Source organism: Ruegeria sp. TASC047, assembly GCF_059612445.1.
In genome coordinates this window covers 115,344-170,158 of record NZ_JBXWQP010000034.1, presented here as the reverse complement: position 1 = coordinate 170,158, position 54,815 = coordinate 115,344, and the positions used below count along the sequence as shown (strand labels likewise).

Here is a 54,815-nt window from a genome sequence, read left to right as displayed (position 1 = left end):
AGTCCGTCAGGCCAACCTCAGCTGCGCCGGTGAAGGGGGTTCTAAGTATTACTCTCAAAACCCGCAAGCGGAAAATGCACGAAAACAAAAGAAAATGTCAATTTCAAAAATAATTATTTAATTTCCACACGTTAACTATTCACGATCAGGCGGAAGCGCGCCGGAATCGTCGGAAACACAGATGGGGTTCCGCACTTTATCGCCTTGTTTACAATGTTACTCACAGACTCGCTTCCGAGTCAGGCAGAATCTGCTGTGTTGGACTGGAGTGACAGGCTTGGAATCGGCAACCTAAGGGCAAGAAGGATGACTATAGCTGCCAAATAGATCAGCGGCTCGATCTGAAACCCTTTTGCCAGCATCACGTAATGCAGGCCGCCCAGCAAAGCGGCCGGGTACACCAGCCAATGCAGCCTGCGCCAACGCGGCCCCAGTCGGCGCACCGACCAGTTGTTGGATGTTGCCGTCAGAGGCAACAACAAAAGAAACGCCCCAATTCCAACGGTAATATAAGGACGCTTGAGGATATCCGCCCAAATCTGGCTGGGAAGCTGAACGTCCAGAACCAGCCAGACAAGGAGATGCAGGCTGACATATACAAAAGTCAGCACCCCAATGGCCCGACGGAACTTCATCAGGTTCAAGCCCACAAATCGGCGCAAGGATGTGATGGCCAGCCCGGCAATCAGCAACTGTAAAGCCAGTTCGCCATAGCGGTGTTCCAGCGCCTCAATCGGTTCGATTCCCAAACCGCCAGTCAGGCCAAGATAGAACAGCCAGGGCGCGGGCAGCGCGCCCATCAGATAAACGGCCCATACCGGAATACGCCGGAGTGTCTGATTGATGGCCTGCATGATTCTAGTAGTTCCTGGCCAGATCCATACCTTCATAAAGGCTGGCGACCTCTTCTTCATAACCGTTGAACATCAGCGTCGGTTTGCGCGAGGCAAACAGGCCGCCGCCGATTTCACGTTCGGAAGCTTGCGACCAGCGCGGATGATCAACGTTCGGGTTTACATTACTATAAAAACCGTATTCTCGCGAATTGGCCATATTCCAACTGGTGGGCGGCTCTTCTTCAACAAGCGTGATCCGGACAATCGACTTGATCGATTTGAACCCGTATTTCCACGGTACGACCAGACGCAAAGGCGCGCCGTTCTGATTTGGAATCGGCTTGTCATAGATACCAGTGGCCATGATCGTCAGCGGATGCATCGCCTCGTCCAGGCGCAAACCCTCGCGATAGGGCCATTCCAGAATGGGATAGCGCGTTCCCGGCATCTCATCCGGGCGGTGGGCCGTTTCGAACGCTACGTATTTCGCGCCGTCTTTCACCCCCGCCATTTTCAAAAGATCGGCCAGTTCGAACCCGTTCCATGGTACGACCATCGACCAGGCTTCAACGCAACGGAAGCGATAGATGCGTTCTTCGATCGTCATCTCGGACAGGATGTCCTTGAAATCATACTCACCAGGACGATCGACCAGACCGTCAATCTTTACGCTCCAGGGTTCGGTCACCAGCGTATGCGCATATTTCGCCGGGTCATCTTTTCCGGTCCCGAACTCATAATAATTGTTGTAACTCGTGATCTCATCCCAGGTGTTCGGCTCCAGCGCATCCTGCGCCGCAGCTGGTTGGCCCATTGCCGCCACACCAACACCCGCCATCCCGGCCATGACCTGCCGACGGTTCAGGAACGACGCCCGTGGGGTGACGTCGGCATGTGTTAATGTATTGGTCCAGCGATGCGCCATTTAGGTCTCCGTCATATTCGTTTGTCATTACAGACTTAGGGTGCTGATAGCACAGACCCATGGAAACAGGCGTCACGTTTGAGCGACGTGATTGTAACTTTCCGAGTGGCGACAGGCCCAGACAGGCGGATTGTGCCGCGCTCTGCCCGCTTTCAGCGGTTGTCACGACCTGAGCCAACTCTCAGTGCTCGAACATTACGCTGGGGATATACGGTTCGCTGAGAGCTGGTTCTGAAAGGAGAAACACAACCGGGTAGTCTGACTGCAGTCTTTACAACTGCGGGTCCAAAACTGCACTCTGTCAGATAGGCACCATACGCGATCAACAGTGTGGCGGGCCTGTTTTTGCAGCCGCGTGGCCGCAATGGGAGGACGAAATATGTGTGATATCTGTGTAATGAACGCCGTAAAAGACAGGATGCTGTCCCGGCGCGGGTTCTTCAAAGCCGCTGCGGCATCGGGTGTTGCGGCTGCCGCAACCGGGGCTATGGCACCGGCCGCACTGGCCGCGGGGCATGGCGGTGTCCAAGACATGACCCACACGCTCAGCCCGGAGTTCCCGACCTGGGGCGGAGAGCCGGGTATCTCGGCCGAACAGGCATTCAATTTCGCGGAGCACGGATTCAATCTGTTCAATTTGTCGATCAATGAGCATACGGGCACGCATATAGATGCCCCGTTGCACTTTTCTGCGGATGGGGCTTCGGTCGATGAAATCCCGGTCTCAGATCTGGTTGCACCACTTTGCGTGGTCGATATCGCTGCCCGCGCAGCAGAAGACGCCGATACGCGTTTAACCCCTGATGACCTGAAAGCCTGGATAGCCGCCAATGGCGATATACCAGACGGGGCTTGTGTGGCCATGCACTCTGGGTGGGCTGGCAAAACGGCAACGGACGCGTTCCGCAATTTCGACGGTGAAGCGCAGCATTACCCGGGCTTTCACGTTGAAGCTGCGCAGATGCTGATGGAAGAAACCGGAGCGCGGTCTATTGCCGTTGACACCTTGTCACTGGATCACGGCATGTCTGCGGATTTCGCCACCCATTATGCCTGGTTGCCATCCGGCCGGTTCGGGATCGAATGCCTGGCCAATCTGGATCAGGTACCCGCGTCGGGCGCAACACTTGTTATTGGCGCACCGAAACACGCAGGCGGCACCGGAGGTCCGGCGCGGATACTTGCGCTGATCTGATGAAACTGACGTTTGGCGAAACTGGCCCGCTTTCTTCGGTGGCCAGTTTCCATCTGCGCATTCCATGAGTGGTAGGCACTGAGAGCAAGCCAGCCAATGGGCAAGACCAAGTCTGATACCACACGGCGCTATGATACCGCTGCACCAAAATGGCGGGATAAGATGCGTGCTCTTGGTTATTACGATGCGTATCTTGGTTTTCTGTCAGCAAGTCAGCTCGCGACAGAGCATAACAGTCGGGTTGTTGATATCGGTGCCGGGACGGCCTCGTTTGCAGAAGCCTGGGTCGCTATTCATGGGTCACCCGTCGAAATAACCCTTCTCGAACCCAGTCAAGCCATGTTGAAACAGGGTCAAAACGCGTTACAGGCGCGGGGTGTCGAGCCAAGACTTGTGCAGGGCTTGTTAGGGTCTGTCGTTCTGGAACCTGCTGATGTGGCACTGGCTGCGCATGTCATCGAACATTGCCCCGATCCGTTGCGCGCACTTGAGAAGATTCACGATATGATGCGCCCTGGCGGTCGTTTGTATCTGGTGGTGTCAAAGCCGCATTGGTGCAATGCAATCATCTGGCTGCAATGGCGCCATCGCACATTCGGCAGAGAAGAAATTCTGGGACTAGTGCACAAAGCTGGCTTTGAATGCGAAAGCGAGTACTCATTCCCCGCAGGCCCACCATCCCGGACAAGCCGGGGAATTTTGGCGCGTCGAAGAGCGTAGATGCAGACAAAAAAGACCCGCCAATGCGGCGGGTCTTCCGTTTGTGCCTAAATCAATGCACCACTGCATCATCCGGGCGGGGCCGTTCTGACGTCCCCAACCGGTCACCGATGATCAGGCCATCAGCCCCGGCGGTGACCGGAACAACCTCACCATCCTTGATCTCACCGGCCAGCAGCGCTTCGGCCAGCGGGTTTTGCAGGGCGCGTTGAATCACGCGTTTCAACGGGCGGGCTCCGAAGACAGGGTCATAGCCTTCATTGGCCAGCCATTCCTTGGCACCATCGTCCAGGGCCAGTTCGATCTTGCGGGCCGCCAGGCGCTTTTGCAGACGCGCCATCTGGATATCGACGATGCCATCCATATCGGCCCGCTTGAGGCGGTCAAAGATGATCGTTTCGTCCAGACGGTTCAGGAACTCGGGCCGGAAATGTGCCCGCACCGCATCCATCACGTCACGGCGTGCCTGCGCGCTGTCCGCGCCATCGGGCAACTGGCTGAGCGCCTGAGACCCAAGGTTCGACGTCAGGATGATCAGCGTCTGCTTGAAGTCCACGGTGCGGCCCTGACCATCGGTCAGAACCCCATCATCCAGAACCTGCAGCAGCACGTTGAACACATCCGGGTGCGCCTTTTCGACCTCGTCAAACAGCACGACCTGATAGGGCCTGCGCCGCACGGCTTCGGTCAGCACACCGCCTTCGTCATAACCGACATAGCCCGGAGGGGCACCGATCAGACGGGCAACCGCGTGTTTCTCCATGAACTCGGACATATCGATACGCACCATCGCGTTGTCGTCATCGAACAGGAAATTCGCCACGGCCTTGGTCAGCTCGGTCTTACCCACGCCGGTCGGCCCGAGGAACAGGAACGAACCCAACGGGCGACCTTCGTCATTCAGACCTGCACGCGCACGGCGCACGGCGTTGGCGACAGCAGTCACCGCTGCATCCTGACCGATCACGCGGGAATGCAAAGCGTCTTCCATCCGCAGCAGCTTCTCGCGCTCACCTTCCAGCATTTTCGAGGTCGGGATACCGGTCCAGCGCTCCACGACGGAAGCAATCTGTTCAGGGCGCACCGTTTCCTCGGCCATCATACCATTGCTTTCGGCGTTCTCGGCCTCGGTCAGCTTTTTCTCAAGCTCGGGGATGACGCCATAGGACAATTCCCCCGCTTTGGCGAGGTTGCCTTCACGCTTGGCGATCTCAAGATCAGCACGCGCCTTGTCGAGCTGTTCCTTCAGGTCACGGGCCCCCGCCAGCTTGTCGCGTTCGGCCTGCCATTGTGCTGTCATCTCGGCGGACCGTTCCTGCAAATCGGCCAGGTCCTTTTGCAAGGTTTCCAGACGATCTTTCGAGGCCGCGTCATCTTCAAGCTTCAGCGCCTCTTCCTCGATCTGCATCTGCAGGATGTTCCGGTCGAGTTGATCGAGTTCCTCGGGCTTGCTGTCGACCTCCATCCGCAGACGCGATGCCGCCTCGTCGACAAGGTCGATGGCTTTGTCGGGCAGAAAGCGGTCAGTGATATAGCGGTGCGACAGGGTCGCCGCTGAAACAAGCGCTGAATCCGAGATGCGCACACCGTGGTGCAACTCGTACTTTTCCTTGATGCCGCGCAGGATGCTGATCGTATCTTCGACCGTCGGCTCCTGTACCATTACAGGCTGGAACCGGCGCGCAAGGGCTGCGTCTTTTTCCACGTATTTGCGATACTCATCCAGCGTGGTTGCACCTATACAATGCAGCTCACCCCGGGCAAGCGCAGGCTTGATCAGGTTGGCCGCATCCATTGCACCGTCCGATTTCCCGGCACCGACCAGCGTGTGCATCTCGTCGATGAACAGGATGATCTCTCCCGCGGCTTCAGTCACCTCGGTCAGAACGGCCTTGAGGCGTTCTTCGAACTCGCCACGGTATTTCGCGCCAGCAATCAAAGCACCCATGTCGAGCGCCAGCAGCTTCTTGTCCTTCAGCGATTCCGGAACGTCACCGTTCACGATGCGCAGGGCCATACCTTCGGCAATCGCGGTCTTGCCGACGCCGGGTTCACCAATCAGAACCGGGTTGTTTTTGGTGCGACGCGACAGAACCTGCATCGAACGTCGGATTTCCTCATCCCGACCGATGATCGGATCAATTTTGCCTTCGGCTGCAGCCTCGGTCAGGTCACGCGCGTACTTCTTGAGCGCGTCATAGCCTTCTTCCGCCGACGCGCTGTCAGCAGTGCGACCCTTGCGAATGTCGTTGATCGCCTCGTTCAGTTTTTGCGCTGATACGGCTCCGGCGTCCAACGCATCCTTGGCCTTGGACTTCACCATGCACAGTGCCATCAGAACACGTTCGACAGGGACGAAGCTGTCGCCCGCTTTGGTAGCTATTTTTGTGGCCTCGTCCAGAACCTTGACGGTCTGGCCGTCCATGTAAATCTGGCTGGCGTCGCCGCTGACCTTAGGGATTTTACCCATTGCCGCGTCCAGCGCCTCAACCACGCGGTTCGGTGCACCGCCCGCGCGCGAAATCAGGTTACTGGCCAACCCCTGATCGTCATCCATCAATGCTTTGAGTATATGTGTGGGCTCCAGCCTCTGGTGCCCCTCGCGCAGCGCAATGGTCTGCGCCGCCTGCACGAATCCCCGTGCCCGCTCGGTGAACTTGTTCAAGTCCATGATATTCTCCTTTTCCAAGCGCCCCGTTTTGACATGCCCGCCTGGCAGCACATATCGGTCGAAGCCTCACATTCAATCTGGGAAATATCTTCGGTGGTTCAAGAGGCTAAAACACAGAAATCGACCTATTCGCGCTGGATGGTATAGACTGTATAACCACCGGTCTCGGCGACCTGAACGGCACCCAGATCATTCACCAATGATTGGGCGGCCGCACTTCCCTTCGGGCAAGAAACCAGATCTGCCGTATGATCCAGGAAATTGCCGGTAAATGCCGTTTCACCGGTCAGCTGACACCAATCACCCTCGGACCTATAGCCGCGGACGAGATACAAATCGTCATTGGTCGGGGACGGCGCGGCGCCCGTTTCGGGCTGTGGCGGCTTGTCGGCGCAGGCGGCCAGCGTGGCCAGCGTGGCCACGACGGCTGGCGGAACAAGGTGCTTCATGGTCTGTCCCTTTGATGCAATTTTTGTTTCAGAATGGCAGCACCATAGCACAGTTGGGACAAAGCGGGGAAACCGCTAGCTCCTTTGTCAGCCGTGGGCGTCAACCGCCTTCGATCTGCCGGATCAGCTTTTGCGCCTCGTCATCGCCCTGCTCGACCGCGAGGCGAAGAAACCTCAGCGCCTCTTCGACATCGCCGATTTCATAGAGCAACCGGCCGAATTTGCGCTGCGATTTCACATCGCCAAGCTTTGCGGCCCTGCCCCAGAACAACAAGGCCGCTTCCGTGTCCTGGGGCACACCGTCCCGCCCGTGATAGGTCAAAGACCCGAGATTGTGCAGCGCCACGACATTGTTCTGCTTGGCAGCCAGGAAATAATTGTCCAGCGCCCGTTCGATGTCCTTGGTGTAGCCGGCCTCGCCGATCTCGTAGATGTAACCCAGGCGCACCGCCGCATCGGCGCTGCCGTTTCGGGCCGCCATCTTCAGATAGTCGACCGCGCGCTGCATATCGCGCGCGACATGCCTGCCTTCGCGATAAAACGTGCCGAGGCGCAGTAGAGACTGCTCGTATCCGAAGAACGCGGCCCTTTCATAATAGTACAGCGCCTTGTCGATGTCGGGCGCAACACCTTTCCCGTTTTCGTATCCATGCGCCACGTTGTGCATCCCCATCGGCAGACCGGTTTCGGCAGCCGCCATGTACCAGGCAAACGCAGTCTCGGCGTCCTCGGGAACGATCTCGCCATCGTTATAGAAAGAGGCGAGCGTGTTCATCGCCAGCCCGCTACCCTCCATCGCGGCCAGTTCAGAAAACTCGAGCGCCATTTCCAGCTTGCCGCCCTTCATGAGTGCCCGGCCAAAGGCGGCCACGACCTCGGCATCGACATCCTGGTCTTTCAAAAGCAGATCAGCGCAGATCGCCATCGCATTCTCGGCGTCCAGGTCGGCCCATTCAACCCCGTCGAAATAAGGAGACTGACCCGGAACGGAGGCAGCCATCAGGCACTCATACTCTCCGTCCGAATAGTCGGGTTCCTGCGGCGGATCATCGGGGGCGGGTTCCGGCCGGGGGCGAAGGTCGGAGACCCGCAGGCGCTGTTGCGGTTCCTTGGGCGCGTCGGCCCTTGCCGACGCAGGGGCCTCCCCGGTCAGCCCGACCAGCAGATCGCGTGCCAGCTGCGAATAGATCGGGCAATCAGCGTAGATTTGTACAAAATTCTCGATGGCCGTCGCCGACCCGCTGTCCTTGACGTCTGCCCAGACCAGTCGGGCCTCGCCGCAATCCGTCTCACCGGCCCAGACCGCGCCCGCCCCGACCAGAACAGCCGCCGAGGCCACCGCACCCAACCGTATCATCCCGTATTTTCCTGCGTCTTTTCTTGTCTCAATGCGTCACACACTCTAAAGAAGCGCCGATCCCGTCAAGCTTGAAAGGCCGAACCAATGCCCCAAACCGCCGATGACCGCCTGATCGTAGCCCTTGATGTTCCCAACGCTCTGCAAGGGTTGGCCATGGCCGAACGGTTGGGGGATAGCGTTTCATTCTACAAAATCGGGCTGGGTATGCTGACGGGTGGCGGGCTGGCATTGGCCAACGAACTGAAACAGGATCACGGCAAGCGCATCTTCCTGGACATGAAGTTGTTCGACATTGGCAATACAGTTGAGAATGCCGTGCGGGGATTGGCGCAATTCGATCTGGATTTTCTGACCGTGCATGGTGACCCTCATGTGGTGCGCGCCGCCAAAGAAGGTGCTGCGGGTAAAGACCTGAAGATCCTCGCCGTAACCATCCTGACCTCGCTGAACCGCGACGATCTGGACGCAAGTCTTTTGAAATCTGGTGATGTGCAGGATTTGGTTGTCGAACGCGCGGCCAAGGCCTTTGAAGCCGGGGCTGATGGCGTTATCGCCAGCCCGCAAGAGGCCGCCCTGATCCGGGCTCTGCCACAGGCTGAAGGGCGTCTGATCGTAACCCCTGGTGTGCGCCCGGCTGGCGCAGCGCTTGGTGACCAGAAACGTGTAGCAACCCCTGCAAGCGCTATTCAGGATGGCGCGGATCATATCGTTGTCGGCCGCCCGATTTATCAGGCAAAAGACCCAAAAGCCACTGCTGAGGCCGTTCTTTCCGAACTAAATTCTCTGAAGGTGTGCTAAGACCACTTGGTCTTTTCAGGTGGGTTTTGCGTTGGGTTTTCCGCGCAACAAGTTGACCTTAGGTCACTTTTTGACAAAACCGCGCCAAATCGTCTCTGTGCCAGAAAACACACATTCAAAACCCGAGTTTTCTCGGCACAACCTTCATCCTATCGAAACTAAGGATTTTCAGGGATTCTGAAGTGGAATACTCCCCAACGAACCGCTTCTTCCTGAGGTTCGTTACTTCCCCCCGCGATGTGCGGGGGGTCTTCTTTCCAAATCACCCCATTTCAGCAAGGCCTTTGATCCAGGATCACAGGTGATATAAAGAACGTCCAAGCCAACTGCGGAACGCATGAGGACGCAGATGCCCGGTCTTTGCCGAGATTGCCTGACCACCTTGTCAATCGAACAACGCTGTACTGCCTGTGGCAGTCCGCGGGTAAAGACACACCCTGAACTGTTTGACCTGTCGATTGCCCATATGGATTGTGACGCCTTTTATGCCTCGGTGGAGAAACGTGACAACCCGGAACTGGCGGACAAACCGGTTATCATTGGCGGCGGCAAGCGCGGCGTTGTTTCAACTGCCTGCTATGTTGCGCGTATTCGCGGCGTCCGGTCGGCCATGCCCATGTTCAAGGCCTTGCAACTCTGCCCCGAAGCCGTCGTGATCAAGCCGCGCATGTCCGTCTACGCGCGGGTGTCGCGCGACATCCGCGCCATGATGGATGAATTGACACCCGTGGTCGAACCCCTGTCGCTGGACGAAGCCTTCATGGACCTGTCGGGAACCGAACGTCTGCATGGCGCGCCGCCGGCCGTCATGCTGGCGCGTCTGGTCAAGCGCATGAAGGATGAAATCGGTGTCACCGGCTCTATCGGGTTAAGTCACAACAAATTTTTGGCCAAGGTCGCATCGGACCTCGACAAACCGCGCGGATTTTCAGTGATTGGCAAGGCGGAAACGGCAGAGTTTCTGAATGACAAACCCGTACGGTTGATCTGGGGCATTGGCCCAGCTGCGCAAGAAGCGCTGGACAAGGCAGGGATCAGAACTTTCAGTGATTTGCTGCGTTGGGATCAGGAAGCGCTGACCGCGCGGTTCGGCTCAATGGGATATCGCCTGTGGCACTTGGCTCGGGGTCAGGACAAGCGACGCGTATCGGCGCATGAGCCGATGAAATCCATCAGCAACGAGACGACATTTTTCGAAGATACGTCGAGCCTTGATATTCTGGACGGTCATTTGTGGCGGATGGCCTTGAAAGTGTCGGACCGCGCCAAGGCAAAGGATCTGGCTGGCCGGGTTGTCACGTTGAAACTGAAGAAAGCCAATCACAAGGTCCTGACGCGGCGCGTATCCTTGCGGGATGCGACACAGATTGCCGACCGGATTTACCGCACGGCCCGGGGCCTGTTCGATCAGGTTGGCGATCAGGGGCCATATCGATTGTTGGGCTGTGGTTTGTCCGACCTTTGCCCGGCGGATCAGGCGGATATTTCCGGCGACTTGCTGGATCCGGATGCTGCCCGCAGATCCAAGGCCGAACGGGCCACGGACGAGATTCGCCAGCGGTTCGGGGCCGAAGCAATCATGAAGGGCCGTGCGCTGCGCTGAAGCTACTCCGCCGCCAGACGCTCTGGGCTCGCACCCAGGCTGGAAATCTCGCGAACCACCTGCCTGAGCAGCTTCGAGAACGCCATGAAATTGGCATTGGGCGCGATTTTCTCTTCGTCCATGTACAAAGCGCGATCGATCTCGATCTGTACAGCGTGCTGCTGGCGACCGGGACGACCATAGGTTTGCGTCACATATGCTCCGGCAAAAGGCGCATTGCGTGCCACGTTGAGACCCGCTGCCGCGAAAGCGGCTTCAATGATATCGACGACCTCTGACGACGCGGACGCGCCAAACCGGTCGCCCAGCACGATCTCGGGCCGCCTTCCGCGCGCAGTGCCCGCCATGGCCACCGCCTCGTGCGGCATCGAGTGGCAGTCCACCAGAATTGCCTGTCCGAACATCTCGTGTGATTCGGCCAGCAGGGATTTCAACCGCGCATGATAAGGGCGCCAATAGGTGTCGATGCGCAGCCGCGCTTCGTCCATGGTAAGTTTGCCGCGATAGATTGCCCGACCGTTGGCAACTACGCGGGGAATCACCCCCAGCCCTGACGCGACCCTTGGATTATGCCCGTGCCTGCGGGCACCGCTGATCAAGGCCGGGTCAAGCTCATCCAGGCTGCGGTTCAAATCCAGATAGGCACGCGGCATGGCCGCCTTGATCAAAGGGGCACCGTTTTCCGCCGCGGGCGCGAACAGCTGATCAACAAAGGCGTCTTCTGAGGATCGAATCACGCTCCGGTTCAACACGGACCGGTTCAGAAATGCCTCAGGATACTCTCGCCCGCTGTGTGGCGATGAAAAAACCACGCACGAGGTGCGGTTTTCGGGCATATCCAATACATAGGCTGCGCTTTGCATGATCCCTCCGTGTTCGTAATCAACATAGACCGGAAAAATTGTTCTTCCAAACCCCTTGAACCCTTTTGCGACTCCTTTTATAGACCCCGCTACCGGCGCGGGGATCCGCGCCCCATTTCGTTATGGGGCAAGGCACGCAAAGGGAAAGTGGGCGGTTAGCTCAGCGGTAGAGCACTTCGTTGACATCGAAGGGGTCACAAGTTCGATCCTTGTACCGCCCACCATCGTTTCACTGTTCCGGTTGTCCGGGGCACCCGAGTAACCCAGGCGCTGGCCACGTCCTTGATGAAGGCGCCGCAGATTGGAGACAGACCATGAAGGTCAAGAACTCGCTCCGCTCGCTCAAGAACCGGCACCGCGACTGCCGGATTGTGCGTCGCAAAGGCCGCGTCTACGTGATCAACAAGACGCAGCGCAAGTTCAAAGCTCGTCAGGGCTAAGAACTGCACATCACTGCTTAAAGAAACCGCACCTTCGAGTGCGGTTTTTTTGTTCCACCCGCGCCTAAAATGTAATCCCTGCATGGATCAGAATGCCCACGACCATAAGAAAGTTCAGAACCATCGAAATCCCGTTGCCGACATAGATTGGAAGCTTTCCAACAACCAAGCCGTAAGCAAACCAAAGCAGGGATAAGGCGGTATATAGCGACCAAGACAACAAGGATTGTCCCGAGGCATGGTGCGAATGCGTCAAATACAGCTTCACGAGCTGCGGCAGTGTGGCAAAAGGACCAACCACACCAATAAAACCATGAACCCTTCAAAGCGCGACATCCAATGGCCAAGTTTAGATTTCTCCAATTTTTCAGCCAGTGTTTCGGGCATATCTCACGTTCTTCCTTTAAGTGAATAAGACGGCATATTCTTTTTCTCGGACAATCTGTCTTGCCAAAATATCCGCTAGAAGCGCTTGGACCAAGTCCCTCGACCACGTTACCACCAACCTTCCCCCCTCGTATGCCTTCAGAGCATCGCATATTGAACGTCACTAGCGACCTTTTGACCAAGTAAATCAGTCGGATTTACTTGCATCCTGCCCAGAATCGTATAATTGAGAAAATCAGTCGGATTAATGACCGGCCCGAAATTCAATTGTTGAGGCACACTATGCTGAAATCCACGACCTGCCTGGCCGCCGCGCTGTCGGCTTTGATCGCAACCTCTGCTGCCGCCGAGGGCGAGCTGAACCTTTATTCGTCGCGCCACTATGACACCGACGAACGGCTGTATACCGATTTTGAAGACGCAACCGGCATCAAGATCAACAGGATCGAAGGCAAAGCGGATGAGCTGATTGCCCGGATGGAAGCGGAAGGCGCGAACTCACCTGCCGACGTGATGCTGACCGTGGACACGTCGCGTCTGGCGCGGGCCAAGAACGCAGGTATCCTGCAATCGATCGACAGCGCAAAACTGGAAGAGCGCATTCCAGCCAACCTGCAGGACAGCGACAATCAGTGGTTTGGTTTCTCGCAACGCGGTCGGATCATCTTTTTCGACAAGGAAAACGTGACCAACCCGCCGGCCACCTACGCTGATCTGGCAAAACCGGAATACAAGGGAATGGTCTGTATCCGGTCTTCGACCAACACCTACAACCAGACCCTGCTGGCATCGATCATCACACATGAAGGCACTGAGGCCGCCAAGTCCTGGGCCGAGGGTGTTGTCGCCAACATGGCGCGTGACCCGCAGGGCGGTGACACCGACCAGTTGCGCGGCATCGTTTCGGGCGAGTGTGACATCGCGGTTTCGAACACATACTATTTCGCGCGTTCCATTCGCACAGACGTCAAAGGCTTGTCCGCAGACCGCGATATGATCGGCTGGGTCTTCCCGAACCAGGACAGCTATGGCGCGCATATGAATCTATCCGGTGGTGGGGTCGCCGCGCACGCACCCAACAAGGAAAACGCGATCCTGTTCCTTGAATATCTGGCCAGCGATCAGGCGCAGAAATACTTCTCGGCGGGAAATGACGAGTTCCCAGCAGTTCCAAATGTCGAACTGGCCGAGTCGGTCAAGGCGTTGGGTGAATTCAAGGCAGACGACGTGAACCTTTCAGACGTTGCAAAGAACATCCCCGAAGCGCAGAAGATCTTTAACGAAGTTGGCTGGAAGTAATCCTTCTTAGCGCTGACTTCTTGAATAGGATGCGGATTGTCCGCATCCTTTTTCGTTGATACGTGATATTTGTTAGTATATTTTCTCGTATATGAGAATTTTTTTCACGAAGTTGTAATGCCTGACACCCTGTCAAACCGCCTTGCCAATCGCCTGAACGAACTGCGCCGCGGGCGTGGTTGGTCTTTGGATTACCTTGCCGAACACAGCAGGATCAGCCGCGCCACCTTGTCCCGTATGGAAAAAGGGGATGTCAGCCCAACAGCCGACAATCTAGGCCGTCTGTGCGCTGTATACCATCTGCCGATCTCACGCCTGCTGATGATGGTTGAAGACAGCTTTGACCCCAAGGTTCCATTCGAACGCCAGACCGAGTGGCGCGACCCCGAAACCGGCTTCACCCGCCGTGCTGTTTCACCACCCGCAAATGGATTGAACGCCGAGGTTCTGGAATGCCACCTTCCCCGGGACACGGTCATCACCTACGAAGTGCCTCCTAAATCGGGGCAAGAGCATCACCTGATCTTAATGGACGGCGCGCTTACTCTGACGGTTGATGGAGCTCCCCACGCGCTGAACGCCGGGGATTGCCTGCGCTACCATCTGTCGGGACCGACCCGGTTTGAAACAGGGGCGTCGCGTGGTGCACGTTACCTGCTGGTGCTTATATGATCACGCGCCTGACCGATAACGATTTTGACGCGGCGCTGGATGACCTGGCTGAAATCCTGCATGCCTGTATTCATGATGGGGCCAGCATAGGTTTCATACTTCCGTTTAACCTGAACGATGCGCGTGCGTACTGGCAACAAAACGTACAGCCCGGTCTGAGGTCTGGTAAGCTGGACTTGTTCGTTTCGTATGACGGTCCCCGCATTGCAGGCACCGTTCAATTGATCCCGGCGGCAATGCCCAACCAACCCCACCGCGCCGACGTGGCGAAACTTCTGGTCCACCCCAACGCCAGACGGCGGGGGTTAGGCCGATCCCTGGTGAATGCGCTTGTTCTTCGGGCGCGAGAGGTGGGGCGCACGATGCTCGTACTTGATACGCGCAGCACCGATCCCTCGCGGCTGCTTTATCAAAGCCTCGGGTTTCAAATCGCGGGGGAAATACCGAATTACTGCCGGAACCCATTTGAACCAAAATTTGAGCCCACAACCTATATGTACAAAAACCTTGACGCTTGAAAAGACGCAGCCCCCGCTACTCGGCGGCGGTTACCTTTTCGGGAAACTTGTTCGGCAACAGCCCGAGGCGGCGCGCACGACGAACATCTGCCAGAAGGTCCCGTTCGGCGGCCTCAAACAACTCTTCAGGGTCATCCAGAACAAAATACCCCATCTGATGCATATCGATCCGGTAGGGTGTTCGCAGAATCGTCAGAACGTCAAACGGGTCACGATCGGGTATGTCGCTGGTCACGGCATAGACCAGTTCTGTCGGCGACGACGCCAACCCTGAACCCAGCGCCTTGATCTGACCGTTCTGGCGGCGCAAGCCAAACTCGATTGAAAACCAGTAGAGCCTGATCAACCAGGCATAATCCGCGTCATCTGCCTGCTTTCCGGCTAGCCCGATGGCATGGCTGAACGCGGCAAAACGCGGATCACTTAACAACGGTGTATGTCCGAATATCTCATGAAAGATATCCGGCTCTTCGATGTAGTCGAAATCTTCCCGGGAGCGGATGAAAGAGGCGGCCGGAAAAACCCGATCCGCCAGCATCCCGAAAAACGTCTTGAACCCAATCAGCGCCGGAACCGGCTGCACCCGCCAGCCGGTCAGGTCCAGCAACCGTTTCGAAATTTCCGCACAAGAAGGCACTTTGGTCTTCGGCAGGTCCAGCCGCGCCAAACCGCTTAGGTATTCCGGTGCCATATAGCGCCGCACATTTTCTTCCTGTGCCGCGTAAAGATCAGCCCAGACCGCATTCTCTTCATCTGTGTAGGCAATGTGGCCATATTCATCAGCCAGTTTGGCGACATATTTGGTCGATTTGGGCATCAGCATCCTCCTGCATGAGATCAGGATACCTCAACTCACGTGAGGAATTTGTTTTGATATTCTGAGTATCGTCCGTATTATGAACGGAACATTCCTAAATATTGCTATTTTCGGGCCAAATGCTTCACGTAGCCGACATCGATATTTTGCGAGAGCTTCAGGCCAGCGGGCGTCTGTCAATGCAGGAGCTTGCCGACCGGACCGGGTTATCGGCGTCGCAATGCTGGCGCCGCGTCCGTGACCTCGAGTCGTCCGGGGTGGTTTCAGGGTATCGCGCCCAGGTCTCTGCCAAGGCTGTAGGCTTGAATGCCATCGCCTATGTCCACGTTGCACTGAAAGACCATCAGGAAAACAGCATCTCGGCGTTTCTTCGTCTGGTCGAGACCGAGCCGCAAATCGTGGAGTGCGCCTCGATCACCGGGGATCATGACTTTATCCTGAAGGTTTACGCCAAAACCCCCGAGGATCTTGAGGTCTTTATCATGCAGCGCTTGTTGAAATCGGGACTTGTCCGCGACACCCGCAGCAACTTTGTTCTTCGCCAGACCAAGACCCGCGGCCCTTTACCCATTCTTTGACAGGGTCCGCCGAAACGGAACCTGAGCGGATGTGTCAGGTGCATAACCCATCTTTGCTAAGACGAGGTGTCGAAGGGCGGGGAGTGTCGTTCAATTGGAAAAGCCCGGCCTCCATTTATTGGCGGTCGGGCTTACAAGGTTCAAAACGCCTTCAGAAGTGAGCCGATTTCGCGGCCGCAGGCTTTTCCATCGGCGGTGCAAACTTGGTCAAGTCGATCCCCTTTACCGCCGACTTGTATTCCTCGGCGGTTGGGGTCCGGCCCAATATGGCCGAGAGTACGACAACCGGTGTCGACGCCAGCAGGGACTCACCCTTTTTCTCATCCGAGTCTTCAACAACGCGACCCTGGAACAGGCGCGTGGATGTCGCCAGAACGGTATCGCCTTTTGCAGCCTTTTCCTGGTTCCCCATGCAAAGGTTACAGCCGGGCCGCTCAAGGTACAGGATATTTTCATACTCCGTACGTGCTTTGTTTTTTGGGAACAGATCATCGAATTCAAAGCCCGAGTATTTCTGAAGAATGCTCCACTCGCCTTCTTCTTTCAGCTCATCAATGATGTTGTAGGTTGGTGCTGCGACAACCAGCGGGGCCTTGAACTCGACAGTGCCCTGTTCCTCTTCAAGGTTCTTAAGCATCTGCGAGACGATAATCAGATCGCCCTTATGCACCATGCACGATCCAACAAAGCCCAGATCGACCTTCTTTTCACCCTTGTAGTAGGAAACCGGGCGGATCGTGTCGTGGGTGTAACGCTTTGATACGTCAGCGTTGTTCACATCCGGATCGGCAATCATCGGTTCGTCGATCTCATCCAGATCAACGACGAGTTCGGCAAAATACTTGGCGTTTTCATCAGGTTTCAGGGCCGGCTTTTCACCCGACCTGATTTCCGCGATCCGCGCATTCGCCTTGTCGATCAGACCTTGCAGCGTCTGGGCTTCGTTCTCCATGCCCTTGTCGATCATGATCTGGATGCGGCCTTTGGCGATTTCCAGAGATTCAATCAGCGTGTCATCTTCGGAAATACAGATCGACGCCTTGGCCTTCATCTCGGCCGTCCAGTCGGTAAAGGTGAACGCCTGATCCGCCAGCAAGGTGCCGATATGAACTTCGATGATCCGGCCCTGGAAGACGTTGTCACCGAATGTCTTCAGCATCTGCGACTGGGTGGCGTGAACCACGTCGCGGAAATCCATATGATCTGCCATCTGGCCCTTGAAGGTCACCTTAACCGATTCAGGGATCGGCATCGTGGCTTCACCGGTGGCCAGCGCCAGCGCAACGGTGCCCGAATCCGCGCCAAACGCTACGCCTTTGGACATGCGGGTGTGCGAGTCGCCGCCAATGATGATGGCCCAGTCGTCCACGGTGATGTCGTTCAGCACCTTGTGGATTACGTCTGTCATCGAATGGTAAACGCCCTTGGGATCACGCGCAGTGATCAGGCCAAAGTTGTTCATGAATTTCATCAGTTTAGGAATGTTCGCCTGCGCCTTTGCGTCCCAAACCGACGCTGTGTGGCATCCGGACTGATATGCGCCATCAACGATGGGCGAGATCACTGTTGCCGCCATAGCTTCCAGCTCCTGCGCGGTCATCAGGCCGGTGGTGTCTTGCGACCCAACGATATTGACCTTAACCCGAGCATCCGAACCCGCGTGCAGAACCTTTCCGTCAGCCACGCCAACCGCGTTTTTGTTGAAGATCTTTTCGACAGCTGTCAGGCCCTGACCCTCGTGTGAGATTTCCTTGGACGGAGCAAATGCAGATTCCAGCGCAACGCCAAGGGTTTCGGCCGCAAATGTCTGCAGCTTCTTCCCAAAGACAATCGCGTAAGAGCCGCCAGCCTTGATGAATTCGACCTTTTGCGGCGTGAAGGACGACGATACATCGACAAGCTCTTTATTGCCTGCTTCGTTGTAAAGCTTCTTGTCCTTTGTGTTGATAGTCAGAACGGTTCCGGTCTCGACCGAGTATTTCTGTTCAAGAACAGGACTTTCGTCGTTGTTCAGGATCGGGTTGCCGTCGTCATCCAGCTTTTTGACCCAGTTCTTCAGGTCAATGCCGATACCTCCAGTCACGCCAACGGTGGTCAGGAAGATCGGTGAGATTCCGTTTGTTCCCGCGACAACTGGTGCAATGTTCACAAAAGGAACATAAGGGCTGGCTTGCGTTCCAGTCCACAGGGCTACGTTGTTGACGCCGGACATGCGCGACGACCCGACGCCCATGGTCCCTTTTTCGGCGACCAGCATGACACGTTTGTCCGGGTGTTGTTTCTGCAAATCCTGAATCTCGGCCTGCGCCGCCGGTGTGATCATGCATTTGCCATGCAATTCCCGATCCGCACGAGAATGCGCCTGATTGCCGGGCGACAGAAGGTCGGTGGAAATGTCTCCTTCGGCCGCGACATAGGTCACAACCTTGATTTCCTCTTCAATGTCAGGCAGCCGGGTAAAGAACTCGGCCTTGGCATAGCTTTCCAGAATGTCCTTTGCGATCGCGTTTCCGGCCTCAAAAGCAGACTTGAGGCGCTGGGTATCCGCATCATACAGGAACACCTGCGATTTCAGCACCTCTGCCGCCTGATTTGCGATCGACGCATCATCGCCCAGCGCCAGATCCAGCAGAACCTCGACCGAGGGGCCGCCTTTCATATGTGACAGCAGCTCGAACGCGAAGGCCTGCGAGATTTCTTCGACCGAGGCTTCACCCAATATGATCTCTTTCAGGAACTGTGCCTTTTCACCAGCAGCGCTGGTTGTCCCCGGCAGCGTGTTATAGATGAAATAGGTCAAAGACTCGGCGCGGTGAACGTTGTCGACATCCTTGATTTGCTCGATGATTTCCTGAAGCAGCGCACCGTCTTCAATGGGTTTGGGGTGCAAACCTTGCTCTTTGCGCGTCTCAATCTCGTTCAGGTATTCTGTATATAGGCTCATGACGGTTCCGACCATTTAGCTGGTGCGCTGGCGGGTAACAAACCAGCGCCTTAATTTTGTATGCCGCGGTATACTAAATGCCTACAACTTGCAAGACACTCTCCTGCGACCCTGTGTCCTGATCGAGGATGTATCTGTCGAAATACCCGCCTGTCAGGCGTGATCTGTCTGTCGCGGCCAACAGGTATCAGCACCCTGGCACGCTAGCTTCCAGCTGCGGAAATCAGTTCTTTGGCCAGCGGCAAGGATGAGTAACCCAGCCGGGACGGCGTCAATCCCAATCGCACAATCACCATATCATGAGAGGGGAAAATACCGATGGACTGACCATCAACCGTGTAGGGGCGCTCACAATGCTGCATCCCCGCCATTGATTTTACTCACAAAAATTGAAAACTATCGCACATAATATTGCGCACCATTTGCGCATAAGTTTGCACGATTTGCCCATAGCATTGCGCGGTTCAAGAAACGCGCTCATTTGATGGTAGTCACCGCAAATCTTCTTCAACTAAAACCGGGCGCTTCTCAATCAAGAGTGCATTCTGATTGGAAATATTCAACCCTGACCATAGGGAAGCAGTTCATTCACAGGCTAGTGATAGATCCTCGCTTCAAGAATGGGCATTTCCGTAACTGCTAGGTGAGCGCGTTCAAACCGACGCGCTCACTTTGCTTGGTTTTGCTTGTCACTACGGAGTTAGGAGCGATGTATCACTCTGCGGCAACCGCTTCCTCTTCCAGTGCCGGGTAATCGGTGTACCCCTTTTCATTGCCGCCGTAGAGAGTGGTTGGATCGAGCTCATTCAGCGCGGCGTCTTTCTCCAGCCGATTGACAAAATCCGGATTGGAAATGAACGGCCGGCCAAAGGCCACCAGATCGACGGCTCCGGTTTCAACCGCTTCTATCGCCATTTCCCGGTCATAAGCGTTGTTGCCCATTTTCGCACCGTCAAACAATTCATAGAGCGCCTTTAGATCGCCACCTTCCGGAATATCGCGCGGGCCGCCGGTCTGTCCCTCCACGAGATGGAGATAGGCCAGCCCATAACCATTCAGCAATTTGACGGCATGGGTGAATGTCGCCTGTGGGTCGCTGTCGGAGATGTTGTTGGCGTCCGAGAATGGGCTGAGGCGGACACCAACGCGGTCGGCGCCCCAGACATCGACAACCACGTCCATGACCTCTTTCAGGAACCGTGCTCTATTCTCGACAGGACCGCCGTATTCGTCTTCGCGCTGGTTGGATTCGTCCCGCAGGAATTGATCGATAAGATATCCGTTGGCTGCATGGACCTCAACACCGTCGAAACCGGCCTCTTTGGCGTTTTCCGCGGCCCTCCGGTAGTCCGCAACGATGCCAGCAATTTCTTCGATGGCCAGAGCCCGCGGTTCAGATGTTTCAACAAACTGCTCACCATCAAACGTCTTGGCCTTAGCTCCAATTGCGGATGGTGCAACAGGGGCGCCACCATCCTGCTGCAAGCTGTAATGCGAAATCCGGCCCACATGCCAAAGCTGGATTACAATCTTCCCGTCCTTGGCATGGACGGCCTCAGTTACTTTTTTCCAGCCGTCGATCTGCGCTTCGGAATAAATGCCGGGCGTCCAGGCATAGCCCTTGCCTTGGGGCGAGATTTGCGAAGCCTCCGTGATGATCAGACCTGCACCCGCCCGCTGGGCGTAGTACTTGGCCTGCAATTCATGGACACTGTCATCCTCGGCTCTTGCCCGGTTGCGGGTCAATGGCGCCATGACAACGCGGTTTTTCAGCTCGATTGCACCAGCTTTGATGCCGGAGAACAGTTTTTCATCAGCCATTGCTGCTTCCTTCTTTGGTAAACTTCGTTCAGATATTATTGGATCAATCAGTCCAATATTAGGGTCACTGTCTCTTGATTGAGTTTGTTTTAAGCTTTATTTCCTTATGGTGGCGGGAGGCCTTATGGCGAAATCACCAACCGGGCTTGTTTCAGGGTTTGCGATATCTGCTCAGCGGGAACGCCCGCCTTGCGCAAGGCTAATGTTCCAATAGCAAGGGACGCAAAGGCGCGTGCCTTGTCGAGGGCCTGTCCCGGATTCGAAGGCTCAAGCGCTCTCGCAATAATCTCGTCAATATTCTCCAAATGCTGACGCCCGAGAGCCGCCACTTCATCATCATGCGGCGCAAGCTCAGTAAGACAGTTGATCAGCATGCAGCCATCACGACCGCCTTGCGGGTTCGCCAAAGCCTCCATTATCGCACCAACAGGGTCATCTCCGCCCGCGTCAGCAACGTCACGCAGCTCTTTCAAACCACGCCTTGAATAGTGGCTGAGGGCTTTGTGAAACAAAGCCTGCTTGTTGCCGAACGCTCCATAGAAGCTGGACCGACTCAAACCCATGGCCTTGGTCAGATCATCCACGGACGCAGTCTCGTAGCCCTTGTGCCAGAATACGCACAAGGCTTCTTCCAATGCCTCAGCTTCATCGAAGGCACGAGGCCGACCCGGACCTGCGGTCGACTTGATGCCGGTAACTGGGAGAGTTTCTTTACTCATGCCTTAGATGTGGAATGATCAGTCCAGAAGTTCAAGATGGCGATAGGAAATTTTTGGAATGATCAGTCCTTATTGTGACTAGAGAAAGGAATTTAGGTCGGTAGAAATGCAAAACCTCCCCATCGCGCTTGGTGTCACGCTAATCTTAGGATCAGGACTGTTCGTCTTTTTGCGGGAGTGTCAGATGAAGAGGATCGTGATCGTAAAAAAGAGAGCCCACGCTCGGTACTAGATTCCAACACTGGACAGAGTGACTGGCGGCTTTGTCCAATGCGTTGATGTTGATCACTCACAAACCAGAGATTGGTTCGGTAGATCCATGGCCAATGCCCTCAGCTTGTGAGGATTACAACTCCAATGAGTAACAAAGCCACGAATTCAGGCCTGGTTTTACGAGCGTCAGTACCGCGGGCCATTGTAAGCAAACCAACAATAATTTCAGAACGCTAAGTTAAAAAAGCGAGGTTAGCTGAAGTTAAGTTTGCCCAATGTGAACTTTTTAACTTTGGCTAGAACGATTTTTTGGCAGTATCGTTTCATGAGTTGTTAGTGAGTTCAGTGAGTAAATAGATGTATTTGCATAAAATCGAGGGGCATTGTTGCGCGGTCAATGACATCCGGATGGCTGATTTTGCGCGTGAGTATCCGTTGCTGGACGATGCCGGCGTGCACGCACAATGGCAGAAGGGCTCCTGGCAGATCACGCGGATAGCCGACATCTGGACACGAACCGGGAAAGTACTTTCGTTGCCTTACAATGGGGCCAACGCCTATCCATCTTTCCAGTTTGCTGAGGATGGAACCCCGCTTCCTTTGATGGAAAAAGTGTTGAAAGCCCTGCCACGTGAAATGAGCCCGTGGCAATGCGCGTTCTGGTTAACCTCTCCCAAATTGGAACTCGGAGGGGAAAGCCCGGCAATTCGCATTCAGACCGGCGATGACTGCATAGTCGATATCGCAGGCGAAGCTAGTGGTCTGATAGCAGCTTAGTGTTAGCTTTTGGTCACTCATACGTCGCATCGCTGATCCGCCGGACCGCAAAATACCTTTGGCTGATTGGGATGCTGAGCTTGCTCACATATCTGACTAACAACTCGTCAGGTTCATCTAAGAAACTTCAAAAACGCAACACCGCCGTCGTCGGATTGGATTGATTGACATTGAGCAATGATTAGAATCAAACAAGAAATCTTCAGAACTCAGCGAGGCTCCGGATGATCAAGTGGGTACTTTCCGCAACTGTAGTGCTTCTGCCTGGGTTTGTTCACGCAGCCGGGATGGAACAGTGGGGTGAGTCCGGCGACTGGGCAATTCTCATCGATCCAGAAAAAGGCAACGGTTGTCTCGCGTGGAGGGCCTTTGAAGACGATATGACAGTAGAAATTGGCGCTGCACCAAACCAGGCTGGCGGCTTTTTTGCCGCCTACAATCCGGCCTGGGTTCAAGTCGAGGACGGTGCGACAGGCATAGTAAGATTTGATTTTGGTGATGCGCAGTTCGAAGGTGAGGCCGTAGGTGTCTACAAGAATGGCGTGCCCGGTGGCTACGCATTTTTCGACAATCCGGCATTTGTAACCGAGTTTGGAAAACGCCAAAGCGTTACGATCATTGGTGAAAGTGGGGCCGAGGTGGAGCTTGATCTCGGCGGGTCTGCCAAAGCCATTGAGGCCGTTCTGGCGTGTCAGGCCGAACAGCCGGAACCACTGAAGAACTAGGACGCGTCCAATTATTGCAATTGATTGATGTCCGGCACACATGGCTGCCTATCGGCAGGCATTTCATCAGCACCGACCGGAGCCTTGTTTCTGGACCCGCCCACATCCAGCTTGAATTTTGGCGACGAAAGCTGGCCCGTCACATCAAAGGGCCAAGCGCTTCGGGAAAGGGGTTTGCCCACGCGCCGTGGCTCCGCTCGTATTGCAATCGTATCGTTCAACCAGTCCACTTGTCCCCTGGCCACCAACTGAATCGATGCTGTTTCAATGACGATGGAGTTTGAACTGACCCGCCCCGCCTGAATATCAACCGGAGCAACCACGCAAGTGATGTCGGTGTAGCCTTGTCTGAACTCTTCTGAAAACAGCCAAGGGAAAATACCTAACCCGGCCAACTCAAGAAGACTGGTACTAATGTAACCTTGCGACATCGACAAAGACGCATTGCCGCGCATCGAGTTGACGAAGGCCTTGCCCGAGGCGGTACTGCCAGAAACGTTGAACTCACCGCTCAAACGCCCATAGGCATCAATTCCAATGCCCAATTCATCCAAGATTTCGCCGAATTCCCATCCCGAGGTCGATCCTGACAATGAAAGCCAATCAGGTGAGTCAATCAGATCCATGACCGCACGCAGGTTGAAGTTTCCGCCACCATAAACCATCTGGAGCGGGCCGAAATCCACGGTTCCTTCTTTGGCAGACAATTGGCTGGAAACAGAAGTAACGCCTTGCTGGCCTACAATCTCTTTGAATTCGATCTGTACCTCGACGTCAGCTTCTCGCAGCACGCGCTGCACATCCAGAAGGTCAGCTGGCTTCCCTTTCTCCTTCGGTAGCACCAGAGACTGGACGTCTGTCTCCTTCGGCAAAACCAAAGGCTGAACTTCGGCTTCAGGTTCTTTTGGGGTCTCCCCTACCAGGCTTTTCAATTGGTCCAGCACGGCAGTCAGGTTCTTCAGGTCGTTGAGATCGAGCCTCTCGCTGGTAACGTTGCCGCGAACAACAGAAGAGCCATCCGGAAATTTTGCATCTAAAGCCGCTAGAAGCTGCGAGGAGCCAGCTTCGAACTCGATTGCAGCATTAAAGTCCTTGCCCTGCTTAGAGGTTTCAGCATCAATGCCGAGTGCGCCAATTTCGATAGGTTGCAGGTTGAGCGCGTTCAGAAATTGAGTTCCATCGCCCACATCCAGGTTCACGTCGAAATCAAGCCCGGCCAGCCCTTTGAGCTCATTGACCGACAACGCAAGGTCGAGCGCCCAAAGATCGGTGTCATAGCTGGTCGCGTTGAACCTATTTAATGATACCGGGCCTCCCGCATTGGATATGCTGAAGTCCGCCTTAATACCGCCAAACTGGTCGACAAAACCTTCGTCGAGATCGGGCAAAATCAATTTGGCAGGCCCATTCAGCATGCCATCGAAGGTCATGTCCTGAAGCTGAAGCAGGTCGAGTATTTCGCCTTCAGCTTTCAGAACCGGCTCCTCGATTGGGCCAGCTTGCAAGGTAATGCCCAACATCGCGAGGCGGCCATCCGGCATGCGGCGAATGCTCTTGATAGAGGCTGGACCGATCACGTCCAGCCCTTGGTCAAAGGCGTTGGTTTCAAACAGTAATTTCTCGAATTCAAAGGAGGCGAGGGATCCAACCATATGCATTTCAAAGCCTGTAAACTTGAGATCTTGAATACTCTTTGCCGCTTGGGGCGGTTGTCCCTCTGGGTGAAGTCGCGCATTGAAAAGCAGATCGACACCTTGAGCTGTATAGAGATCATCAACAGAACCTTCAGCTTCGAGTTTTTGTCCATCTTCAAGGCTTACGGTTGTTGTAAATGTTTCGATTGTTAGGACGTCCTGAGACACAAGTTCAGCTTGCAACTGGCCATTACCTTCCAGAACTCGTTCCAACCCCATGACATCGAGAAAGTCGCCGAATTCACCAGTATCCATCTCCAGGACAGCCCGGTAACCGCCACCTTCGTCTTCCGCGAATGGCTCGCCATCGTAGCGGACAGTCATTTCTCCAAAGTTGGCCCGCGTCGTAAACGGCGCGTCATGGGGATAGTCGCCCTCGATTTCGAAACCTTGACCGTTGACGGAGCCTGTCCCCGAGACCTTTGTCCTTTGTTCATCAGCTGCTTGTTCGAGGGCGAGTGACTGAAGATCAAACACAAACGAAAAACCTGAAACCTGGTCGTCAACGTTCAAACCGATGGATGTGAAGCTGACGTTCTTGTCGCTGAGAAAAGTAAGAATCCCACTGCTTTCTTTGCCACCAACTTCGAACGTCTCGATTTCGGCCTCAGCATCCTGCTTGTCCTCTGCAAGCGACCCGTTGGTTTGAGGCGTTGGCATTGGTCGGCTTTTTCGCCAGCTTGTTGTGCCATCAGAGGCTGTAAGAAAGTTTGCCTGGAGACCGTCCACCAAAAGGTTGTCAAAGTGCAGACTCCCGTTGGCCAAGGCGGCAACGTCCAGTTCCATTTCAAGGAGCTTTAGTTCTGCAAGAGATGTATCTGGCAGTGTCTCGCTGGGGATTACAACGCCACCGACATAAATGTGGGTAATGCGACCAAGTGCGACGCTCACATCGTCGTTGACCAGAAGCGGCTGTCCAATTTGCTCCGAAAGAACCTTTTCCACAAGGTTGCGTCGCATTTTCGAGAAAAGTGGAGCAGCAAGCAACAGCCAAACAAAAGCGATAGTTGCGAAAGCGAGCAAAGCGACTATTCCAATAAATCTAAACAGCCAAATTCTCATGCTATCCTCTGTCTCTGCCTACTAAATTTAGTCTATCCGCAAATTGGGAATAGCCATTCTTTCTATCAGAAACGGTACGTAAGGGAGGCTCCCTTCCGTTAAACATGGCAAGTTCATCGGTCCAAAGCTGCAAGGATTCGAGCATCTCGTTTGTATGGATCCTCACGGAAATGAACGACACCATCTTCAACCCACGCAGTCCAATAGGTCAAAAGGACCGGCATCGGCTTGGGTAGGTTAACGCGCGTTGTCTTCCCGCTATCCAGAATGGATTGCATCTTTTGCCGGCTCCAGTCTGGCTCACCCTCCATCAAAAGGCTGGCAAATTCGAACGGATACTCAAGACGAACGCAGCCAGAACTCAGGTTCCGCTCGTTTCGGTCGAAAAGACTGCGGTCATTGGTATCATGCAAATACACCGAGTACTTGTTGGGAAACATGAACTTAACCAAACCCAACGCATTGTCTGGGCCCGGTTGCTGAACCAGGGTTACACTGGGATTCTTTGCCCCCCAGTTCACAGCGCTGGCAGGAATTGTCTGCCCGTCTTTGTTCCGAACTACGTAGTTGTTGCGCGCCAAATAGGCTGGATCCTTACGGATGCGCGAAAGTTTATCTTTCCGAAAAATCGAGGCGGGAACGGTCCACGTCGGATTGAATTCCATGTATTCAATTTCATCTCGGAATACTGGGGTTTTTCGGTAAGCTGATCCTGTGATTGACCGAGTGGTCCAAAGCGTCCCGTCAGATGTGACCAAGTAAGTACGAGCGCCTGCAATGTTTACCAGCACGAACTCTTCGTCGATTTCCCGCATGAGCCAGCGGCCTCTTTCCAGGCTGAGGCGCAACTTATTTATGCGATCTTCGACAGGTTTGTTGAGGGATGCGAAAGATTTTCCGCCGACGACTCCATCGGCCTCTAAGCCGTGGCGGTATTGAAAGGTTTTTACCAACTGCACCAAGTTATCGTCATAAACCCAAGCTTGATTTATGCCGTCTTGGCCAATTTCTGGAAATTCATTTGTTCCGGCGTAGCCTTCTGCCGCTAACCTTTTGCGCAGTTCAAAAACGGCAGGATTTACCATTTCTGGCTTCAGAACCGTTTCTTCCGGGACTTTGCTCCAGCCTCCTTTTGAAGCGATAGCTCTGTATTTACTCAATGCTTCAACGAGCATCGTATATTGCGCGTTGTCGATATCAAGGCGTTCAATTAAGGCGCTGAAGCCTTCACCTTGAAGAGATTGGCTCAATACAATGGAAGGGTCTTGTTGAATTACTGGCTTCGAGAAGTTCCAGTCTTCGTCCAGAGCGTTCGGATCGACTTTTCCAAACACCAGATGATGGACGAGTTTCACGGCAGCGTCGGTGGCCAAAATATCGAACAAAGCTTGACTAGAGGCATCGCCATTCTGCGAGGCTTTGAATGCGGATCGAAGCTCTTCTAGTTTAAAGTCACCCGGCGTGAAGCCCTGATCAATTGCTCTATCCAGCTCCTCAAAAAGCTCGTCAACCAATTCAACACTTGTCCAAGCAGGCGAAAATTCTCTGCCCTCATAGAAACGTGGCACAAGGACTTCGGCGTCCAAGTTTCTTATGTTAGATTGTGCGCTATTCTCCTCTAAATTTGCACCGAGAAGCGTTGAAATTTGTTCTGAGACTTGGTTCGCAGCGCCCACGTTTGGGTACATCATCAGCAATGCGACTAGCGAACCTGAGATTGCTGACCTAATGTGTTTCACCATCCCCTCCTGTGGTTTGGTCTACATGTAGTAGCTTGATGGAAGGTTACTCCGCCATAATGGATGCTCAAAATACATTTTATGAATTTTGAAGTTTGTCATCTTAGCAACATCGACGAAGTTCGTGTATTAACGGAAGGTAGCTGCCCGCATTCTTCCGCGATTTACGGTTGCAGCAACTGCTCACAGATGAGGTAACTTTGCCGGTCGCGCAAAAACAAGGCTCCACAATGCGAGCCACTCTGTTTGGAGAAGTGTGTTTACGGTTAAATTGAAGCTCTATGCAGCTCCCACGAGAATGGCTTCATCCGCAGTACTTTCGTACTTCAGTATCCCTAAGCTGTCCGTCATAGCCGAAGTACATTGTGACAATCAGGATGACGGCAGCAATCCCGCCAAGGACGAGTGGAAGCTCCTTGGCATGCCGTTTACGGTCTCTCCATAAGAAGCTAACCGCCAACAATGCAAACACCCACATGAGCACCGCTTGCACATGTGGGTTTATGGAAAGCGCTTCATAGCCAACCAAATAGGTCAGTAGAACCCCGGAATAGCACGTGGCCAACGACGCCAGAGCAGCCAAGACAGCTCCGATCCCGATTGGCATCGAAATCTTGAACTCCTCTGTTGCCACACCGATACCGTCGGCCACAGCACTCGGCGAAGGGTCCGCAGCGGAGTTATTTCTGTGTTCGGGATCAGGCATGGTCCTCGTTTGCGCTTGGTTGCAGATAGAGTACGTTTGAATTGTGGTTGCGTCAAAATCACGAACCAAAATTGGGGCGGTTGAGGGTTTCACGAAATCAACACCGACAAACGAAACAACCTCAAGCTTCACAGAACAAACTTGCAATCACCCGTCTTGGCGTAGTCACCTAGGACATGGGGATGGAGGAAGCCGATGACACGATGGAAGTTGGTGGTCTGTATCTTGTACACGCTGACCCTTGTTGCTTGCGCCTCCAAAACTCGCACATATGAAAAGACGGTATCGGCTTCGCTGCCGGCGGACTCGCGCACAGCTCTCAGTCGCGCAGCCAACCGGCTTGGCGATCCTAAAGACGGCCGGTCAGGGGTCAAGCTGATCAGTGATGGAGAAGAAGCTCTTGTCTCACGACTGTTGCTGGCTGCGGCCGCCGAGAGAACGATAGACGCGCAATACTACCTTCTGCACAACGACCCAACGGGCCACCTTTTTGCAGCCGGTCTTTTGCAAGCAGCAGATCGGGGTGTTCGTGTCCGATTGTTGCTGGATGACATGGATACGTCCGGTTATGACGCGATGACTGCCGCGTTGGACAATCACAAGAATATTGAGATCAGGCTGTTCAATCCATTTTGGCGAGATCAAAGCCTTCTGATCGCAGGTCTGACAGATTTCAAACGCATCAATCGCAGAATGCACAACAAGTCTTTGACGGCAGACAACGTGTTCACGATTGTGGGTGGGAGAAACATCGGTGCCGAGTACTTTCTCGCACGGGAAGAAATGAACTATGCTGATCTGGATGTGTTGGCCGCAGGCCCCGTTGTACGCGAGGTGTCGCGTAGCTTTGATTCATACTGGAACAGTGAGTTTGCCGTTCCGGCTCGCGTGGTTGTTGGAGAACCTCAGGAACTTGACCTAAGCGATGCGCGACGCAGGTTGAATGAACTCGTCGAGGAAGCGAAGCAAACCCAGTACGGTGCTGCTCTCAGAAAGTCAGCGCAAGAGAACTTTGCAGATGGGGCCTTATCATTGGATTGGCTGCCTGCGAAACTTTATGCTGATCCGCCTTCAAAAGCCGCCGGTCTCGAGAACTCAGGTCCCGTTCTGGCATCTCAATTGCTTCCGTACTTTGAGAATGCCAGCAGTGAGGTGAACATCGTGTCCGCCTATTTCGTGCCGCGCAACAACGGTGTGAAATGGCTGACCGAACTGGAAAGCCGCGGCGTCGACGTAAAGGTTGTAACCAATTCACTTGCATCTAACGACGTCGCACCCGTCTACGCGCACTACGCCAAGAAACGCCGTGCACTTCTACGCGGTGGAGTAGAACTCTATGAACTGCGACCGGACGCCTATCAGGTCCAACGCCGCGGTATTAACTGGGCTCAATCGAGGTCAGGCCTGCATTCCAAGGCATTTGCAGTTGATGACCGATACTTGTTCGTAGGGTCGTTCAACTGGGACCCGCGATCTGTCAACATCAACACCGAGATGGGAATTCTGATTGACTCGCCAGCATTGGCTACACAGACCATGGGTGCCTTGGACGATGCACTACCCGCATACACATATAACGTGACGCTCGAGAAGGCTGGTCAGCTTAAATGGACGACAAGAGGCGATGATGGCACCGTTCTTGAGTACCAATCCGAGCCGACAGGATCGGCCTGGGATCACGTAGTTTCTGGTTTTCTAAGTATCTTGCCAATTGGTTCACAGCTTTAGGCTTTTTGGCAGATAGCCGACGCTACCAGAGAACTCCGGCCTTTGTAGCAGCAGCCTTGGGCCGAAATTGTCTGTTGATCGTTTCCAACCGGTCGTTTGATTTATCCACCAGCTAGACTTTGCAAAGTCTGCTTGCTGCGCGTCGCAGAACTTCGCGAGAATCCAAGCAAAAAGACCGCATGGAACCCAAAGCTCTTTAGGGAGCGCCCCTTGCGGGTTGAAAGCCGCAAGGGTCCATAACCGCAGCGACTACGCCATAAACTGATCAAATCATCGGTACGGCAGACAATCGCGCAGCGCAATACTATGGGCAAACTAAGTAAACTTATAAGGTGTGCGAAGTGTTATGCGCGCACCTACAAGACGTCAGAAATCCAGATTTTCGACGCTCAAGGCATTCTTCTGGATAAATTCCCGACGAGGTTCGACAACATCACCCATTAGCTTGGTGAACAGATCGTCGGCTTCCACCATATCGTCTACGCGCACCTGAAGCAGCGTGCGTGCATGCGGGTCCAAAGTTGTTTCCCAAAGCTGGTCGGGGTTCATCTCTCCCAGACCTTTGTAGCGCTGCAGGGACAGGCCCTTTTCCCCTTCTTCCAGAATGGCGCGCAACAGGTCCAGCGGACCGTGGATCAATTGGCTACGATCACGGCGGATCAACGTGGCCGATGTGTTGTAGACCTCTTGCAGGCTTTGCGTGAAGCTGCCTGTTTTGCGGGCCTCCCCCGACCGCAGCATCGGGCCGTCCAAGGTGCGAACCTCTTCGACACCACGCAGAATGCGGGCCAGGCGAATTCCGTGATCCTGCGTGATCCGGCCCTGCCAGCCACGCTCATACTCCAACGCGATCAGATCCAGACGGGCGGCAACCTTGTCAGCCACCCCTTGCAGGTCGGCGTCCACCGCACCCGGCACAAAGGCACCGGCAACGGCTGCCTGTTCCAGAATGTGGCGCGGGTAGTGTGTCGGGAAGGCGTCCAGAACACGCTTCAACTGTCGCGCTTCGTCCACCACGCGGGCCAGATCCTGACCAATGATCTCTTCGCCCGATCCCAGTTTCAGCACGGCACCCTCGATCCCCTGATTGACGAGATAATCGTCCAGCGCCGCCTGATCTTTCAGATAAACCTCTGATTTACCTCGCGAAACCTTATAAAGTGGCGGCTGCGCGATATAGAGATACCCACCTTCGATCAGCTCAGGCATTTGCCGGTAGAAGAACGTCAGCAGCAGGGTCCGGATGTGCGCACCGTCCACATCCGCGTCAGTCATGATGACAATCTTGTGGTAACGCAGCTTTTCGATGTTGAACTCATCGCGGCCAATACCCGTGCCCAGCGCCATGACAAGATTGCCAATCTCCTGTGAGGACAACATCCGGTCAAACCGCGCGCGTTCCACGTTCAGGATCTTACCGCGCAGCGGCAGAACCGCCTGAGTCAGCCGGTCACGGCCCGTTTGCGCCGACCCTCCGGCTGAATCCCCCTCAACAAGGAAGACTTCGGTTTTGGAGGGGTCTTTTTCGGAACAATCCTTCAGCTTGCCCGCCAGATAGTTCACATCCATCGCCGTTTTGCGGCGGGTCAGTTCACGCGCCTTTCGCGCGGCCTCGCGTGCCAGCGCGGCCTCGATGATCTTGCCGACGATCGCCTTGGCCTCGGTCGGGTTTTCTTCAAACCACTCGGCAAGTTTTTCGTTCATCAGACCTTCGACCGCCGGACGAACCTCGGAACTGACCAGCTTGTCTTTCGTCTGTGACGAGAATTTCGGATCAGGCACTTTGACCGACAGCACACAGGTCAGACCTTCGCGCGCGTCATCACCGGTAAAGCTGACCTTTTCCTTTTTCGCGATCCCGCTGGACTGCGCGTAGTTGTTGATCGTCCGGGTCAGGGCACCACGGAAACCCGCCACATGGGTACCGCCATCGCGCTGAGGTATATTGTTGGTAAAGGGCAGGACAGATTCGTGATAGCTGTCATTCCACCACATTGCGATCTCGACACCGATATCGTCCCGCTCGCCCTTGATATAGATCGGCTCAGACATGGCGGGGGTTTTGGACCGGTCGAGATACTTGACGAATTCCTTGACCCCACCTTCATAGAACAGCTCGGTTTCCAGCCGTTCCGCCGGACGCTCGTCAATCAGGATGATCCGCACGCCCGAATTCAGGAAAGCCAGTTCGCGCAGGCGTTTTTCCAATGTCTCGAATGAGTATTCGAGGTTCGAGAATGTATCGGTCGAAGCCAGAAACCGCACTTCTGTTCCTGTCCGATCTCCGCATTCACCGACAACCTTCAGGTGCTCAGCGGTTTCGCCACCTTCAAACCGCGCGACATGCTCTTTGCCATTGCGCCAGACACGCAGTTCCAACCAATCCGAAAGCGCGTTCACCACGGAAACACCCACACCGTGCAGGCCGCCCGACACCTTGTACGAATTGCTGTCGAATTTTCCGCCAGCGTGCAGTTGGGTCATGATGACCTCGGCCGCCGACACGCCTTCTTCCGGGTGGATGTCCACCGGAATACCACGCCCATTGTCGCTGACCGAAACACTGGAATCGGCGTGAATTTTCACCGTCACATGGTCGGCATGACCCGCCAGAGCCTCGTCAATCCCGTTGTCGACAACCTCATACACCATATGGTGCAGACCCGAGCCATCATCCGTGTCCCCGATATACATGCCGGGGCGTTTACGAACGGCCTCCAAGCCTTTGAGAACCTTGATGGAATCTGCGCCGTATTCTTGAGGGGCCTGTGCGTCTTCGGACATTCAGTCAGTACCTATATTATTTTGGTAACTTATACGTTTTCTGGTAGGGATTGTCACGCCATCCCCCAATATTTTGTGGTTTTCCGGATCGTTTTTTGCCGCCCCGAAAGGGGCTCACAAACGATCGATATCAGACGCGATATCCGCTGCAATTTGCGCCGCATCAACGTCTGTGCGTTCAGCGGACAAGCGCAGCCCCAGAATGTCTGACTGATACCTGGCCGCCAAACGATCCGGATCACGTCCCGCCCCGATTTCACCGGCATCCTGAGCCTTGCGAAACAGATCAGCGAAACAGTCTTTCATTTCCGCCATGTAATGCGCCGCCTGATCCGCAAGGTCATGATCCTTCGCCTTCAACTCGGCATATGTCTTTGCCAACATGCAGGCCTTTGCCGGGGTCTCGGCTGCTTCGATCACCAATCGGGGCTGTGCTTTCAGCGCCTCCTTCGGACCCAGTCTCTCAGCCAGGGCCTTTAGGCGTGCCACACCTTCTTGCGTATAGCTCTCCAGCGTCAGCGCATAGAGCGCATCTTTCGACCCGAACGCCGCATAAAAACTGCCGGGCTTCAGCTTCAGTTCCCGCTCCAGGTCCTTCAGCGATGTACCAGCCCAGCCCTGTCGCCAGAAGATATCCTTCGCCTTCGCAATCAACACGTCACGATCGTATGCGGGTTTGCGGGGCATCAGCATCACCAATTCTTGAACGTTTACTCAAATATATACTTGAGCGATCACTCAAGAAACCCTAAATACGACCCATCGCGCCAGAAACAGGAGTTCCGACATGGCCAATTTCCCGTCTCACGACCTCGAAACCGCGCCTGAAGCGTCCAAACCGCTGCTGCAAAAGTCTCAGGCCGCTTTTGGTCGCTTGCCCGGCCTGCATAAGGTCATGGCCGAAAGCCCTCAACATCTGGAAGGCTACCAGATTTTGCACGGCCTGTTCCTGAAAACCGATTTCGACAATGATGAGAAAACCGTCGTCTGGCAGACCATCAATGTTGAAAACGAGTGCCACTACTGCGTGCCCGCCCACACCGGTATCGCCAAGATGATGAAGATATCGGACGAGATATCGGACGCCCTGCGCAACGAAACCCCACTGCCTTCAGCCAAGCTCGAAGCACTGCGCACCTTCACCCTAGAAGTGATGGAAACCCGCGGCAACCCGACCGAAGATCAGCTTCAGGCGTTCTTTGATGCGGGCTATTCCCATCGCGCGGTTCTGGATGTCGTGCTGGGTCTGGCCCAGAAAACCATGTCGAACTACGTCAACCACATGGCCAAAACTCCGGTGGACGAGGTTATGCGCGGCTTTCTGTGGGAACGTAAAGTCAGCGAACCGGCCTAAGCAGTCACGACCGAACCCTCATCGCTTTCGGTAACGATCAGCGTCTGGGCCCGGTCGCCCAATTCCGCAAACAGTTCAGGCCCGGTACCGGTCATCCAGGCCTGAGCGCCCAGCGCACAAATCTCATCATAAAGCGCTGCGCGCCGCCCAGCATCCAGATGTGCGGCCACCTCATCCAGCAGTACGATTGGAGGTGCGCCCAGCACCGCCGCCAGCGCCCGTGCATTTGACAGGATCAGCGACACCAAGAGCGCTTTCTGCTCACCAGTGGAACACTCCCTTGCCGGCACGCCCTTGGCCGTGAACACACCGTACAGGTCGGACCGATGCGGCCCCACCAGGGTCCGGCCTGCTGCCAGGTCCCTAAACCGGCTCTCGCTCAACGCGTCTCGCAAATCTTCCGCCGTCTCGGGCATTGCGCCTTCGGTTTGCACCAACTCCAGCTCGGCCGAAGGAAAGACCGTTTCAGCCCGGTTCTGCGCTGCCCGCAGAAGATCCAGCGACCTCAACCGCGCGGTATGGATGCGGTGCCCCGTCTCGGCCAACTGCCCTTCAAGCGCGGCGTACCAATGCGCATCCCTGACCTGCTCTTTCAGCAAACGGTTACGTTCGCGCATCGCTTTTTCATAGATCAGCGATGCTTCAGCGTGGGCTGGGTCAAAACTCAGCGCGATACGGTCCAGAAACCGCCGACGCCCTTCCGCCCCTTCAATCCACAGACGGTCCATTGACGGGGTCAGCCAGACAACTCGCGCAAGTTTCCCCAGATCGATCTGCGTCGCCGACTTGCCATCAATTCGCACCTGTCGCGCTGCGCCGCCCTCGGACCAGGTTTCGATCTCAAACCGCTGCCCCTGAGCGTCCAGCAACCCGGACAGTTTCCAACCCAACGCCTCTGGCCGCCGGGTCATCTCGGCTGCACTCGCCCGACGCATTCCGCGACCGGGCGAAAACAACGACACCGCTTCAAGAAGGTTGGTCTTCCCGGCCCCATTTGGCCCGTGAATAGCAACGGGACGTCCGTCCAGAGACAACCGCGCCAGCTTATGAGATCGAAAATGCGAGACCGTAAGCTCGGTCAGGGCCAATCCCATGACCCCTCCCTTCATCTTTTCAAAAATACTCCCGCCGGAGGCATCGCGCGTCCGCGCGATCAGACGCGCATCGGCATGACGACGTATACAGCACTCAGGTCGTTGCCTTCACGCATCAATGTCGGGTCACCAGCCGAGTTGAACAGGAAAACTGCATTCTCACGATCCACCTGAGACGCAATCTCCAACAGGTATTTGGCGTTGAACCCGATCTCCAACCGCTCATCCCCGTAAGCGACAGCCAATTCTTCCTCGGCGGCGCCACTGTCGGGTGCATTCACCGACAAGATCAGCTTGTCGCCTTCCAATTGCAACTTCACTGCCCGCGACCGCTCCGACGAAACAGTTGCCACGCGATCCACGGCCTGCGCGAATTCAGCAGCATCCACTTCAAGCTTGCGGGTGTTTCCTTGCGGGATAACGCGTGTGTAGTCGGGGAAGGTGCCGTCAATAACCTTCGACGTCAGCGTGATATCCGGCGTGGCAAAGCGTACCTTGGTTTCACTGACCGAAACGGCGATATCCATCTCGTCGTCATCCAGCAGCTTGCGCAACTCGCCCACTGTTTTGCGGGGCACGATCACGCCCGGCATATCCGCCGCGCCATCCGGCAAATCTGCGTCGATCCTCGCAAGCCGGTGGCCATCGGTGGCCACACAACGCAACACTTTTCCACCCTCGGACCCATCTGCCACATGCATGTAGACACCGTTCAGATAGTACCGGGTCTCTTCGGTCGAGATGGCGAATTTCGACTTGTCAAACAACCGGCGAAGCAATGCCGCCGAAGCGGTGAAATTCGATTGATACTCAGACGATGCCATCACCGGAAAATCTTCCTTCGGCAGTGTCGCCAGCGAAAAATTCGACCGCCCCGCTTCAACTGTCAGCCGTCCAGCGGCGCTGTCAGCAGTCAGTGTCACCAGCGCACCGTCGGGCAGTTTGCGCACAATCTCATGCAGGGTTGTTGCCGCAACGGTCGTCGCGCCTGCCTTTTCGACCTGTGCGGGTGCCTTATCGACCACTTCGATATCCAGATCGGTGGCACGGAACTGGACCTGATCGCCTTCGGCCTCGATCAGGACATTGGCAAGTATGGGAATGGTATTGCGACGTTCTACAACGGACTGGGCCTGCGAAACGGCCTTAAGAAGGGTGCCGCGTTCAATGCTGATCTTCATACCCTCAATTCCTCTGACTTGCGTACCGACATGGGCGGGACTGGCACGTTAGCGGTTCCACCCCGAGGCACAAGGATTTTTTACGGATTTCTGGGTTGGAATGCACCAACCGTCAAGTGCGGCGTGCCCAACGGGCCTCAGTTCTGGTGCAACCGTGGATTATTACGCACAAAAAACGCCCCGGAACAGAGGCCCGAAGCGTTCCTTAGCGCTGCTGGCCCGGTTCAGGCTTCGAGAGACCTGCGTAGCATTTCCACGTCTTCAGCGATCTGGCCATCGGTCAGTTTCAGCTCTTCAATGCGCTTGACGCCATGCATGACCGTGGTGTGGTCGCGCCCGCCGAACCGACGGCCGATCTCTGGCAGCGATCGGCTGGTCAGCTGCTTGCAAAGATACATCGCCACCTGACGGGGGCGCGCGTAGGATCGCAGGCGCTTGGGACCGATGATATCGGACATGCGGATGTTGTAGTATTCGGATACTTTCCGCTGGATTTCTTCAACCGTGATCTTGCGCTCGGATGCGCGCAGGACATCTGCCAGACAATCCTGCGTCAGCTCCATGTCGATCTCGCGCCCAACCAGCGAGGCAAAGGCAAACAGACGTGTCAGAGCACCTTCCAGCACGCGGACATTGGTTGAGATTCGATGGGCCAGAAACTCAAGAACGCCATCCGCAATCGTCAGGTCAGGATAGGAGCTGCTGTATTGCTGGACCTTATTTTGCAGAATGCCCAGGCGCAATTCATAGTCGGTCGGATGCAGGTCAACGACCAGACCACATTGCAGGCGCGACTTTACACGATCTTCCAGGTCCTTGATTTCGCCCGGGGCGCGGTCGGCCGAAATGATGATCTGCTTGTTCTGATCCACCAGCGCATTGAACGTATGGAAAAACTCTTCCTGAGTAGAATCCTTTCCGGCGATGAACTGCACGTCGTCGACCATCAGCACATCGACCGAACGGAACAAATGCTTGAAATCCATCATCCGGCGTTCCCGCAGGGCCTGCACGAAGCGATACATGAACTGTTCGGCTGACAGGTACAGGACATTCAGTTCCGGATGTTTGGTTTTCAGTTCCCAGGCAATGGCGTGCATCAGGTGGGTCTTACCCAGACCCACTCCTCCGTACAGAACAAGCGGGTTGAATGTGACCGGGCCACCTTCGGACACGCGGCGCGCGGCAGCATGGGCCAGCTCGTTGGGTTTGCCCACCACGAAACTGTCAAAGGTGAACCGCGAATCCAGCGGCGCGGCCTGCAACGACTCCAAAGCGTTCTGCGCACTATCCGTAGCGACTGTGGGTACCGGCTCTGGCCGAGTTTCGGCGACCACCTTGGCTGCGGGCTTGGGGCGTGCGGGCGAGTTGGCGACAACACGGAAATCCAGACGCTGAACGGTTTCCCCAGCCGTATTCAGCTCGTACAAGATGAGGTCCGCAAAATTCTGGCTGACGTAGTTCCCCATAAAGTTCGTTGGCACGGAAAAAACCGCCACACCATCCTGCAGCTCTTTAAATTCCAGAGGCTCGATCCAAGTGGTGTAATTATTCCGACCGACAGCCTTCAGCAATTTGTTACGCAGTAGTCCCCATTTCTCTTGTGTCATTCAGCGCCTCACGCATCCCATTCTTATTGGCCTGTCGGCCTTATCATACGAAGCCGGTTGCCCGGTCTTGTATTCACACGCCCAAAGGGAACCTATCGCCAAACCCAATGGTTTGGCGGGGTTGCCCCTGAAAGTTCAGTGCACCCAGATTTTCGACGCTCAATAATAAATGAGCGTCCCGAAACTCGGGCTGCACGTCACAATCTCAATTTTCAGACAGGGCCGAGAACCCCGGATAACCCGGACTTCGCGGCAGATCGGCAGCCCAGCTTGCGCCAGTCGTCGACGAATGTTTCCAGATCGATCTGATGCCCGTCAGTCCGATCGAGTAAACAGCCTGTCCCCCCAAGCGAGTGAATCGCTGACATCAGTGGTAGCAACTTGAAATGGGGCGCGGCAACGAAACTCTGATATTGACTCGGGACTTTGGTCGAAAGAATCTCTCGGTCTCGTGAAGGCGCGGTATTCTGGCAACACGAAAAAAGGCGCCGCAATGCGCAGCGCCTTTGTCATTAGTTCAGCCTTGCTGACTTGACCTAGGGTAACTCGCAGGCTTTAGCCCAGAGATTTGACCCGGGCCGACAGGCGCGACATTTTACGTGCAGCAGTGTTCTTGTGGAACACGCCTTTGGTGACGCCACGCATCAACTCGGGTTGGGCGGCGCGCAGTGCTGCGGTTGCCGCATCTTTGTCACCGGATGCAATCGCTTCTTCGACTTTACGCAGATAGGTGCGGATGCGCGAACGACGCGCTTTGTTAACAGCGAAACGCTTTTCGTTCTGACGGGCGCGTTTCTTTGCCTGGGGCGAATTTGCCATGTGTCTCTGACCTTCGTTCGGTACGGTTATCAAGGGTTGCGCGCCACGGATATATCCGCACCGGATCAGAAATCACGAGTGTGAGTCGGGCCAAGCGGGCCGCACGCGCATGTATTGCGGCGCTCAATACCGAACATTTCAAGGATTGCCAAGCCGATTCTTGGGGCTCACAAACCGGGTAAAGAAAAGGCGGGATACCCCGCCGTTCATTAGTCTCTTGCGTTTTACTTGTCGCGAAACTGCGCAGCCCGCTTTTCAAGAAACGCCGCCATGCCCTCTTTCTGGTCCTCGGTGGCAAACATGGAATGGAAGACGCGACGCTCAAACAGCATTCCTTCACTCAGCGGAAGCTCGTAACTGCGATTGACTGCTTCTTTTGCCGCCGCTGCCGTCAGTGCCGATTTCTCGGCTATTTTTTGCGCCGCACCGACGGCTTCCTCGATCAGCTTCTTGGCCGGTACGACCCGGCTGACCAAACCAGCGCGCTCGGCTTCGTCCGCGTCCATAAACCGACCAGTCAGGTTCATGTCCATCGCCTTGGACTTGCCGACAAAGCGCGTCAAACGCTGGGTGCCGCCCAACCCGGCTATGACGCCGAGGTTGATTTCAGGCTGGCCGAATTTTGCAGTGTCCGCAGCAATGATGAAATCGCAAAGCATTGCCAACTCGCATCCCCCACCCAGAGCATAGCCCGCAACCGCGGCGATGATCGGTTTGCGAATCGCCAAAACCCGGTTGTTTGCATCAGCAAAAAGGTTGGTTGTGTAGACATCGACAAAGCTCATCTCGGACATTTCCCTGATGTCCGCGCCTGCGGCAAAGGCCTTGTCCGATCCGGTGATGACGATGCAACGCACCTTGTCGTTGCTGTCCGCCTCTTCCAGCGCGGTACACAACTCACCCAGCAACTGGGAGTTCAGCGCATTCAACGCATCCGGTCTGTCGAGTTTGATTAGGGCGACGTGGTCTTCGATTTCGACGATGATCGTCTCAAAAGCCATGAGAAAAAAGCTTCCGGTTGTTCCGTTCAGTTACGAGTCCTTACCACGCGAATTCTCTGGATCAAGCTATCTTTGGCATTGCGCACAGTAGAAGGATGAGCGACCGGACTGGGTGATTCTCTGGATCAGACCAGTGCAACCTTCGGTGCGGCAGGGCTTTCCTTCGCGACCGTAGACATCAAAGCTGTGCTGAAAATATCCAAGTTCTCCATCAGCTTGGCGGAAATCCCGCAGGGATGATCCGCCTGCTTCGATCGCGTCCTGCAACACCCTCCGAATGATGGGAACCAGCGATGCGACACGTGCCGCAGATATTTGCCCTGCTTTGCGACGTGGCGACACCTTGCCGCGATAAAGCGCCTCGCAAACATAAATATTCCCCAATCCGGCAACGATTCCCTGATCCAGCAGAGCTGATTTGACAGGGGTATTCCTGCCTTTGAATGCTTCAATCAGGTGTTGCTCATGGAAATCATTACCCAAGGGCTCTGGTCCCAGAACCGCCAGAAGCTTGTGATCTTCGGCCGTGGCTGTGGGCAGTAGGTCCATCGCCCCGAACCGGCGTGGGTCGTTAAAGGTGATACGCGCCCCGTTGGCCATGTGAATAACAACATGGTCATGTTTCTCAGCGGCAGGATGTTCGCGCAGGAAATGACCCAGTGGGTCCCCTGACACCGTCATTCGCCCCGACATCCCCAGATGTATCAACAAGGTCTCGCCACTGCTGAGATCGGCCAGGATGTATTTTGATCGCCGCCTTAACCGATCCACCCGCTGCCCGGTCAGCCGTTCTGCCATGCGTTCGGGAAATGGCCAGCGAAGATCCGGGCGGTTCACATCGGCGCGTTCTATCACCATGCCCTCCATCGCGGGAGCAAGACCCCGTCTTACTGTCTCGACCTCGGGCAATTCTGGCATTACAGGGCTCCTATTCCAAAGGGCCGCATTGTGCCCCGCTTCCAGAGCCCTATAACAGAAGCGAAATTCGACAAACGGCAAGGCTTATGTCCGACAACAGCGACAACACCACTCATTTCGGGTTCGAAACCGTACGCGAGGCTGACAAGGCCGGGCGCGTGCAGGGCGTGTTCAACTCGGTCGCCTCGAAATATGACGTGATGAACGACGTCATGTCGATGGGTATCCACCGGGTCTGGAAAGACGCGATGATGGACTGGCTGGCACCACGCCCCGGTCAGCGTTTGCTGGATGTTGCAGGCGGAACCGGTGACATTTCCTTTCGCTTTCTGAAACGTGCAGGCTATGGCCATGCCACGGTTCTTGATCTGACAGAACCCATGCTGATCGAAGGCCGGCAACGCGCGGAAGCCGACCAGATGGCCGACAGCCTGAACTGGGTGGTGGGCGATGCCATGGCCCTGCCATTCGAAGACAACACCTTTGACGTCTACACGATTTCTTTCGGCATCCGGAACGTGACCCGCCCGCAAGAGGCCCTGAACGAAGCCTTTCGCGTGCTGAAACCCGGTGGCCGCCTGATGGTACTCGAGTTCAGTCAGCTTCCCAATGACGGGCTGCAGAAGCTCTATGACCTCTACAGCTTCAATGTCATTCCACGCATGGGAAAGCTGATCGCGAATGATTACGACAGCTATCAGTATCTGGTGGAGTCGATCCGCAAGTTCCCCGATCAGGAAACCTTCCTGAACATGGTCCGAACTGCTGGCTTCGAAAACGCGAAATTCCGCAATCTCAGCATGGGTATCGCCGCGCTGCATTCCGGCTGGAAGATCTGACGCATGCGTGGTCCCCACAACATCATCCGCCTGATCCGTACAGGCGCAACGCTTGAGCGCACCGGTGCCATGAACGTGGTCCTCGACGCGTTCGAGGCGCCAAGGGCTATCCGGTTTCTTGCCCACGCTCTAGGCAAACCGTTTTGGTGGCTGGGTTACAAGGGCGACCCGGAAATGCCGCCTGCAACACGTGCACTCACCGCTTTGGGCCCGGCCTACATCAAGTTTGGTCAGGTGCTTTCGACGCGCCCGGATGTAGTAGGCAATGAACTGGCTGTGCAACTTCGTGTTTTGCAGGACAAGCTGCCGCCGTTCTCAAAAGCTGTGGCTTTGGCCGAAGTGGAAAAGGAATTGGGACAGCCTGTTGCCCAGATATTCTGCGATTTCAGTGAACCCATTGCAGCCGCGTCCATCGCTCAGGTCCACAAAGCCAAACTGGTTAGCACGGGCGAAGATGTCGCTGTCAAAGTTCTGCGCCCGGGGATCGAGCGCGCATTTCGCAAGGACGTGGACGCTTTTTATTTCGCCGCTCGCATAGTCGATTTGTTTGCGCCCGGTGCTCGCCGATTGCGTCCGATGGAGGTCATTGAACATTTCGATGGCGTTGTACGGGGTGAACTGGATCTGCGTCTGGAAAGCGCTGCTGCCTCGGAATATGCGGCCAACACAAAAGACGACAAAGGGTTCTGGCTGCCGCCCATATTGTGGTCACTGTCGGCACGGCGCGTGATGACACTCAGCTGGGCCGACGGTGTTCCATTGGGTGAAAATGACGCACTGGACGCCGCTGGCCACGATCGCCGCGATCTGGCTGAACGTGTGCTGCGCCTGTTCCTTCTTCACGCCCTGCGCGACGGCTATTTCCACGCCGATATGCATCAGGGCAACCTCAAGGTCGCCGCCAACGGTGATATCATCGCTTATGATTACGGTATCATGGGCCATATCGACGAATACACGCGCCGGGTCTATGCCGAGATTCTGTTCGGTTTCATCCGCCGCGACTACAAGCGCGTGGCCGAAGTGCATTTCGAAGCCGGTTACGTTCCTGCACATCAGGACGTCGATGAATTCGCCCGCGCCCTGCGTGCGGTTGGCGAACCGATCTTCGGTATGGATGCATCGCATATTTCGATGGGCCGTTTGCTAAGCTATCTGTTCGAAGTGACAGAGCGTTTTGGCATGGAAACCCGAACCGAGCTGATCCTTCTACAGCGCACGATGGTCGTGGTTGAAGGCGTTGCCCGGTCACTGGACGACCACATCAATATCTGGGAAGTTGCCCGCCCCGTGGTCGAAGATTACATCAAACAATCCATCGGCCCGCGCGCCGCGCTTCGTGACTTTGCCAAAACCGCTATGGTTCTGGCACGCTTTGGTCCGCGCCTGCCGACATTGGTCGAAAACGCGTTGATTGCACAGACGCACAAAGAAGAACCGGAAAACTCGGGTCTGTTGCCAAAAATCCTGCCCGCCGCTCTCGGTGCGGTTGCCGGCGCAGCCATAGTTCTGTTGATCACTACACTCGGCTGATTGTGATCCGCAGCTTCATCTGGCTAAAAATATCCTCGGGGGGAATCGCGCCTTGCGCGATGGGGGGCAGACAGCCCCCCTTTGCCCAGACCCGGATCAGAGTCGCTCGATGGCAATGGCGATCCCCTGACCGCCACCAATACACATGGTGATCAACCCTTTTGATCCGCCTGTGCGCTCCAACTCATAAAGCGTCTTCATGGTAATGATGGCGCCCGTCGCACCGACAGGATGCCCCAGCGCAATCGCACCTCCATTCGGGTTCACCTTCGCTGCATTCAACCCAAGTTCCTGGTTGACGGCCAGCGCCTGCGCGGCAAATGCTTCGTTGCTTTCGATCACATCAAAGTCTTCCGCCGACAAACCCGTCTTCCTGAGCAGGTTTTGCACGGCCGGTACCGGGCCAATACCCATGACTTCAGGGCGCACGCCAGCATGTGCATATCCGATCACGCGCGCTTTTGGCTTCAACCCGGCCTTTTCCGCCGCTTCCGCCGTTGCCAGCACCATCGCCGCCGCACCGTCGTTGATGCCCGAGGCATTGCCCGCCGTCACACGCCCATCTTTCTTGAACACCGGTCGCAACCCGGCCAGCGCATCGGCTGTCGTCGCTTTGGGATGCTCATCAACTTTGAAATCCACCATGTCACGCTTGACCTTCACCTGAACGGGCACGATCTGGCTTTCGAAATATCCGGCTTCAATTGCGGCTGCCGCGCGGGTTTGGCTGGTCAGGGCGAAGTCATCCATCTGTTCACGGCTGATCTGGTGTTCATCGGCAACGTTCTCGGCCGTCACGCCCATGTGCCCTGTGCCAAAGGGGCAGTTCAATGCACCCAGCATCATGTCCAGCGAAGTGACATCACCCATTTTCGCGCCCCAGCGTGCCTGTGGAACAATGTAAGGGCTGCGTGACATGCTTTCTGCGCCACCTGCCACAGCGAACTCGGTATCGCCAAGCATCAAGGACTGCATCGCCGACACGATCGCCTGTGCGCCCGAGCCACACAGACGGTTTACATTCATCGCAGGGGTGCCGTTCGGAATCCCGGCCTGCATCGCGGCAACGCGCGACAGGTACATGTCCCGAGGCTCGGTATTGATGACGTGGCCAAACACAACATGCCCGATTTGCGCACCTTCTACCCCTGACCGTTCCAAGGCCGCTTCGGTGACCACCGTCGCCAGATCAATGGGTGCGGTTGACGCAAGCGCGCCACCGAAGGTTCCAATCGCGGTGCGCGCACCATCCAGCAATACGATGTCTGTCATGTCTTTCTCCTCTTGGAATCGTCGTCAGTATGCACATGCAGCATGATCCTGTCCTATAGGACGTGCCGTCACGGATGGAATTGACAAGCCGGGTCCCAACACGCATGGATTCCGTCATGACGGAGAACACAGACGATATCCTGAACCTTTTGCCTGCTCGCCTGAAAGAAGCACGCCGGGCCAAAGGACTGTCGCTGGAAGCAGTCGCAAACCTGAGCGGCGTGTCCAGGTCCATGGTTAGCCAGATCGAACGCGGTGAAAGCAGCCCGACGATCTCGACCCTCTGGAACCTGACCCGTGCATTACAGGTGGATTTTGCCGGTCTTCTGGAAGGATCAAAAGCCAGTGATCAGATCGAGGTGCTGCGCGCGTCCGAAGTACCCAGCATCGACAATATGGGGCAGAACTGCCGCATTCGCATCCTGTCCCCACCGGAAGAGGCCGGTGGTCACGAGGTTTATGATATCGAGTTCGACATAGGCGGGGCCTTGAACAGCCAGCCCCATGCGCGCGGCGCGCGTGAGCAGCTGACCGTGTTGGAAGGCGCCGTCAAGGTTAAATCGGGCAGTGCCGTGTCGGATCTGAGCCAAGGGGACACCGCCCGCTATGCCGCGGATATCGTGCATTCCATCTCGGCCAAAGAACCTGCGCGGGTGTTTTTGATCGTAAAGAACGCCTGACATCAGCAATTTTCCGCCTTCACGGAAATTTTTCCTGTATATTGAAATTCCCCTATTTGGGAAATTTATCCGCTATGTTAGATGTGCGACTCAGTTGAACGGAGGTCGCCATGGCAGATGCATTCCTGTCCCACATCACGGACACACTCGCGCAGATCGAATCCGAAGGGCTGTACAAGCGAGAACGAATGATCACCTCGCCTCAGGGCGGGGAGATTACGGTAGGTGGAAAACGGGTGATCAACCTGTGCGCCAACAACTATCTGGGTCTTGCGGATCACCCCGCGCTGATCGAGGCCGCAACCAATGCGATGGGTCCGAAAGGTTTCGGCATGGCCTCGGTCCGGTTCATTTGCGGGACGCAGGATATTCACCGTGAACTGGAACAGCGGTTGGCCAAGTTCCTAAACAAGGACGATGCGATCCTGTTCGCGGCCTGTTTTGATGCCAATGGCGGGCTGTTCGAACCGTTGCTGGGGCCTGAAGATGCCATCATTTCGGACAGTCTGAACCACGCCTCTATCATTGACGGGGTGCGGCTGTGCAAGGCCAAGCGCTATCGCTATCTGAACAATGACATGAACGACTTGGAAGCGTGGCTGAAGCAGGCGCGCGAGGATGGCGCGCGTCATATCATGATCGCAACCGATGGCGTGTTCTCGATGGATGGCTATTTGGCCAACTTGCCGAAAATTCGCGAACTGGCTGATAAATACGATGCCATCGTCATGGTCGATGATTGCCATGCAACCGGCTTCATGGGCCCGCGCGGCGCCGGAACACCGGATCACTTTGGTGTTGATGTCGACATTCTGACAGGAACTTTGGGCAAGGCACTTGGGGGGGCAATCGGCGGCTACATCGCCGGGCCGCAGCCAGTGATCGACCTGCTGCGGCAGCGGGCGCGGCCCTATCTGTTCTCGAACTCGCTGCCGCCATCCATCGTCGCCGCAGGACTTGAGGCAATCCGCCTGGTCGAAGAAGGCGACATTCTACGCGCGCAGTTATTCGGAAACGCAAAGTACTGGCGTGCCGGTCTGGAAAAGCTTGGCTTTGACCTTTTGCCCGGTGAACATCCGATCATCCCTGTCATGCTGGGCGATGCAACGCTGGCACAAGAGATGGCCGCCAAGCTGTTTGACGAGGGCGTGTATGTCTCGGGCTTCTTCTTTCCTGTTGTTCCCCGCGGACAGGCGCGGATCAGAACGCAGATGAACGCTGCCCTGACGCGGGACGAACTGGACCGCGCGCTGGCGGCCTTTGGCAAGGTCGGCAAGGAACTGGGGGTGATCTGATGCGACCCAACACGATGAAAGCGCTGGAAAAGTCGAAACCTGAAGAAGGGTTGTGGATGGTACAGGCCCCGGTCCCTGAAATCGGGCCTGATGAGGTACTGATCAAGATCAACAAGACCGGAATTTGCGGTACCGACATTCACATCTGGAACTGGGATGAGTGGGCCTCTCACACCGTTCCGGTTCCGATGATCACTGGTCATGAGTTCGCCGGGGAAATCGTCGAGATTGGGAGCAACGTCACCGCCCTGAATGTTGGGCAGCGCTGTTCCGGCGAAGGGCATCTGATCGGCACTGAAAGCCGTCAAAGCCGCGCAGGCAAATTTCACCTCGACCCCGGTACGCGCGGGATCGGGGTGAATGAACAGGGCGCGTTTGCGCAATACCTGAAATTGCCTGCCTTCAACGTTGTTCCCCTGCCGGACGATATCCCGGATGAGATCGGGGCAATCCTTGATCCGCTGGGCAATGCTGTACACACCGCGCTCAGCTTTGACCTTCTGGGCGAGGACGTCCTGATCACCGGCGCAGGACCCATCGGCATCATGGCCGCCGCCGTTGCCCGCCATGCAGGTGCCCGCAATGTTGTGATTACAGACATTAACGCCGAACGGTTGAAACTGGCGGAACATGTGGTGCCGTCGGTGCGGACCGTTGATGTTTCCAAGCAAGAATTGCACGACATCATCGCACAGCTTGGAATGAAAGAAGGCTTTGATGTGGGGCTTGAAATGTCCGGCTCACAAGCTGCGCTTGACCAGATGGTCGAGGCGCTTGTGATGGGTGGGAAAATCGCCCTGCTGGGGATACCGCCGGGGAAATCTCCGGTCGACTGGTCGCGTATCGTTTTCAAGGCGATCACAATCAAGGGTGTCTATGGTCGCGAGATGTTCGAGACCTGGTACAAGATGATCGCCATGCTGCAAAACGGTTTGGATGTGTCCCGCGTGATCACGCATTGCTTTGAGGTTGATGATTTTGCGGATGGATTTGCCGCGATGAAATCCGGCCTCTCTGGCAAGGTTGTCCTTGACTGGACCTAACCCGCTGGAAAGTTACGAACTCAACGCCTAGACAGGTGCAAGGATCGCACAAGGGAGGCATGAGATGGGCGAGAACAAAGACGATCGTCTATTGCAAAGAGGTGTCGAAGACACTCTGGTCACTGATTTCGCCGAGACACATCGCAAAAGCTATGGAGATTTTCTGCAACTCAAAACACTGCTGAATCTGCAAAAAACTTTTCAGGACCCCGCGCAGCCTGACGAGATGCTGTTCATTATCATCCATCAGGTCAGTGAACTGTGGCTGAAACTGATGCACCACCAACTGGTCGAGGTGCGCCGTTTTCTGCAACAGGACGAGTTTGGCCCAGCCATGAAAAACCTCGACCGCATCAAGGCCATTCAACGGCAGTTGATTGCGGCTTGGGAAACCCTGCTGACCATGACACCTGCCGACTATATGACGTTCCGGCAGGCTCTCGGCAACTCGTCAGGGTTTCAGAGCTACGGCTACCGGCAAATCGAATTCATTCTTGGCAACAAGGATGCCTCAACACTGAAGGTCCATGCGCATGACCCAGAGGTGATCGAGATGCTGAATGCCGCACTGACCAAACCGTCACTTTATGACGAAGTGTTGCACATGTTGGCCCGCCAAGGATTCGATGTGCCCAAGGATCTGATTGAACGCGATTACGCCCAACCCTATTCCGGCGATTCGCGCGTGGTAAAAATCTGGGTCGAGGTATTCCGCAACACTGAAAAATACTGGGATCTTTATGCTTTGGCCGAAAAACTGATGGATGTGGAAAGCCTGTTTCAACGCTGGCGCTTTGATCATGCCACCGCAGTTGAGCGCGTGATCGGAATGCAACCCGGCACTGGTGGCTCAAGCGGCGTGGCCTTTTTGCGAAAGGCGCTAGAGCTGCGGTTTTTCCACGACCTTTACGACGTGCGCACCGAATTGATGTACAGCGGGCAGACCTAAGACATGTTGTATCGAGGATTTTCGCAACCCGAGCTGGAGCGGGAGTACTCCCCCAGCACAATGATCGGCGGCGACCTAAGCCCGTATCTTGCCAGCTATAAGGCGCTAAGCGCTCAGGCGCGGGCCGACTATCCCGTACGGGAAAACCTGGCTTATGGTGACAGCCCCGTACAAGTCCTGGATTTCTTTCCCGCTCGCGATGACAAGGCACCCCTGCACGTCTTCATTCACGGCGGGTACTGGCAGGCGCTCAGCCAGAATGAATCGTCTCTGATGGCACCAGGTCTGGTAGAACACGGGCAAGCTTTTGCGACTTTGAACTACACGCTGGCACCCGATGCCCGGGTTGGCGACATGATCGATGAATGCCGCGACGCGTTGTTGTGGCTGGCGGCCAAGGCGGGGAAGTTGGGGTTCGATCCGTCGCGGATCACCCTGTCAGGTCACAGTGCAGGCGCACATCTGGCGGCGATGGTGATGGCAACCTCATCAGATGCCCTTGCCAAAGCGGGGCTCCGGGTGCGGGATGTGATTCTGTTCAGCGGAATATACGACCTGGAACCGATCAGCCTGATGTCGGTGAACGATCCACTGCAATTGACGCCGGTCGAGGTCAACGATCTGTCACCCATCCGCAATCTGCCCCGGCCGGGTCCTCGATACCATGTTTCGGTAGCCGAACGGGATACAGGTGAGTTCATTCGCCAAAGCCGCGACTATGCTGAAAGGCTGCGAAAGGCCGGACACTCTGTCAGCTTTATGCTCGCGCAAGGAATGCATCATTTCGATATCATCATGCATTCAGATGCGTTTCTGCCCCAGACAAAATAAGCGCTTCGGTAAACGAAAACAGCGGCCTAAGGGGGCCGCTGTTTTTCGTTTTCATCCTTTGCCGGGCTAGTCCAGCGTGCGGGTGACTTCTTCGCGCTCGAAGATTTCGATCACGTCGCCTGCGCGGATATCGTCGTAGTTTTCGAACGCCATACCGCATTCCTGACCCGACTGAACCTCGGCCACTTCGTCCTTGAAACGCTTCAGCGTCTTCAGCGTGCCTTCGTGAATCACCACGTTGTCGCGCAGCAAGCGGACACCGGCAGAACGACGCGCCACGCCTTCGGTGACCAGACAGCCAGCAACCTTGCCAACGCCAGTAACCTTGAAGACTTCGCGAATTTCGGCGTAGCCAATGAACTTCTCGCGAATTTCGGCGCTCAACAGGCCGGATGCGGCTGCTTTCACGTCGTCTACGAGGTCATAGATCACCGAGTAATAGCGAATCTCGACGCCCTTCTGGTTTGCGGTATTCCGTGCAGAGGCATTGGCCCGCACGTTGAAGCCAAAGATTGGAGCGCCCGACGCTTCGGCCAGACCGACATCCGTTTCAGTAATGGCGCCAACACCCGAATGCAGAACGCGCACGCGTACTTCTTCGTTGCCGATCTTCTCCATTGCCTGAACGATGGCTTCCGCCGAACCCTGAACGTCTGCTTTCATCAGAATGGGCAACTCGGTGACATTTTCGTCTTCCTTGGCCTTCTGCATCAACTGTTCAAGGGTCGTTGCGGCACCAGCGGCAGCGCGTTTGTCCTTGGCAGCCTGTTCACGGTAGGCGGCGATTTCACGGGCTTGTGCTTCGGTCTCGGTCACGTTCAGAACATCGCCTGCTTCAGGTGTACCGTTCAGACCAAGAACCTCAACGGGAACCGACGGTCCAGCTTCCTTGACGCGCTCACCCTTGTCGTTGATCAGAGCACGGACCTTACCATACTGCTCACCCACGACAAAGATATCGCCCTGACGCAATGTACCGTTCTGAACCAGGACCGTTGCGACCGGGCCGCGGCCCACGTCCAGCTGTGCCTCGATCACGGCACCTTGGGCAGCGCGATCAGGGTTGGCTTTCAGTTCCAGAATCTCGGCCTGCAATGCGATGGCTTCCAGCAACTCGTCCAGACCCTGACCGGTGATGGCAGACACTTCTACGTCCTGAACCTCACCCGACATCTTCTCGACGATCACTTCGTGTTGCAGCAGATCGGTGCGCACCTTGTCCGGATTTGCATCATGCTTGTCGATCTTGTTGATCGCCACGATCATCGGCACCTTGGCTGCCTTCGCGTGATTGATCGCCTCAATTGTCTGCGGCATGACCGCGTCATCGGCAGCGACGACCAGAACCACGATGTCGGTCACCTGGGCACCACGCGAGCGCATCGAGGTGAAGGCCGCGTGGCCGGGTGTATCCAAGAAGGTCAGCGTCGAGCCGCCATCGGTTTTCACCTGATAGGCGCCGATATGCTGGGTGATGCCACCGGCCTCACCAGCCACAACACGCGCATCGCGGATTGCATCCAGCAGCGATGTTTTCCCGTGGTCGACGTGACCCATGATGGTGATGACGGGCGGACGAGGCTTCAGATCGTCTTCGCTGTCTTCGACTTCTTTGATGACGTCCTCAACATCCGAATCAGAGACTCGGGTGACCTTATGGCCAAACTCTTCGATGATCAGCTCGGCAGTATCAGCGTCGATGGTCTGGTTCTGCGTGACCATCATGCCCATCTGCATCAGTGATTTGACCACGTCAGCCACGCGCTCGGCCATACGGTTGGCCAGTTCCGAGACCATGATCGCCTCAGGCAGTTGTACGTCGCGGATCACCTTTTCCCGCTCGACCGAACCGCCCATGGCTTTCTGACGGGCGCGTTCCTGCTTGCGCTTCATCGCTGCCATCGACCGCTGGCGGCTGCCTTGGTCACCGGTGGCCTGACCCAGTGTCAGCTTGCCCGAACGACGGTTGTCTTCACGACCCTTGCCACGACCGCGCTGTTCGCGTTCGCGATCCTGCTTGCGAGGTGCGGCAGCAGGCGCAGGTTTGCTGGCCGGGCTGCGTGCGGCTTTGGCTTCTTCAGGGGCCGGCGAGGCGGCAGCAGCAGCAGCACGCTTGGCTTCTTCTTCAGCCTCCACGCGCTTGCGCTCTTCATCTTCGGCTTTCTGACGCGCGCGCTCTTCGGCTTCACGCTGCTCGCGCTCTTTCGCTTCCTGTTCCGCACGGCGGCGCACGCGCTCTTCTTCGCGTGCCTTTTCAGCGGCTTCGCGTTCAGCGGCTTCTTCGGCTTCGCGGGCCTTGGCAGCCTGCAAAGCCTTCATACGGCGCGCCATTTCCGCGTCGGAAATACCTGCGGGACGACGCGATGGATCACCCGAAGGGGCGGCACCGCCACCCGGCTTTGCCGCGCCCGGCTTGGGGACCACCACGCGCTTGCGTTTGGTTTCCACCACGACATTCTTGGTGCGTCCGTGGCTGAAACTCTGTTTCACATTTCCGGGGCGTGCCCCGCCACGAAGACCCAATGTCTTTTTGCCGTCACTATCGCTCATAAAGCTTCTTACCCTTCCGCGCGGCCCTTGCCGCCGTCATCCGTTTCGCGCAAGCCACGCAGGCGCTGCGCTTCCTCTACAACACGTTTGGCGAGTCCGCCAGAGGCCAAGGCCGCATGAATCACCGTTTGGCGCCCAAATGCCTGCCCTAATTCGTCTGCCGTCAGCCAACCGATGTATTTTCCGAAGTGCGGCGTACTAAGCTTCGACTTGCCGCGCCCCGATCCATCACTGGCCTGAATCAGCACCTGAGCCTCTTCCCGGTCCAGCCACGACTTGACCTTTTCATACCCGGCAACCGCGTCGCCGGACTTGCGCGCCAGACTGAGCAACTCAATCACACGGCGCGCGATCTGCTTTTCAACTTCTGTCGCCAGGTCCTGAGGCACAGTCACCTGTGCCTTGAACCCCCGCGCAAACAGTTTCTTACCAATGGCCTTGTCCAGCGCAGCACGATCCGCCGCCACATAAACGCCCCGCCCCGGCAACTTTGCCGCGACATCCGGAAAGACCTGACCGTCCGGGCCCGTCACAAAGCGGATCAAGCCATATTTAGGCTGAACCTCGCCGGTGGCGATGCACTTGCGTTCGGGTCCGTCAGACCGATCCTTATGGACGCCACCGCGACCCATACGCGCCACCCGAGACCTGAGATCAGGCCTCGACCTCCTCGTCTGCTGCGTCGCCGTCGATGTCTTCTTCCGCCTGCTCCAACTCGGCCGGATCAACCCAACCCAACAGGATACGCGCAGTCATGACCATGTCTTGTGCTTCTTCGAGCGTGACGCCAAAGGGCTCCAGCACACCATCATCCTTGACGCGTTCACCGTCGACCGTGGTCCAGCCACCGGCCAGTTCCCAGTCTGCACAGGTTGCGAAATCTTCCAGTGTCTTCACATCGTCCTTGGCCAGCGCCTCTACCATCTGGGGTGTCAGGCCTTCGAATTCAATGAGGCTGTCCTCGGCACCCAGTGCGCGCGCCGCGTCCAGAGCGGCTTTGGCCTGGGCTTCCAGGAACTCGCGCGCCCGGGTCTGAAGTTCCTGCGCAGTGCCTTCGTCGACGCCATCAATGACCAGAAGTTCATCAATCTCGACATAGGCAACTTCTTCGAGGTTGGTGAAGCCTTCGGAAACCAGCAGTTGCGCAAAGAACTCGTCCAGATCCAGACTGTCCATGAACAGTTTGGTACGAGATTCGAATTCCTTCTGACGACGCGCCGATTCTTCAGCTTCGGTCATGATGTCGATATCCAGCCCGGTCAGCTGGCTTGCCAGACGCACGTTCTGACCGCGACGACCGATTGCAAGAGACAACTGCTCTTCAGGAACGACAACCTCGATCTTGCCTGCTTCTTCGTCCAGAACAACCTTCGAAACCTCGGCAGGTTGCAGCGCGTTCACCAGGAAGGTCGGTTGGTCTTCGTTCCACGGGATGATGTCAATCTTCTCACCCTGCAGTTCGTTCACAACGGCCTGCACGCGGCTGCCGCGCATACCAACGCAGGCGCCAACAGGGTCGATCGAGCCGTCATACGAGATCACGGCGATTTTGGCGCGTGAACCGGGGTCACGGGCCACGGCCTTGACCTCGATGATACCGTCATAGATTTCCGGCACTTCCATCTTGAACAGCTCGGCCATGAACTCTGGCGCGGTACGCGACAGGAATATCTGGTGGCCACGCACTTCGCGGCGGACTTCCTTGATATACGCGCGCACACGATCATTCGGGCGATAGCTTTCGCGACCGATCTTGTCATTGCGGCGCAGAACAGCCTCGGCACCGCCGAGATCGACGATAACATTGCCGAATTCTTCGCGCTTGACGGCACCGTTGATGATGGTGCCCGCACGATCCTTGAATTCTTCATACTGACGATCCCGCTCAGCTTCGCGGACCTTTTGCAGGATCACTTGCTTGGCGGACTGCGCCGCGATCCGGCCCATTTCGACCGGCGGCACTTCTTCAACGAAAACGTCACCGACCTGCGGATCTTCCATGTACTGCTTGGCTTGTTCGACGGTGAACTCGGCCTGATAGTTCTCAAGCTCCGCATCCTCGACCACGGTGCGCACACGGGTGAAGGTCGCCTTGCCGGTCTTGCGGTCGATGGACACGCGGATGTCCATCTCGGCACCGTAGCGGCTCTTGGCAGCGCGGGCGAGCGATTCCTCCATCGCTTCGACAACCAGACCAGGGTCGATCATCTTTTCGCGGGCCACGGCCTCGGCAGTCTGCAGCAGCTCCAGCTGGTTGGCTGAGGTAATTGCCATCAGTTCGTCTCCTCTTCGGACCCTTCGGTCTCAATCTCGTCGAAAGCGTTTTCGTTCAGGGCACCCGCATCTTTGCGCTGGCGCAGCATTTCCTTAATCAGGTCATCGGTCAGGACCAGCTTGGCATCACTCAGCCAGTCGAATTGCAGGCCGATGGTGATCGTCTCGGACCCTTCGGGGATATTGATCAGAACCTCTTCCCCTTCAATCCCGGCCAGTTCCCCTTTGAACCGGCGGCGGCCATCGATCAGTTCAGAAGTTTCGATCTTGGCCTCATACCCCTCGAAAGTCTCAAAATCCTTGAGGCGGGTCAGGGGGCGGTCGATACCGGGGCTGGATACCTCGAGCGTATAGGCGTCAAGGATCGGGTCCTCGACATCCAGGGTGGCGCTGACCGCATTCGAAATCTCGGCGCAGTCATCCACTTCGATGCCGCCTTCGGGTTTGTCAGCCATGATTTGCAGCGTGGTCTGCTTGCCACTCATCAGCCGGACACGGACCAACTCATACCCCAGATCTTCGATCACCG

At 55.9% G+C, this 54,815-nt stretch carries 47 protein-coding genes and 1 tRNA gene (1 of these 48 only partly in view); 21 read left to right on the top strand and 27 right to left on the bottom strand.

Annotation, left to right across the window (positions count from 1 at the left end; translation table 11 throughout):
• Positions 1 to 239: 239 nt before the first annotated feature.
• Together msrQ and msrP are read right to left on the bottom strand one after the other, a co-directional pair.
• Entirely contained in the window at positions 240 to 854 is a 615-nt protein-coding gene (gene msrQ / locus AC2FLO_RS14230) for a protein-methionine-sulfoxide reductase heme-binding subunit MsrQ (protein ID WP_496755047.1), read from the bottom strand.
• A 4-nt stretch (positions 855 to 858) separates the two neighbouring features.
• Entirely contained in the window at positions 859 to 1,761 is a 903-nt protein-coding gene (gene msrP / locus AC2FLO_RS14225) for a protein-methionine-sulfoxide reductase catalytic subunit MsrP (protein ID WP_480539374.1), read from the bottom strand.
• Between the two features lie 379 nt (positions 1,762 to 2,140).
• On the opposite strand from msrP, the gene AC2FLO_RS14220 reads away from it, so the two are divergent.
• Both AC2FLO_RS14220 and AC2FLO_RS14215 read left to right on the top strand, forming a co-directional pair.
• Entirely contained in the window at positions 2,141 to 2,956 is an 816-nt protein-coding gene (locus tag AC2FLO_RS14220) for a cyclase family protein (RefSeq protein WP_480587095.1), read from the top strand.
• 162 nt (positions 2,957 to 3,118) lie between these two features.
• Positions 3,119 to 3,676 carry a class I SAM-dependent methyltransferase gene (locus AC2FLO_RS14215; RefSeq protein ID WP_496755044.1) on the top strand — a complete coding sequence of 186 codons (558 nt, stop codon included), beginning with the start codon at positions 3,119 to 3,121 and terminating at the stop codon, positions 3,674 to 3,676.
• A 52-nt stretch (positions 3,677 to 3,728) separates the two neighbouring features.
• Here AC2FLO_RS14215 and clpB read toward each other — a convergent pair whose 3' ends face one another.
• The 3 genes from clpB to AC2FLO_RS14200 all read right to left on the bottom strand — a co-directional run bounded on the left by clpB (position 3,729) and on the right by AC2FLO_RS14200 (position 8,153).
• Complete coding sequence (gene clpB / locus AC2FLO_RS14210) at positions 3,729 to 6,347, bottom strand: ATP-dependent chaperone ClpB (protein ID WP_267365020.1); 2,619 nt, start codon at positions 6,345 to 6,347, stop codon at positions 3,729 to 3,731.
• A 125-nt stretch (positions 6,348 to 6,472) separates the two neighbouring features.
• Positions 6,473 to 6,796 carry a hypothetical protein gene (locus tag AC2FLO_RS14205; RefSeq protein ID WP_496755043.1) on the bottom strand — a complete coding sequence of 108 codons (324 nt, stop codon included), beginning with the start codon at positions 6,794 to 6,796 and terminating at the stop codon, positions 6,473 to 6,475.
• Between the two features lie 100 nt (positions 6,797 to 6,896).
• Entirely contained in the window at positions 6,897 to 8,153 is a 1,257-nt protein-coding gene (locus tag AC2FLO_RS14200) for a tetratricopeptide repeat protein (protein ID WP_496755041.1), read from the bottom strand.
• Positions 8,154 to 8,240: 87 nt separating this feature from the next.
• Here AC2FLO_RS14200 and pyrF point away from each other — a divergent pair, with 87 nt between their 5' ends.
• Together pyrF and AC2FLO_RS14190 are read left to right on the top strand one after the other, a co-directional pair.
• On the top strand, positions 8,241 to 8,954 hold the full coding sequence (gene pyrF, locus AC2FLO_RS14195) for an orotidine-5'-phosphate decarboxylase (protein ID WP_496755039.1): 714 nt from the start codon (positions 8,241 to 8,243) through the stop codon (positions 8,952 to 8,954).
• 349 nt (positions 8,955 to 9,303) lie between these two features.
• Entirely contained in the window at positions 9,304 to 10,557 is a 1,254-nt protein-coding gene (locus AC2FLO_RS14190) for a DNA polymerase IV (RefSeq protein ID WP_496755037.1), read from the top strand.
• Between the two features lie 2 nt (positions 10,558 to 10,559).
• Here AC2FLO_RS14190 and AC2FLO_RS14185 read toward each other — a convergent pair whose 3' ends face one another.
• A complete protein-coding gene (locus tag AC2FLO_RS14185) occupies positions 10,560 to 11,420 on the bottom strand; it encodes an N-formylglutamate amidohydrolase (RefSeq protein WP_267365028.1) in 861 nt (286 codons plus the stop codon).
• Positions 11,421 to 11,569: 149 nt separating this feature from the next.
• Here AC2FLO_RS14185 and AC2FLO_RS14180 point away from each other — a divergent pair.
• Together AC2FLO_RS14180 and ykgO are read left to right on the top strand one after the other, a co-directional pair.
• Positions 11,570 to 11,644, top strand: a tRNA-Val gene (locus tag AC2FLO_RS14180).
• Between the two features lie 90 nt (positions 11,645 to 11,734).
• Entirely contained in the window at positions 11,735 to 11,860 is a 126-nt protein-coding gene (gene ykgO / locus AC2FLO_RS14175) for a type B 50S ribosomal protein L36 (protein ID WP_008755722.1), read from the top strand.
• A 64-nt stretch (positions 11,861 to 11,924) separates the two neighbouring features.
• On the opposite strand, the gene AC2FLO_RS14170 is transcribed toward ykgO, so the two are convergent.
• A complete protein-coding gene (locus AC2FLO_RS14170) occupies positions 11,925 to 12,128 on the bottom strand; it encodes a hypothetical protein (protein ID WP_496755050.1) in 204 nt (67 codons plus the stop codon).
• 401 nt (positions 12,129 to 12,529) lie between these two features.
• Here AC2FLO_RS14170 and AC2FLO_RS14165 point away from each other — a divergent pair, with 401 nt between their 5' ends.
• The 3 genes from AC2FLO_RS14165 to AC2FLO_RS14155 all read left to right on the top strand — a co-directional run bounded on the left by AC2FLO_RS14165 (position 12,530) and on the right by AC2FLO_RS14155 (position 14,736).
• Positions 12,530 to 13,546, top strand: coding sequence for a Fe(3+) ABC transporter substrate-binding protein (locus AC2FLO_RS14165; RefSeq protein ID WP_480494584.1), 1,017 nt, complete (start codon positions 12,530 to 12,532; stop codon positions 13,544 to 13,546).
• A 117-nt stretch (positions 13,547 to 13,663) separates the two neighbouring features.
• Positions 13,664 to 14,218 carry a helix-turn-helix domain-containing protein gene (locus tag AC2FLO_RS14160; RefSeq protein WP_496755034.1) on the top strand — a complete coding sequence of 185 codons (555 nt, stop codon included), beginning with the start codon at positions 13,664 to 13,666 and terminating at the stop codon, positions 14,216 to 14,218.
• Positions 14,215 to 14,736: a GNAT family N-acetyltransferase gene (locus AC2FLO_RS14155; RefSeq protein ID WP_496755032.1), complete on the top strand. Its 522-nt coding sequence runs from the start codon at positions 14,215 to 14,217 to the stop codon at positions 14,734 to 14,736. Before AC2FLO_RS14160 ends, AC2FLO_RS14155 begins: the two co-directional genes overlap by 4 nt.
• Positions 14,737 to 14,752: 16 nt before the next feature.
• Here AC2FLO_RS14155 and AC2FLO_RS14150 read toward each other — a convergent pair whose 3' ends face one another.
• A complete protein-coding gene (locus AC2FLO_RS14150; RefSeq protein WP_496755030.1) occupies positions 14,753 to 15,553 on the bottom strand; it encodes a phenylalanine 4-monooxygenase in 801 nt (266 codons plus the stop codon).
• A 119-nt stretch (positions 15,554 to 15,672) separates the two neighbouring features.
• On the opposite strand from AC2FLO_RS14150, the gene AC2FLO_RS14145 reads away from it, so the two are divergent.
• Positions 15,673 to 16,131, top strand: a complete 459-nt coding sequence (locus AC2FLO_RS14145; RefSeq protein ID WP_496755028.1) for an Lrp/AsnC family transcriptional regulator — start codon at positions 15,673 to 15,675, stop codon at positions 16,129 to 16,131.
• Positions 16,132 to 16,282: 151 nt separating this feature from the next.
• Here the strand turns inward: AC2FLO_RS14145 and AC2FLO_RS14140 are convergent, their stop codons facing one another.
• The 3 genes from AC2FLO_RS14140 to AC2FLO_RS14130 all read right to left on the bottom strand — a co-directional run bounded on the left by AC2FLO_RS14140 (position 16,283) and on the right by AC2FLO_RS14130 (position 21,615).
• Positions 16,283 to 19,075, bottom strand: a complete 2,793-nt coding sequence (locus AC2FLO_RS14140) for a bifunctional aconitate hydratase 2/2-methylisocitrate dehydratase (RefSeq protein WP_496755026.1) — start codon at positions 19,073 to 19,075, stop codon at positions 16,283 to 16,285.
• Positions 19,076 to 19,789: 714 nt separating this feature from the next.
• Positions 19,790 to 20,896, bottom strand: a complete 1,107-nt coding sequence (locus tag AC2FLO_RS14135) for an alkene reductase (protein WP_496755024.1) — start codon at positions 20,894 to 20,896, stop codon at positions 19,790 to 19,792.
• A gap of 122 nt (positions 20,897 to 21,018) precedes the next feature.
• Positions 21,019 to 21,615, bottom strand: coding sequence for a TetR/AcrR family transcriptional regulator (locus AC2FLO_RS14130; RefSeq protein ID WP_480587132.1), 597 nt, complete (start codon positions 21,613 to 21,615; stop codon positions 21,019 to 21,021).
• A 621-nt stretch (positions 21,616 to 22,236) separates the two neighbouring features.
• Between AC2FLO_RS14130 and AC2FLO_RS14125 the strand changes: the two genes are divergently transcribed.
• Both AC2FLO_RS14125 and AC2FLO_RS14120 read left to right on the top strand, forming a co-directional pair.
• On the top strand, positions 22,237 to 22,605 hold the full coding sequence (locus AC2FLO_RS14125; RefSeq protein WP_480587134.1) for a hypothetical protein: 369 nt from the start codon (positions 22,237 to 22,239) through the stop codon (positions 22,603 to 22,605).
• Between the two features lie 224 nt (positions 22,606 to 22,829).
• Positions 22,830 to 23,330, top strand: a complete 501-nt coding sequence (locus AC2FLO_RS14120) for a hypothetical protein (RefSeq protein ID WP_496811707.1) — start codon at positions 22,830 to 22,832, stop codon at positions 23,328 to 23,330.
• Between the two features lie 11 nt (positions 23,331 to 23,341).
• Here the strand turns inward: AC2FLO_RS14120 and AC2FLO_RS14115 are convergent, their stop codons facing one another.
• The 3 genes from AC2FLO_RS14115 to AC2FLO_RS14105 all read right to left on the bottom strand — a co-directional run bounded on the left by AC2FLO_RS14115 (position 23,342) and on the right by AC2FLO_RS14105 (position 28,663).
• On the bottom strand, positions 23,342 to 26,086 hold the full coding sequence (locus tag AC2FLO_RS14115) for an AsmA family protein (protein WP_496811706.1): 2,745 nt from the start codon (positions 26,084 to 26,086) through the stop codon (positions 23,342 to 23,344).
• A 113-nt stretch (positions 26,087 to 26,199) separates the two neighbouring features.
• On the bottom strand, positions 26,200 to 27,825 hold the full coding sequence (locus tag AC2FLO_RS14110) for a L,D-transpeptidase family protein (RefSeq protein ID WP_496755160.1): 1,626 nt from the start codon (positions 27,823 to 27,825) through the stop codon (positions 26,200 to 26,202).
• 304 nt (positions 27,826 to 28,129) lie between these two features.
• Positions 28,130 to 28,663: a hypothetical protein gene (locus AC2FLO_RS14105; RefSeq protein ID WP_496806799.1), complete on the bottom strand. Its 534-nt coding sequence runs from the start codon at positions 28,661 to 28,663 to the stop codon at positions 28,130 to 28,132.
• Between the two features lie 93 nt (positions 28,664 to 28,756).
• Here AC2FLO_RS14105 and AC2FLO_RS14100 point away from each other — a divergent pair, with 93 nt between their 5' ends.
• Positions 28,757 to 30,259, top strand: a complete 1,503-nt coding sequence (locus tag AC2FLO_RS14100) for a phospholipase D family protein (protein WP_480587146.1) — start codon at positions 28,757 to 28,759, stop codon at positions 30,257 to 30,259.
• Positions 30,260 to 30,625: 366 nt separating this feature from the next.
• Here AC2FLO_RS14100 and gyrB read toward each other — a convergent pair whose 3' ends face one another.
• Together gyrB and AC2FLO_RS14090 are read right to left on the bottom strand one after the other, a co-directional pair.
• Positions 30,626 to 33,043 (bottom strand): DNA topoisomerase (ATP-hydrolyzing) subunit B, encoded by a 2,418-nt coding sequence (gyrB, locus tag AC2FLO_RS14095; RefSeq protein ID WP_480587149.1) that lies wholly within the window; start codon positions 33,041 to 33,043, stop codon positions 30,626 to 30,628.
• 114 nt (positions 33,044 to 33,157) lie between these two features.
• Positions 33,158 to 33,730: a TetR/AcrR family transcriptional regulator gene (locus AC2FLO_RS14090; RefSeq protein ID WP_496753615.1), complete on the bottom strand. Its 573-nt coding sequence runs from the start codon at positions 33,728 to 33,730 to the stop codon at positions 33,158 to 33,160.
• Positions 33,731 to 33,830: 100 nt separating this feature from the next.
• Between AC2FLO_RS14090 and AC2FLO_RS14085 the strand changes: the two genes are divergently transcribed.
• Positions 33,831 to 34,397, top strand: coding sequence for a carboxymuconolactone decarboxylase family protein (locus AC2FLO_RS14085; RefSeq protein ID WP_480488098.1), 567 nt, complete (start codon positions 33,831 to 33,833; stop codon positions 34,395 to 34,397).
• Here the strand turns inward: AC2FLO_RS14085 and recF are convergent.
• The 6 genes from recF to mutM all read right to left on the bottom strand — a co-directional run bounded on the left by recF (position 34,394) and on the right by mutM (position 41,020).
• Positions 34,394 to 35,491 (bottom strand): DNA replication/repair protein RecF, encoded by a 1,098-nt coding sequence (gene recF / locus AC2FLO_RS14080; protein ID WP_496753740.1) that lies wholly within the window; start codon positions 35,489 to 35,491, stop codon positions 34,394 to 34,396. The genes AC2FLO_RS14085 and recF overlap by 4 nt on opposite strands.
• Positions 35,492 to 35,550: 59 nt before the next feature.
• Positions 35,551 to 36,672 (bottom strand): DNA polymerase III subunit beta, encoded by a 1,122-nt coding sequence (gene dnaN / locus AC2FLO_RS14075; protein WP_267363127.1) that lies wholly within the window; start codon positions 36,670 to 36,672, stop codon positions 35,551 to 35,553.
• A gap of 224 nt (positions 36,673 to 36,896) precedes the next feature.
• Positions 36,897 to 38,282 carry a chromosomal replication initiator protein DnaA gene (gene dnaA / locus AC2FLO_RS14070; protein ID WP_496753618.1) on the bottom strand — a complete coding sequence of 462 codons (1,386 nt, stop codon included), beginning with the start codon at positions 38,280 to 38,282 and terminating at the stop codon, positions 36,897 to 36,899.
• Between the two features lie 555 nt (positions 38,283 to 38,837).
• Positions 38,838 to 39,101: a 30S ribosomal protein S20 gene (gene rpsT / locus AC2FLO_RS14065; RefSeq protein ID WP_496753620.1), complete on the bottom strand. Its 264-nt coding sequence runs from the start codon at positions 39,099 to 39,101 to the stop codon at positions 38,838 to 38,840.
• Between the two features lie 224 nt (positions 39,102 to 39,325).
• Entirely contained in the window at positions 39,326 to 40,102 is a 777-nt protein-coding gene (acuK, locus tag AC2FLO_RS14060; RefSeq protein ID WP_267363125.1) for an acryloyl-CoA hydratase, read from the bottom strand.
• 66 nt (positions 40,103 to 40,168) lie between these two features.
• Positions 40,169 to 41,020, bottom strand: coding sequence for a bifunctional DNA-formamidopyrimidine glycosylase/DNA-(apurinic or apyrimidinic site) lyase (gene mutM, locus AC2FLO_RS14055; RefSeq protein ID WP_480559406.1), 852 nt, complete (start codon positions 41,018 to 41,020; stop codon positions 40,169 to 40,171).
• 86 nt (positions 41,021 to 41,106) lie between these two features.
• Here mutM and ubiE point away from each other — a divergent pair, with 86 nt between their 5' ends.
• Both ubiE and ubiB read left to right on the top strand, forming a co-directional pair.
• Positions 41,107 to 41,859, top strand: a complete 753-nt coding sequence (ubiE, locus tag AC2FLO_RS14050; RefSeq protein ID WP_480900015.1) for a bifunctional demethylmenaquinone methyltransferase/2-methoxy-6-polyprenyl-1,4-benzoquinol methylase UbiE — start codon at positions 41,107 to 41,109, stop codon at positions 41,857 to 41,859.
• A gap of 3 nt (positions 41,860 to 41,862) precedes the next feature.
• On the top strand, positions 41,863 to 43,392 hold the full coding sequence (gene ubiB / locus AC2FLO_RS14045) for a 2-polyprenylphenol 6-hydroxylase (protein ID WP_496753622.1): 1,530 nt from the start codon (positions 41,863 to 41,865) through the stop codon (positions 43,390 to 43,392).
• 96 nt (positions 43,393 to 43,488) lie between these two features.
• Here the strand turns inward: ubiB and AC2FLO_RS14040 are convergent, their stop codons facing one another.
• The gene (locus tag AC2FLO_RS14040) at positions 43,489 to 44,664 is read right to left on the bottom strand and encodes an acetyl-CoA C-acyltransferase family protein (RefSeq protein WP_480587170.1); all 1,176 of its coding nucleotides are present in this window, start codon (positions 44,662 to 44,664) and stop codon (positions 43,489 to 43,491) included.
• A 116-nt stretch (positions 44,665 to 44,780) separates the two neighbouring features.
• Here AC2FLO_RS14040 and AC2FLO_RS14035 point away from each other — a divergent pair, with 116 nt between their 5' ends.
• The 5 genes from AC2FLO_RS14035 (at position 44,781) to AC2FLO_RS14015 (ending at position 49,462) form a co-directional block, all read left to right on the top strand.
• Positions 44,781 to 45,344 carry a helix-turn-helix domain-containing protein gene (locus AC2FLO_RS14035; protein WP_480587173.1) on the top strand — a complete coding sequence of 188 codons (564 nt, stop codon included), beginning with the start codon at positions 44,781 to 44,783 and terminating at the stop codon, positions 45,342 to 45,344.
• A 110-nt stretch (positions 45,345 to 45,454) separates the two neighbouring features.
• Complete coding sequence (locus AC2FLO_RS14030; protein ID WP_480832896.1) at positions 45,455 to 46,639, top strand: glycine C-acetyltransferase; 1,185 nt, start codon at positions 45,455 to 45,457, stop codon at positions 46,637 to 46,639.
• A gap of 14 nt (positions 46,640 to 46,653) precedes the next feature.
• Positions 46,654 to 47,682 (top strand): L-threonine 3-dehydrogenase, encoded by a 1,029-nt coding sequence (tdh, locus tag AC2FLO_RS14025; protein WP_496753741.1) that lies wholly within the window; start codon positions 46,654 to 46,656, stop codon positions 47,680 to 47,682.
• Positions 47,683 to 47,746: 64 nt separating this feature from the next.
• Positions 47,747 to 48,631 (top strand): tryptophan 2,3-dioxygenase, encoded by an 885-nt coding sequence (locus AC2FLO_RS14020; protein ID WP_480587178.1) that lies wholly within the window; start codon positions 47,747 to 47,749, stop codon positions 48,629 to 48,631.
• A 60-nt stretch (positions 48,632 to 48,691) separates the two neighbouring features.
• A complete protein-coding gene (locus AC2FLO_RS14015) occupies positions 48,692 to 49,462 on the top strand; it encodes an alpha/beta hydrolase (protein WP_480587180.1) in 771 nt (256 codons plus the stop codon).
• Positions 49,463 to 49,528: 66 nt separating this feature from the next.
• Here the strand turns inward: AC2FLO_RS14015 and infB are convergent, their stop codons facing one another.
• The 4 genes in view from infB to rimP are tightly spaced (at most 22 nt apart) and all read right to left on the bottom strand, a layout consistent with a single transcriptional unit that may run on beyond the window.
• On the bottom strand, positions 49,529 to 52,012 hold the full coding sequence (infB, locus tag AC2FLO_RS14010; protein ID WP_496753626.1) for a translation initiation factor IF-2: 2,484 nt from the start codon (positions 52,010 to 52,012) through the stop codon (positions 49,529 to 49,531).
• A gap of 8 nt (positions 52,013 to 52,020) precedes the next feature.
• Positions 52,021 to 52,644 carry an RNA-binding protein gene (locus tag AC2FLO_RS14005; protein ID WP_496753628.1) on the bottom strand — a complete coding sequence of 208 codons (624 nt, stop codon included), beginning with the start codon at positions 52,642 to 52,644 and terminating at the stop codon, positions 52,021 to 52,023.
• A gap of 22 nt (positions 52,645 to 52,666) precedes the next feature.
• Complete coding sequence (gene nusA, locus AC2FLO_RS14000) at positions 52,667 to 54,286, bottom strand: transcription termination factor NusA (protein WP_480559420.1); 1,620 nt, start codon at positions 54,284 to 54,286, stop codon at positions 52,667 to 52,669.
• Positions 54,286 to 54,815, bottom strand: partial view of a ribosome maturation factor RimP gene (gene rimP / locus AC2FLO_RS13995; protein WP_267363111.1) — the 3' portion only. The gene runs 61 nt beyond the window's last position; only the last 530 of its 591 coding nucleotides appear in the window; its start codon lies beyond the right edge, outside the window — the gene reads right to left on this strand; its stop codon occupies positions 54,286 to 54,288. Before rimP ends, nusA begins: the two co-directional genes overlap by 1 nt.

Bases quoted from the DNA above. Each gene is read 5' to 3' on its own strand.
- ubiE (WP_480900015.1), top strand. From the start codon at position 41,107: ATGTCCGACAACAGCGACAACACCACTCATTTCGGGTTCGAAACCGTA.
- AC2FLO_RS14085 (WP_480488098.1), top strand. From the start codon at position 33,831: ATGGCCAATTTCCCGTCTCACGACCTCGAAACCGCGCCTGAAGCGTCC.
- nusA (WP_480559420.1), bottom strand. From the start codon at position 54,286: ATGGCAATTACCTCAGCCAACCAGCTGGAGCTGCTGCAGACTGCCGAG.
- ykgO (WP_008755722.1), top strand. From the start codon at position 11,735: ATGAAGGTCAAGAACTCGCTCCGCTCGCTCAAGAACCGGCACCGCGAC.
- AC2FLO_RS14140 (WP_496755026.1), bottom strand. From the start codon at position 19,075: ATGAGCCTATATACAGAATACCTGAACGAGATTGAGACGCGCAAAGAG.
- AC2FLO_RS14115 (WP_496811706.1), bottom strand. From the start codon at position 26,086: ATGAGAATTTGGCTGTTTAGATTTATTGGAATAGTCGCTTTGCTCGCT.
- msrQ (WP_496755047.1), bottom strand. From the start codon at position 854: ATGCAGGCCATCAATCAGACACTCCGGCGTATTCCGGTATGGGCCGTT.
- AC2FLO_RS14155 (WP_496755032.1), top strand. From the start codon at position 14,215: ATGATCACGCGCCTGACCGATAACGATTTTGACGCGGCGCTGGATGAC.
- tdh (WP_496753741.1), top strand. From the start codon at position 46,654: ATGAAAGCGCTGGAAAAGTCGAAACCTGAAGAAGGGTTGTGGATGGTA.
- ubiB (WP_496753622.1), top strand. From the start codon at position 41,863: ATGCGTGGTCCCCACAACATCATCCGCCTGATCCGTACAGGCGCAACG.
- AC2FLO_RS14150 (WP_496755030.1), bottom strand. From the start codon at position 15,553: ATGCCCAAATCGACCAAATATGTCGCCAAACTGGCTGATGAATATGGC.
- AC2FLO_RS14200 (WP_496755041.1), bottom strand. From the start codon at position 8,153: ATGATACGGTTGGGTGCGGTGGCCTCGGCGGCTGTTCTGGTCGGGGCG.
- infB (WP_496753626.1), bottom strand. From the start codon at position 52,012: ATGAGCGATAGTGACGGCAAAAAGACATTGGGTCTTCGTGGCGGGGCA.
- AC2FLO_RS14165 (WP_480494584.1), top strand. From the start codon at position 12,530: ATGCTGAAATCCACGACCTGCCTGGCCGCCGCGCTGTCGGCTTTGATC.
- AC2FLO_RS14160 (WP_496755034.1), top strand. From the start codon at position 13,664: ATGCCTGACACCCTGTCAAACCGCCTTGCCAATCGCCTGAACGAACTG.
- AC2FLO_RS14030 (WP_480832896.1), top strand. From the start codon at position 45,455: ATGGCAGATGCATTCCTGTCCCACATCACGGACACACTCGCGCAGATC.
- AC2FLO_RS14145 (WP_496755028.1), top strand. From the start codon at position 15,673: ATGCTTCACGTAGCCGACATCGATATTTTGCGAGAGCTTCAGGCCAGC.
- msrP (WP_480539374.1), bottom strand. From the start codon at position 1,761: ATGGCGCATCGCTGGACCAATACATTAACACATGCCGACGTCACCCCA.
- pyrF (WP_496755039.1), top strand. From the start codon at position 8,241: ATGCCCCAAACCGCCGATGACCGCCTGATCGTAGCCCTTGATGTTCCC.
- gyrB (WP_480587149.1), bottom strand. From the start codon at position 33,043: ATGTCCGAAGACGCACAGGCCCCTCAAGAATACGGCGCAGATTCCATC.
- AC2FLO_RS14220 (WP_480587095.1), top strand. From the start codon at position 2,141: ATGTGTGATATCTGTGTAATGAACGCCGTAAAAGACAGGATGCTGTCC.
- AC2FLO_RS14125 (WP_480587134.1), top strand. From the start codon at position 22,237: ATGGCTGATTTTGCGCGTGAGTATCCGTTGCTGGACGATGCCGGCGTG.
- mutM (WP_480559406.1), bottom strand. From the start codon at position 41,020: ATGCCAGAATTGCCCGAGGTCGAGACAGTAAGACGGGGTCTTGCTCCC.
- rpsT (WP_496753620.1), bottom strand. From the start codon at position 39,101: ATGGCAAATTCGCCCCAGGCAAAGAAACGCGCCCGTCAGAACGAAAAG.
- AC2FLO_RS14015 (WP_480587180.1), top strand. From the start codon at position 48,692: ATGATCGGCGGCGACCTAAGCCCGTATCTTGCCAGCTATAAGGCGCTA.
- dnaA (WP_496753618.1), bottom strand. From the start codon at position 38,282: ATGACACAAGAGAAATGGGGACTACTGCGTAACAAATTGCTGAAGGCT.
- AC2FLO_RS14205 (WP_496755043.1), bottom strand. From the start codon at position 6,796: ATGAAGCACCTTGTTCCGCCAGCCGTCGTGGCCACGCTGGCCACGCTG.
- AC2FLO_RS14130 (WP_480587132.1), bottom strand. From the start codon at position 21,615: ATGAGTAAAGAAACTCTCCCAGTTACCGGCATCAAGTCGACCGCAGGT.
- AC2FLO_RS14020 (WP_480587178.1), top strand. From the start codon at position 47,747: ATGGGCGAGAACAAAGACGATCGTCTATTGCAAAGAGGTGTCGAAGAC.
- clpB (WP_267365020.1), bottom strand. From the start codon at position 6,347: ATGGACTTGAACAAGTTCACCGAGCGGGCACGGGGATTCGTGCAGGCG.
- acuK (WP_267363125.1), bottom strand. From the start codon at position 40,102: ATGGCTTTTGAGACGATCATCGTCGAAATCGAAGACCACGTCGCCCTA.
- AC2FLO_RS14215 (WP_496755044.1), top strand. From the start codon at position 3,119: ATGCGTGCTCTTGGTTATTACGATGCGTATCTTGGTTTTCTGTCAGCA.
- AC2FLO_RS14005 (WP_496753628.1), bottom strand. From the start codon at position 52,644: ATGGGTCGCGGTGGCGTCCATAAGGATCGGTCTGACGGACCCGAACGC.
- AC2FLO_RS14090 (WP_496753615.1), bottom strand. From the start codon at position 33,730: ATGCCCCGCAAACCCGCATACGATCGTGACGTGTTGATTGCGAAGGCG.
- AC2FLO_RS14190 (WP_496755037.1), top strand. From the start codon at position 9,304: ATGCCCGGTCTTTGCCGAGATTGCCTGACCACCTTGTCAATCGAACAA.
- AC2FLO_RS14040 (WP_480587170.1), bottom strand. From the start codon at position 44,664: ATGACAGACATCGTATTGCTGGATGGTGCGCGCACCGCGATTGGAACC.
- recF (WP_496753740.1), bottom strand. From the start codon at position 35,491: ATGGGATTGGCCCTGACCGAGCTTACGGTCTCGCATTTTCGATCTCAT.
- dnaN (WP_267363127.1), bottom strand. From the start codon at position 36,672: ATGAAGATCAGCATTGAACGCGGCACCCTTCTTAAGGCCGTTTCGCAG.
- AC2FLO_RS14035 (WP_480587173.1), top strand. From the start codon at position 44,781: ATGACGGAGAACACAGACGATATCCTGAACCTTTTGCCTGCTCGCCTG.
- AC2FLO_RS14120 (WP_496811707.1), top strand. From the start codon at position 22,830: ATGATCAAGTGGGTACTTTCCGCAACTGTAGTGCTTCTGCCTGGGTTT.
- AC2FLO_RS14185 (WP_267365028.1), bottom strand. From the start codon at position 11,420: ATGCAAAGCGCAGCCTATGTATTGGATATGCCCGAAAACCGCACCTCG.
- AC2FLO_RS14135 (WP_496755024.1), bottom strand. From the start codon at position 20,896: ATGGCTGATGAAAAACTGTTCTCCGGCATCAAAGCTGGTGCAATCGAG.